The 57,671-nt window shown below is 32.4% G+C and carries 43 protein-coding genes and 1 tRNA gene (1 of these 44 running past the window's edge); 22 read left to right on the forward strand and 22 right to left on the reverse strand.

The window, feature by feature from the left end:
- Window positions 1-196 precede the first annotated feature (196 nt).
- A tRNA-Ser gene (locus VDP25_RS14610) sits at window positions 197-281 on the reverse strand.
- A gap of 257 nt (window positions 282-538) precedes the next feature.
- Between VDP25_RS14610 and VDP25_RS14615 the strand changes: the two genes are divergently transcribed.
- The 3 genes from VDP25_RS14615 (at window position 539) to VDP25_RS14625 (ending at window position 3,764) form a co-directional block, all read left to right on the forward strand.
- A complete protein-coding gene (locus tag VDP25_RS14615; RefSeq protein WP_334471019.1) occupies window positions 539-865 on the forward strand; it encodes a hypothetical protein in 327 nt (108 codons plus the stop codon).
- A 158-nt stretch (window positions 866-1,023) separates the two neighbouring features.
- Complete coding sequence (locus VDP25_RS14620; RefSeq protein ID WP_334471021.1) at window positions 1,024-2,055, forward strand: M28 family metallopeptidase; 1,032 nt, start codon at window positions 1,024-1,026, stop codon at window positions 2,053-2,055.
- Between the two features lie 128 nt (window positions 2,056-2,183).
- A complete protein-coding gene (locus VDP25_RS14625) occupies window positions 2,184-3,764 on the forward strand; it encodes a M28 family metallopeptidase (RefSeq protein ID WP_334471023.1) in 1,581 nt (526 codons plus the stop codon).
- A gap of 88 nt (window positions 3,765-3,852) precedes the next feature.
- Here the strand turns inward: VDP25_RS14625 and VDP25_RS14630 are convergent, their stop codons facing one another.
- The 4 genes from VDP25_RS14630 to VDP25_RS14645 all read right to left on the reverse strand — a co-directional run bounded on the left by VDP25_RS14630 (window position 3,853) and on the right by VDP25_RS14645 (window position 7,959).
- On the reverse strand, window positions 3,853-4,383 hold the full coding sequence (locus tag VDP25_RS14630; RefSeq protein ID WP_334471024.1) for a porin family protein: 531 nt from the start codon (window positions 4,381-4,383) through the stop codon (window positions 3,853-3,855).
- Between the two features lie 108 nt (window positions 4,384-4,491).
- Window positions 4,492-5,397, reverse strand: a complete 906-nt coding sequence (locus tag VDP25_RS14635; RefSeq protein ID WP_334471026.1) for a Ppx/GppA phosphatase family protein — start codon at window positions 5,395-5,397, stop codon at window positions 4,492-4,494.
- Window positions 5,398-5,419: 22 nt separating this feature from the next.
- Window positions 5,420-7,474 carry a polyphosphate kinase 1 gene (gene ppk1 / locus VDP25_RS14640; protein WP_334471027.1) on the reverse strand — a complete coding sequence of 685 codons (2,055 nt, stop codon included), beginning with the start codon at window positions 7,472-7,474 and terminating at the stop codon, window positions 5,420-5,422.
- Window positions 7,474-7,959 carry a SixA phosphatase family protein gene (locus tag VDP25_RS14645; protein ID WP_334471029.1) on the reverse strand — a complete coding sequence of 162 codons (486 nt, stop codon included), beginning with the start codon at window positions 7,957-7,959 and terminating at the stop codon, window positions 7,474-7,476. The genes ppk1 and VDP25_RS14645 overlap by 1 nt, the downstream gene beginning before the upstream one ends.
- 333 nt (window positions 7,960-8,292) lie before the next feature.
- Here VDP25_RS14645 and VDP25_RS14650 point away from each other — a divergent pair, with 333 nt between their 5' ends.
- From VDP25_RS14650 to VDP25_RS14665, 4 genes are all read left to right on the forward strand, one after another.
- Entirely contained in the window at window positions 8,293-22,071 is a 13,779-nt protein-coding gene (locus VDP25_RS14650; protein WP_334471031.1) for an HYR-like domain-containing protein, read from the forward strand.
- Between the two features lie 10 nt (window positions 22,072-22,081).
- Window positions 22,082-23,017: a PorP/SprF family type IX secretion system membrane protein gene (locus tag VDP25_RS14655; protein ID WP_215924984.1), complete on the forward strand. Its 936-nt coding sequence runs from the start codon at window positions 22,082-22,084 to the stop codon at window positions 23,015-23,017.
- A gap of 12 nt (window positions 23,018-23,029) precedes the next feature.
- Window positions 23,030-24,949 carry an OmpA family protein gene (locus tag VDP25_RS14660; RefSeq protein ID WP_334471034.1) on the forward strand — a complete coding sequence of 640 codons (1,920 nt, stop codon included), beginning with the start codon at window positions 23,030-23,032 and terminating at the stop codon, window positions 24,947-24,949.
- A 137-nt stretch (window positions 24,950-25,086) separates the two neighbouring features.
- Window positions 25,087-25,878: a carboxypeptidase-like regulatory domain-containing protein gene (locus VDP25_RS14665; protein WP_334471036.1), complete on the forward strand. Its 792-nt coding sequence runs from the start codon at window positions 25,087-25,089 to the stop codon at window positions 25,876-25,878.
- Between the two features lie 133 nt (window positions 25,879-26,011).
- Here the strand turns inward: VDP25_RS14665 and VDP25_RS14670 are convergent, their stop codons facing one another.
- Both VDP25_RS14670 and pdxH read right to left on the reverse strand, forming a co-directional pair.
- Window positions 26,012-26,509 carry a CAP domain-containing protein gene (locus tag VDP25_RS14670; RefSeq protein WP_334471038.1) on the reverse strand — a complete coding sequence of 166 codons (498 nt, stop codon included), beginning with the start codon at window positions 26,507-26,509 and terminating at the stop codon, window positions 26,012-26,014.
- A gap of 199 nt (window positions 26,510-26,708) precedes the next feature.
- Window positions 26,709-27,356, reverse strand: coding sequence for a pyridoxamine 5'-phosphate oxidase (gene pdxH / locus VDP25_RS14675; RefSeq protein ID WP_215924988.1), 648 nt, complete (start codon window positions 27,354-27,356; stop codon window positions 26,709-26,711).
- An 82-nt stretch (window positions 27,357-27,438) separates the two neighbouring features.
- Between pdxH and VDP25_RS14680 the strand changes: the two genes are divergently transcribed.
- Window positions 27,439-27,870, forward strand: a complete 432-nt coding sequence (locus VDP25_RS14680) for a hypothetical protein (RefSeq protein ID WP_334471041.1) — start codon at window positions 27,439-27,441, stop codon at window positions 27,868-27,870.
- On the opposite strand, the gene VDP25_RS14685 is transcribed toward VDP25_RS14680, so the two are convergent.
- From VDP25_RS14685 to rpsA, 5 genes are all read right to left on the reverse strand, one after another.
- Window positions 27,857-28,765, reverse strand: coding sequence for a ribonuclease Z (locus VDP25_RS14685; RefSeq protein WP_334471043.1), 909 nt, complete (start codon window positions 28,763-28,765; stop codon window positions 27,857-27,859). The two genes, VDP25_RS14680 and VDP25_RS14685, sit on opposite strands and share 14 nt — an antisense overlap.
- Before the next feature lie 75 nt (window positions 28,766-28,840).
- Window positions 28,841-29,173, reverse strand: coding sequence for a ribonuclease Z (locus tag VDP25_RS14690; RefSeq protein WP_215924991.1), 333 nt, complete (start codon window positions 29,171-29,173; stop codon window positions 28,841-28,843).
- Between the two features lie 3 nt (window positions 29,174-29,176).
- Window positions 29,177-30,106 carry an aspartate carbamoyltransferase catalytic subunit gene (locus VDP25_RS14695; protein ID WP_020897911.1) on the reverse strand — a complete coding sequence of 310 codons (930 nt, stop codon included), beginning with the start codon at window positions 30,104-30,106 and terminating at the stop codon, window positions 29,177-29,179.
- 144 nt (window positions 30,107-30,250) lie between these two features.
- Entirely contained in the window at window positions 30,251-30,790 is a 540-nt protein-coding gene (gene pyrR, locus VDP25_RS14700; RefSeq protein ID WP_334471047.1) for a bifunctional pyr operon transcriptional regulator/uracil phosphoribosyltransferase PyrR, read from the reverse strand.
- Between the two features lie 184 nt (window positions 30,791-30,974).
- Complete coding sequence (rpsA, locus tag VDP25_RS14705) at window positions 30,975-32,804, reverse strand: 30S ribosomal protein S1 (protein WP_215924993.1); 1,830 nt, start codon at window positions 32,802-32,804, stop codon at window positions 30,975-30,977.
- Between the two features lie 287 nt (window positions 32,805-33,091).
- Here rpsA and VDP25_RS14710 point away from each other — a divergent pair, with 287 nt between their 5' ends.
- Together VDP25_RS14710 and VDP25_RS14715 are read left to right on the forward strand one after the other, a co-directional pair.
- Window positions 33,092-33,469 carry a LysM peptidoglycan-binding domain-containing protein gene (locus VDP25_RS14710; protein ID WP_334471050.1) on the forward strand — a complete coding sequence of 126 codons (378 nt, stop codon included), beginning with the start codon at window positions 33,092-33,094 and terminating at the stop codon, window positions 33,467-33,469.
- A gap of 87 nt (window positions 33,470-33,556) precedes the next feature.
- Window positions 33,557-34,534 (forward strand): hypothetical protein, encoded by a 978-nt coding sequence (locus VDP25_RS14715; protein ID WP_334471052.1) that lies wholly within the window; start codon window positions 33,557-33,559, stop codon window positions 34,532-34,534.
- A gap of 10 nt (window positions 34,535-34,544) precedes the next feature.
- Here the strand turns inward: VDP25_RS14715 and cmk are convergent, their stop codons facing one another.
- The 4 genes from cmk to lon form a co-directional block, all read right to left on the reverse strand.
- Complete coding sequence (gene cmk, locus VDP25_RS14720; protein ID WP_334471054.1) at window positions 34,545-35,231, reverse strand: (d)CMP kinase; 687 nt, start codon at window positions 35,229-35,231, stop codon at window positions 34,545-34,547.
- Between the two features lie 16 nt (window positions 35,232-35,247).
- On the reverse strand, window positions 35,248-36,279 hold the full coding sequence (gene porQ, locus VDP25_RS14725; RefSeq protein WP_334471056.1) for a type IX secretion system protein PorQ: 1,032 nt from the start codon (window positions 36,277-36,279) through the stop codon (window positions 35,248-35,250).
- Between the two features lie 73 nt (window positions 36,280-36,352).
- Window positions 36,353-37,111, reverse strand: a complete 759-nt coding sequence (locus VDP25_RS14730) for a LysM peptidoglycan-binding domain-containing protein (protein ID WP_334471058.1) — start codon at window positions 37,109-37,111, stop codon at window positions 36,353-36,355.
- Window positions 37,095-39,548, reverse strand: coding sequence for an endopeptidase La (gene lon, locus VDP25_RS14735; RefSeq protein ID WP_334471060.1), 2,454 nt, complete (start codon window positions 39,546-39,548; stop codon window positions 37,095-37,097). Before lon ends, VDP25_RS14730 begins: the two co-directional genes overlap by 17 nt.
- Window positions 39,549-39,778: 230 nt before the next feature.
- Here lon and VDP25_RS14740 point away from each other — a divergent pair, with 230 nt between their 5' ends.
- The 8 genes from VDP25_RS14740 to VDP25_RS14775 all read left to right on the forward strand — a co-directional run bounded on the left by VDP25_RS14740 (window position 39,779) and on the right by VDP25_RS14775 (window position 46,149).
- A complete protein-coding gene (locus VDP25_RS14740; RefSeq protein ID WP_334471062.1) occupies window positions 39,779-40,330 on the forward strand; it encodes an RNA polymerase sigma factor in 552 nt (183 codons plus the stop codon).
- Window positions 40,331-40,340: 10 nt separating this feature from the next.
- Window positions 40,341-40,904 (forward strand): hypothetical protein, encoded by a 564-nt coding sequence (locus VDP25_RS14745; RefSeq protein WP_334471064.1) that lies wholly within the window; start codon window positions 40,341-40,343, stop codon window positions 40,902-40,904.
- Window positions 40,882-41,970: a hypothetical protein gene (locus VDP25_RS14750; protein WP_334471066.1), complete on the forward strand. Its 1,089-nt coding sequence runs from the start codon at window positions 40,882-40,884 to the stop codon at window positions 41,968-41,970. The genes VDP25_RS14745 and VDP25_RS14750 overlap by 23 nt, the downstream gene beginning before the upstream one ends.
- A gap of 92 nt (window positions 41,971-42,062) precedes the next feature.
- On the forward strand, window positions 42,063-42,782 hold the full coding sequence (locus VDP25_RS14755) for a head GIN domain-containing protein (protein ID WP_334471068.1): 720 nt from the start codon (window positions 42,063-42,065) through the stop codon (window positions 42,780-42,782).
- Window positions 42,783-43,000: 218 nt separating this feature from the next.
- Window positions 43,001-44,719: a DNA polymerase III subunit gamma/tau gene (dnaX, locus tag VDP25_RS14760; RefSeq protein WP_334471070.1), complete on the forward strand. Its 1,719-nt coding sequence runs from the start codon at window positions 43,001-43,003 to the stop codon at window positions 44,717-44,719.
- Between the two features lie 81 nt (window positions 44,720-44,800).
- Window positions 44,801-44,965, forward strand: a complete 165-nt coding sequence (locus tag VDP25_RS14765; RefSeq protein ID WP_334471071.1) for a hypothetical protein — start codon at window positions 44,801-44,803, stop codon at window positions 44,963-44,965.
- An 11-nt stretch (window positions 44,966-44,976) separates the two neighbouring features.
- On the forward strand, window positions 44,977-45,564 hold the full coding sequence (locus VDP25_RS14770; RefSeq protein WP_334471072.1) for a hypothetical protein: 588 nt from the start codon (window positions 44,977-44,979) through the stop codon (window positions 45,562-45,564).
- Window positions 45,565-45,567: 3 nt separating this feature from the next.
- On the forward strand, window positions 45,568-46,149 hold the full coding sequence (locus VDP25_RS14775; protein WP_334471074.1) for a tRNA-(ms[2]io[6]A)-hydroxylase: 582 nt from the start codon (window positions 45,568-45,570) through the stop codon (window positions 46,147-46,149).
- A gap of 98 nt (window positions 46,150-46,247) precedes the next feature.
- On the opposite strand, the gene VDP25_RS14780 is transcribed toward VDP25_RS14775, so the two are convergent.
- From VDP25_RS14780 to VDP25_RS14795, 4 genes are read right to left on the reverse strand one after another with little or no spacing between them, the layout of a single operon-like run.
- Entirely contained in the window at window positions 46,248-47,201 is a 954-nt protein-coding gene (locus tag VDP25_RS14780; protein WP_334471076.1) for an AAA family ATPase, read from the reverse strand.
- A gap of 3 nt (window positions 47,202-47,204) precedes the next feature.
- The gene (locus VDP25_RS14785) at window positions 47,205-48,662 is read right to left on the reverse strand and encodes a peptidylprolyl isomerase (protein WP_334471078.1); all 1,458 of its coding nucleotides are present in this window, start codon (window positions 48,660-48,662) and stop codon (window positions 47,205-47,207) included.
- Window positions 48,610-49,461, reverse strand: coding sequence for a peptidyl-prolyl cis-trans isomerase (locus VDP25_RS14790; protein WP_334471080.1), 852 nt, complete (start codon window positions 49,459-49,461; stop codon window positions 48,610-48,612). Before VDP25_RS14790 ends, VDP25_RS14785 begins: the two co-directional genes overlap by 53 nt.
- A gap of 10 nt (window positions 49,462-49,471) precedes the next feature.
- Entirely contained in the window at window positions 49,472-51,418 is a 1,947-nt protein-coding gene (locus VDP25_RS14795) for a peptidylprolyl isomerase (protein ID WP_334471082.1), read from the reverse strand.
- 284 nt (window positions 51,419-51,702) lie between these two features.
- Between VDP25_RS14795 and VDP25_RS14800 the strand changes: the two genes are divergently transcribed.
- The 3 genes from VDP25_RS14800 to VDP25_RS14810 all read left to right on the forward strand — a co-directional run bounded on the left by VDP25_RS14800 (window position 51,703) and on the right by VDP25_RS14810 (window position 53,834).
- A complete protein-coding gene (locus VDP25_RS14800) occupies window positions 51,703-52,161 on the forward strand; it encodes an SRPBCC family protein (protein ID WP_334471084.1) in 459 nt (152 codons plus the stop codon).
- A gap of 13 nt (window positions 52,162-52,174) precedes the next feature.
- On the forward strand, window positions 52,175-52,414 hold the full coding sequence (locus tag VDP25_RS14805; protein WP_215925013.1) for a hypothetical protein: 240 nt from the start codon (window positions 52,175-52,177) through the stop codon (window positions 52,412-52,414).
- A 208-nt stretch (window positions 52,415-52,622) separates the two neighbouring features.
- Window positions 52,623-53,834, forward strand: a complete 1,212-nt coding sequence (locus tag VDP25_RS14810; RefSeq protein WP_334471087.1) for a CotH kinase family protein — start codon at window positions 52,623-52,625, stop codon at window positions 53,832-53,834.
- 379 nt (window positions 53,835-54,213) lie between these two features.
- On the opposite strand, the gene VDP25_RS14815 is transcribed toward VDP25_RS14810, so the two are convergent.
- Both VDP25_RS14815 and VDP25_RS14820 read right to left on the reverse strand, forming a co-directional pair.
- On the reverse strand, window positions 54,214-55,098 hold the full coding sequence (locus VDP25_RS14815; RefSeq protein WP_215925016.1) for a patatin-like phospholipase family protein: 885 nt from the start codon (window positions 55,096-55,098) through the stop codon (window positions 54,214-54,216).
- A complete protein-coding gene (locus VDP25_RS14820; RefSeq protein WP_334471091.1) occupies window positions 55,098-57,071 on the reverse strand; it encodes a M1 family metallopeptidase in 1,974 nt (657 codons plus the stop codon). Before VDP25_RS14820 ends, VDP25_RS14815 begins: the two co-directional genes overlap by 1 nt.
- Window positions 57,072-57,442: 371 nt before the next feature.
- Here VDP25_RS14820 and VDP25_RS14825 point away from each other — a divergent pair, with 371 nt between their 5' ends.
- Window positions 57,443-57,671, forward strand: partial view of an acyltransferase gene (locus VDP25_RS14825; RefSeq protein ID WP_334471093.1) — the 5' portion only. Its footprint extends 374 nt past the window's final position; the window shows 229 of its 603 coding nt (coding positions 1-229); its start codon is at window positions 57,443-57,445; its stop codon lies off the right edge, out of view.

The following is a 57,671-nucleotide window of genomic DNA, read 5'->3' on the forward strand; positions in this document are numbered from 1 at the left end:
ATCTTTCAATGCTAAAATAAAAGCGTTCAGGGCACAGTTTAGAGGGGTCAAGAATGTGGAATTCTTTCTGTTTAGATTAACTACAATCTTTGCTTAAACACAACTTTTGATCTTGATCCCTTTTGATCTTGATCCAAAATAAGTTCAGATTATTAAACGCAAAAAACCCATAACTTACGTTATGGGCTTCCTTTTGCGGAGAAAGAGGGATTCGAACCCCCGGAGGTGTGACCCTCAACAGTTTTCAAGACTGCCGCATTCGACCACTCTGCCATTTCTCCTTTAGCGGGTGCAAATATAAAATCCTTTTTCTTTTAACCAAAGGTTTTTGTGTCGTTTTTTTAAAAAATTTTAAATTCATCCATTTGAAAACCTAAATCAATCATATTTATACGCCATTTTAATTTTCGGCACAATATCTGTTTAGATAAATAAACAACTTAGAATCAACGTTATCATCATTTTGTTTTTACAAAAGAAACAATGTTGTTAAACAAAGCCTTATTTTATTTTAAATTAGCACAAAAATTAAAAGCGTATGAGAAAAGTTATTATTATCCTCGGTCTAATCACATCAATAGTAGCTACAATCTTATCCGTTACTAAATTTTCAAGTTTAGCAGTTACTCCAATAATTATTGCCTTTTTATGTGGTCTTATTATTTTATTTCTTTCTAAAAAAGAACAAACCAAAACTAAGACTATTCAATATATATTTCTATTAGTTATTATTTCTTTGAGTATAACCATTTACAAAGGAGTTGTTGATACTGTTGAAATAGACAATACAGAACAACCCAATGAAATCAGTACAGAAGGTGTTAAAGAAACTCTTAATGACACTAAAACTGAAAAAGATTTATAAAATTTCGATCTAATTGTAAGAAAAAATTACGTCTATTTATCTTATTTTTGCCAAAATCAATTAGTTACATAAAATATTCGGGTTCAAAATTTTATTTCCTAAAAGAAAAAAGGAAATAGCGAACAGTATGTAACCATATATAAACAATAGTTATACACATGAAAGTATTAGTTGCATCTGCACTTATTCTTGTTGGTTCTTGTGCTCAAATAAGACATAGCGAAAAAATTAACAACCTCAAGAATAGCATAATTTACAAAGATCAAACTATTGTAGAAAAATATTTAAATACTATTAATGTCCAAGAACTAAAACAACACCTAGAAGAAGTTTCCTCGGATAAATATAATGGTAGAATGACTGGTGAAGAAGGACACAACCAAGTTTGTGATTATATTAGAACACAATATAAAAATCTCAATATTAGTGCTCCAGAATCCACTCCAAATTACTATCAAAAGGTCCCAAAAGATGCTTTACCAAACGATTTAAACGATTCTCAAAACATTATCGCCTATATAAAAGGTTCAGAATTTCCTGATGAATACGTATACATTTCTGCCCATTCTGACCATGAAGGCGTTATTGACGGACAAATTTATAATGGTGCTGATGATAATGGTTCTGGGACTTCGGCTGTTTTAGAGATGGCTGAAGCATTTAGTATGGCTAAGAAAGATGGTTATCACCCCAAACGAAGTATTGTATTTTTACATGTCACAGCTGAAGAAGTTGGTTTACACGGTTCTAGATACTATACAGAAAACCCTGTATTTCCATTGGAAAATGCTATTGCTAATTTAAATATAGATATGATTGGTAGGGTTGATAATAGACATATAGATGATGAAAATTACATTTACCTTATTGGCTCAAATAAAATGAGTACAGAACTAGATTTTATTGCCAAAAAAGCCAATGAAACCTATACACATCTTAATCTTGATTATAAATATAATGAAGATAGAGATCCAAACCGCTATTATTACAGGTCTGATCATTATAATTTTGCGACAAAAGGCGTTCCTGTTATCTTTTTCTTTAACGGAGAACACGAAGATTACACAAAGCCTACAGATACTGCAGATAAAATAAACTACCCTTTATTGGCTAAACGCACAAAGCTAATTTTCGCTACGGCTTGGTATTTAGCAAATTCAGAAACACCGTTAAAGAAAGAAATTATCTAGTGTTAAAATTTGTTAAAAGAATTTTAACGGCAACTTAAAGCCTTCCCTTTTTTGTAGCTTTATCGTTTGGCTTATTTTAAAGTCAAAAAGACACAATCATATAAACTAACTATTTAACGAATACTTCAATGAAAAAAATATTGTTAATTTTTTGTGTTTCTGGCTTAATTGTAAGTTGCGGAACCTCTTCTAAAACTAATGCTTCTTCAGAAAAAACGACTCAAGAAAAAATTGTTGACCCTTCTATATATGCATCAACAATTACTTCTGATGAATTACAAACCATGTTATATAAATATGCTTCTGATGAATTTGAAGGAAGAGAAACAGGTGAAAAAGGTCAGAAAATGGCTGTTGAATATCTAAAAGAACAGTACATCGCTATGGGAATTCCTACACCTTTAGGTGAAGATGATTATTTTCAGGAAGTCCCTTTAGAAAAACAAAAAGTAGCTAAAGCAAGATTAAGTGTTAATGGAAAACCTTTCAATGCTTTTGAACACCATATTGTATTAGCCGTTTCTAAAAGTATGAACATTTCTATTAATGACATAGTGTATGTTGGTTATGGTATTGATACAGAAAAGTATTCGGACTATAAAAATGTAGATACTAAAGGCAAAGTCGTTTTAGTAAAAGCAGGAGAACCTAAAGATGCAAATGGTAACTATGTAACTTCTGGCACAACGGAAGAGACAAAATGGACTAATGGTCGCCAAGCAATGTCTAGCAAAAGAGAAGCTGCAAAAGAAAATGGTGCTACAGGCTTATTATTAATGGATAATGATTTATTTTCTAGATATGCTCCTTTCTTTAAAAGACAAGAAGAATCAGGTGCTTCGGGACGTTTATCTTTAAAAAGTAACGAAGAAGCAATGACAATGCTTATGATTAATGAAGATTTAGCTAAAGCATTACACCCTTCTATTTTAGAAGATGATACACCTAAAGTTCTAAGCTCTAAAATGGATTTAGCCATTGAAAACAAATCTGAAACTATAACATCTGAAAACGTTGTTGCCTTTATTAAAGGTTCTGAAAAACCAGATGAAGTTCTAGTAATATCTGCACATTTAGATCATGAAGGTATTAAAGATGGTCAAGTTTATAATGGTGCAGATGATGATGGTTCTGGTACAGTTGCTATTTTAGAAATTGCTGAAGCATTTAAAATGGCTGAAAAAGCAGGTAATGGACCAAAACGTTCTATCTTATTTTTACATGTTACAGGTGAAGAAAAAGGGCTTCTTGGTTCTAAACATTATACAGATAATGATCCTATTTTCCCTTTAGAAAATACTGTTGCAGACTTAAACATAGATATGATTGGTAGAATAGATCCTAAACGTACTGAAGGAGATAGAAACTACATCTATTTAATTGGAAGTGATAAATTAAGTACAGATTTACATAATATATCTGAAGCTGTTAATACAAAGTACACCAATATTGAATTAGATTATACCTATAACGACGAAAACGACCCGAACCGTTTTTATTACAGATCTGATCACTACAACTTTGCTAAAAATAATATTCCTGTAATATTTTACTTTAATGGTACACATGACGACTACCATAAGCCAACAGATACGGCAGATAAAATTGAATACGATTTATTAGAAAACAGAACACGTCTCGTATTTTATACAGCTTGGGAAGTAGCTAATAGAACCGAAAGAATTGTAGTAGATAAAGCTTCTAAATAAGTTTAGTAGCTTAAAAAAAAGCCTTTCAAGTTAATTTGAAAGGCTTTTTTGTTATATCGTGCTATTTTTTTTAGCTTCTTTTCAATTTTTAAAGTTTCATTCCAAAACCAAATTGTATGACATGGTTTTTAGCTTCTAGCTTTTTTAGATCTTGATCTATCACATTTGTAACACCATAAGATAAACGAGCATCTACAAAAAATTCATCTGTAACCATATACTCTAATCCCGCAACTCCAGAAAAAGTAGCTGTTGAAAATAAGTCATTAGCTTTCCATGTCTTTAGACCTATTTTTGGTCCTACACCTAAAATGAAACGATCAGATAAAGAAAATCGCAATAAAATAGGTAAGTGAATATAATCTGCTCTAATCTCCTCTTCTTTTCCACCTTCTGCAGACCATTGCAATTCTAACAATAATGATGTTTTCTCTGTAAAACCAAAATCTACAAATCCACCAAAAGCAAATCCATTTCGGTGTTTGTTTTCAAATTCAGCATCTGGTTCAAAATCAAGATTTGATACATTAAGCGCTCCTCGTACACCGTACATAATATCTTGAGACATACAAACAGTTGCAAAAGAAACAAATAACAAGGAAAATAAATATTTTTTCATAATTTTAAATTTGAGATAACGAAGATATATTAAATTCTAAAATACCTAATGAATTAATAGATTTTAATAAAGAAAAATCGGACAAATGGGAATTTCAATACCTGAAAATTACAAGACAACACTAGAAACTGTTTCATAATACATGCTTTTTATAATACCATCCGAAAGTCCTATTTTGGGTACATAAATGTCCTTTGCACCACTCCATTTCATTGCAGACAAATAAATTCGAGTAGCAGGAATAATAACATCTGCCCTATCTTGGTTTAAGTTTAATTTTGTAATACGCTCTTCGTAAGAATAATTTTGAAGCATTTTATAATAGCTCGTAAGGTAAAAATAGGTTAAAGGTTTACCGACATCTTTGCCTGAGATTTTAAAAATTTTATTGATGTTACCACCAGAGCCAATAAGTTCAATTTTATCATATTGTTGGGTATTACTTTTAATCCAACGCTCTAGATCTTGCCATGTTTCATTTTTTACAATATCGTTTAACAATCTTACGGTTCCTATTCTAAAAGATTTAGATTGTTTTTTTTCACCATTATGAATAATTGAAAACTCCGTACTTCCGCCACCAACATCTACATAGAGATAGGTCTTATTTGGATTTATAAATGAATTTAAATCTGTTGCAGCAATAATTGCAGCTTCTTCTTCACCATCAATAATTTCTATATTAATACCACAAATTTCAAATATTTTTGCCGATAACTCAGGACTATTCTTAGCTTCTCTCATTGCAGATGTAGCACATGCTTTATAACGTGTAACACCATGAGCTTTTATAATGAGACTAAAAGCTTTCATAGTGTCTATCATTCGTTCTTGGTTATATTCTGATATTTCTCCTTTTAAAAAAACATCTGCTCCTAATCTAATAGGTACACGTACCAATGAATTTTTTTTAAACACTACGGGTTCGTCATCTAATTCTATAATGTTTGATATTAATAACCTTACAGCATTGGATCCGATATCTATGGCTGCATATTTCTGTATCTTCAGCATAATTATAATTTATCCTTCTATTTTATCCTTCTAATTTATTTAAGTAATACTTATACGTATCAAATTGAGCTCTTACTTTAGGTTTATTATTTCTGCGATAAGTATTGTCTTGATTTTCATTAATTATACGTGCTTTTACATTATCATTCCAACATATATTATACAAATACTGTAACTCTTGTTTAATATCTGCATCGTAAATAGGACAACTTACCTCTACTCTATTGTCTATATTTCTAGTCATCCAATCTGCTGAAGAAATATAAATCTTTGGATCATTTTCGTTAGAAAATATGTATAACCTTGTATGTTCCAAAAATTTATCAATAATACTAATAACTTCAATATTCTCACTCATGCCCTTTACTCCTGGTACCAAACAGCAAAGACCTCTAACAATCATTTGTATTTTTACACCTGCTCTACTCGCTTCATATAATTTATCTATCATTTTATAGCTACTTATGCTATTTATTTTCAACTTTATATAAGCTGGTTTTCCTCTTTTAGCACTTTCTATTTCCTTATCTATTAAAGCAAATATTTTTGTTTTAGTATAATGTGGAGATGTAATAATGTGCTTATATCTATTAACCTTATAATTAACTTCAAAAAAATCAAATACTTTATTAATGTCTTTTAGAATTTTAGAATTAGAGGTCATCAATGTAAAATCAGTATAGATTTTTGCTGTAGACTCGTTAAAGTTACCTGTACTAATAAAACCATATCTTACTAGCTTTTTATTTTCTTCACGTTCTATAACACACATTTTACAATGCACTTTTAAACCCGTCACCCCAAAGAGCATCTTAATTCCTTCATCTTGCATTTGCTCTGCATAATTAATATTTGCTGCTTCATCAAAACGTGCTCTAAGCTCTATTGATACGGTTACTTTTTTTCCGTTTTTTGCTGCATTAATTAAAGAACTAGCAACATGCGAAATCTGGGCTAATCTATAAATAGTAATTTTTATGGTTTTAACATTAGGGTCTAATGCGGCTTCTCTTAAAAATTTTACGATATAAGAAAAGGTGTGATAAGGAGTGTATACTAAATAGTCTTTTTTAGCAATAGTCTTAAAAATACTTTCTTCTAAACTCAGCCCTTTTACAGGAAGTGGTTCTATTTTTTGGTATAGTAAATCTGTCCTACCTAAGCTTGGAAAATTCATATAATCCCTACGATTATGATAACGACCACCAGGAATAATGCTTTCTTTTTTATGAATAGCCATTCTATCCAAAAGAAAATTTAAAGTACTCTCTTCTATATTTTTATCATAAACAAACCTCACAGGATCTCCGCTCTGTCTATCCTTAACACTTTCGGAAAGTTTATCTATAAAACTTTTACTTAAATCACTATCAAAATCTAATTCGCCATCTCTTGTGATTTTAATCATGTGTGCACTAATACTATCATAATGAAAGATGTTAAAAATATCGTCTAAACAATACCTTAATATATCATCTACCATTATAATATAGTTGTTATCACCTTTGCTTGGTAAAACAACAAAACGATTCATAGTTGATGAAATCTCAATCAAAGCGACCTGATCTTTAGCTTTTGAGCTTGACATTTTTACCGTTAAATAAGCAGAAATATCCATAAGCTCTGGCAATGCTACATCTTCATTAAGCATAATAACGACGAGAGCAGGACTAATTTCTTGATAAAAATAGTTCTTGATAAACTCATGATGGTCTTCATCTATTTCTGTTTCATTAATTATATAAATATTCTCTTTTTCGAGTTCTTTATCAATTTCATCAAGAATTTCTAAACTGTAACTTTGTTGCTCTATAACAACTTGAGTTATTTCTTCTAAAAGATCTCCAGCTTTTATACCTCCTAATTCACTTTTACCTCCTTTTCCTGCGTCATAAATTCGCTTAACAGTTGCATATCTTACTTTAAAGAATTCGTCTAAATTATTTGAAAAAATTCCTAAAAACCTTAGACGTTCTATAAGCGGGACTTCTTTATCTGCAGCTTCTTGAAGCACACGTTCATTAAACTTTAACCAACTTAATTCCCTATTTATATATATGTTTTTATCTTTTGTCATTATTTTAATTCCTTTGGAATAATTATAAATTCTGTAATTCCTTTTTTTAAATCGTTCCAATCGTTGATATCAAATTTAAGTTTTACCAAACCGCTTGTTGGAAGATTATCTATAAAAGTATCCCCAAATATATTAGAAATTGATGTGAAAGCATGGTTGTGTCCAAAAATCATAACTTCATTATATTCATTTGATAAATTTTTAATAAAATCTATAACATTTCTCCCGTCAAAATCATATAACTCTTCCACTACAACTACCTGTTCTTTAGCAATATTAAGTGTATTCATAAAAATCTCACAGGTACTAAGTGCCCGACGTGCTGGACTTGAAAAAATAATTTCTGGAACACTGTTGCTATTAAAAAAGTGATTTGCAACAAGTTTAATATCATTAATACCCCTTGTTTTTAATGGCCTTTCTCGGTCTATAACATCATGTTCCCAGGATGATTTGCCATGTCTTATCAGTATAATTTCTTTCATATAATATCGATTAAATGCATTTTTTTTCGATAAAAGGTTGCTTATTTCCTTTTTAACGATTAAATTGCCGCCTTAACTCTAATGTTTGTTTATGATTATAGTTATAAGTTCTTTTGTTAGGTAAATTTAATGTAAATGCCCCCAAATCAAAAAATATATTAATCCATTATATATTTCATTTACGTTAAAATACTTCCCTCTTTTTATTTAACAAAGAACAAATAATTGTGTTGTTTTCAACCAAGTAGTTTTCGCTATAGTTTTTTAAACTATGGTATTAGGTCTATTTAGTTTTAACAGCATCATTTGCATGATAAGTTATATCGATAAAATATGAAAAATAACTTTACTTTATCTTTTTTCAGGTTATTAACAATTAGTGTTGTTTCATTATTATTTATAAATAATGGATTTGCACAAGAACAATTTGAAAAAGAATCTGATTATTGGCCTAAAACAGCCAAATTATCCGAGGTAGAATTGAAAAATTATATGGAGGTACTAAAAAAACGTGCCAAAATATATAATGATAATAAATCATTTTCAAGTTATAATCAAAGATCCTCTGAAATTAATCCTGTAGGTACCTGTAATGTAATTACTTGCGGTTCTTTTAATGCGCTTGATATAACACCGAATAACAATGGGTTGCCACCAGAATTTCAAATAGCTGTAGATGGAAGTACCTATTCTGCTGATGTTATTTACGATTGCTGGAATGATCAAGGTACAGTAGATTATTCAGAAGGACAATACATTTCATATTCAAATGTAAATGCTAACATTGATACACCTGCAATTATATCTCCTTCTCCAGATGGAGGCGGGTTTTCTATTTTTTCATACAAATTTGAAGGTATTGAGCAAAATTTAGAAGTACTCCCAAATGCAACTTACCGTGTCTGTTTTGAAATTGCTGTTATTCCTCGTTATAGTAATAGTAATGGTAGTTTTGTTGAGTTTATTCCAAATCTAAATTTTGGTATTAATTCTGGTGGAATACAAATAAACGACCCATTAACTTATACTCATGACGATTTAACTATACACCCTTTATCAGATTTCCCAGTTAGCTTATCAACAGCAACAACTGGACCTTTTCAAAACCCAGGTGGTTGGACAGAAATTGACCCTTTTTGGGAAACAGTTTGTATCACTTTTCAGTCTGATAGTTCTGGTATGGTAAATGTCTTTTATCAAACTCAAGACCCAGGAAGATCTGTAGTATTAGTTGATGGATTAAGATTAAGCCTTGAAGGCTATGCTGTACCTCCTACTATTGCTGAAGAAAATATAGATACAGATAATACCGCTATTGATGTTTTTTGTGATTCTTTTTCGGTTGACTTAAATTCTTATATAACGTCTGCAGGTCCTGGTGGTTCTGAATTAACTTGGAGCACAAGTCCTGATCCTTTAGATACATCAGAACATTTAAGCAACACTGTTGTTAGTACTCCTGGTACCTATTACGTCTTTTATTACAATCCCTATGACTTGTGTGCATCACCTGCAGGTTCCATAGATTTAATGATTTCTGATTTAGCAGCTTCTATTGATTCAAAATCAGATGCAGACTGTATTGACGATTCAAATGGTTCAGTAAGCGTTTTAGCCACAAATGGAAATCCTCCGTATAGTTATACTATAAATGGTGGTTCTTCACAATCTTCAAATACTTTTAGTGGTTTAAGCGTTGGTAATCATTCGGTTGAAGTAACAGATTCTAATAATTGTGCTGTTAGTGTCAATTTCGATATCATGGCTAATGATACTGAAGCGCCTACAGCTTCCAATCTAGATCCTATAAGTGTTGAATGTATAGATGAAGTGCCCGAATACAATATAGAAGATGTTGATGATGAAATAGATAATATTACTGCGCATCCAATTGTTACTTTTATTTCGGATGTTTCAAATAATTCATCTTGTCCTGAAACAATTACAAGAACATATAGTGTTACAGATGAATGTGGAAATTCAATTAATGTTACTCAATTAATTACTGTTATTGACACAATACCTCCTACAATAGATACGCCTGCTTCTGATATCATTATTGAATGTGGTGTAACTCCTGATGGAACTTTACAAGCTTGGTTAGATAATAATGGTGGTGCTGTTGCCTCGGATACTTGTGGAAATGTAACATGGTCAAATAATTATAACGATGGAGTGTCTGATTGTTCTTCTTCCAAGACAGTTATATTTACAGCTACTGACGATTGCGGAAATTCAACAACAACAAGCGCAACTTATGCTATTCAAGATACAACACCTCCAGTAATAACAAATCCTGCATCTGACCAATCAGTTGAATGTAATATTGATAATAATGCACCTCAAAGTATTCAAGCTTGGCTAAATACTAATGGTGGTGCTACTGCTACTGACGATTGTTCTGCGATTATTTGGACTAACAATTTCACCGCTCTTTCTGGTGGTTGTGGTCAAACAGGCTCTGCTACAGTAACTTTTACAGCTACAGATGGTTGTGGTAACTCAACATCTACAACCGCTACATTTAGTAATACTGATACCTCTAATCCTGTCGCTCCTAATGCTCCAGCCGATTTAACCTTGCAATGTATTGATGAAGTTCCTAGTCCTGGGCAATTAACAGCTAGTGATAATTGTATGACTAATATAACTGTTACAGGAGTTGATAATATTGATAATTCTAATCCTTGTCATATAACTATTGTAAGAACATGGACATTTGTTGATGATTGTGGAAATTCGTCTTCTGTGTCGCAAAATATCACTGTAGCAGATACTACAGCTCCTACATTTACGGTGCCTGCAAATTTAAATATCGAATGTGGTGTTGACCCTAACAACCTTAGCATCACTGGTGATGTTACAGACGAAAAAGACAACTGCTCTACTGGGTTAAATGCAACATATACAGATAGTGTAACTAATGGTAACTGTACCAACACAGAAACTATTAGACGTACTTGGTCTCTGACTGATGATTGTAATAATACAACAACACATGTACAAACCATTAACGTTGTTGATACAACAGCTCCTACTTTAATTATTCCTAGTAATGTTACTGTAGAGTGTACAGCCCCTACAGACCCTTCTGCTACTGGTACAGCTACAGGAAGTGACTCTTGTGGGAATGTAACAATCTCCTATAATGATACGTCGTATGCTAATTGTGGTAATACAGAAAAAATAAAAAGAACTTGGACTGCTACTGATGACTGTGGTAACACTAGATCGCGAAATCAATTCATAACTGTAAAAGACACAACACCTCCTACAGTAGATACGCCTGCTTCTGATATCATTATTGAATGTGGTGTAACTCCTGATGGAACTTTACAAGCTTGGTTAGATAATAATGGTGGTGCTGTTGCTTCGGATACTTGTGGAAATGTAAAATGGTCTAATAACTATGATGATGGAGTTTCAGATTGTTCAGCATCTACAACAGTTACTTTTACAGCGACTGACGCTTGTGGCAATACAGCAACAACAAGCGCAACATACACCATTCAAGATACAACACCTCCAGTAATAACAAATCCTGCATCTGACCAATCAGTTGAATGTAATATTGATAGTAATGCAACTCAAAGTATTCAAGCTTGGCTAAACTCTAATGGTGGTGCTACTGCTACTGATGATTGTTCTGCAATTGTTTGGACTAATAATTTTACTACTCTTTCTGGTGGTTGTGGAGAAACAGGCTCTGCTACAGTAACTTTTACAGCTACAGATGGTTGTGGTAACTCATCATCTACAACCGCTACATATAGTAATACTGATACCTCTAATCCTGTCGTTCCTAATGCTCCAGCCGATTTAACCTTGCAATGTATTGATGAAGTTCCTAGTCCTGGTACATTAACGGCTAGTGATAACTGTATGACTAATATAACTGTTACAGGAGTTGATAATATTGATAATTCTAATCCTTGTCATATAACTATTGTAAGAACATGGACATTTGTTGATGACTGTGGAAATTCGTCTTCTGTGTCGCAAAATATCACTGTAGCAGATACTACAGCACCTACATTTACGGTGCCTGCAAATTTAAATATCGAATGTGGTGTTGATCCTAACAACCTTAGCATCACTGGTGATGTTACAGACGAAAAAGACAATTGCTCTTCTGGGCTAAATGCAACATATACAGATAGTGTAACTAATGGTAACTGTACCAACACAGAAAAAATTACACGTACTTGGTCTCTAACTGATGATTGTAATAATACAACAACACATGTACAAACCATTAACGTTGTTGATACAACAGCTCCTACTTTAATTATCCCTAGCGATGTTACTTTAGAATGTACAGATCCTACAGACCCTTCTGCTACTGGTACAGCTACAGGAAGTGACTCTTGTGGTAATGTAACAATCTCTTATAATGATACGTCGGTTGCTAATTGTGGTAATACAGAAAAAATAAAAAGAACTTGGACTGCGACTGATGACTGTGGTAACACTAAATCACTTAATCAAATCATAACTGTAGAAGATACAACACCTCCTACAATAGATACACCAGCTTCTGATATAATGATTGAATGTGGCGTAACGCCTAGTGGAACTTTGCAAGCTTGGTTAGATAATAATGGTGGTGCTGTTGCTTCGGATACTTGTGGTAATGTAAAATGGTCTAATAATTATAATGATGGGGTTTCAGATTGTACTGCATCTACAACAGTTATATTTACAGCAACTGACGCTTGTGGTAACACAGCAACAACAAGTGCAACATATACCATTCAAGATACAACACCTCCAGTAATAACAATTCCTGCATCTAATCAAACCGTTGAATGTAGTATTGATAGTAATGCAGCTCAAAGTATTCAAGCTTGGTTAAACTCTAATGGTGGTGCTACTGCTACTGACGATTGTTCTGCAATTGTTTGGACTAATAATTTCACCGCCCTTTCTGGTGGTTGTGGTGACACAGGCTCTGCTACAGTAACTTTTACAGCTACAGATGGTTGTGGTAACTCAACATCTACAACCGCTACATTTAGTAATAGTGATACCACTAACCCTGTAGTTCCTAATGCTCCAGACGATTTAACCTTACAATGTATTGATGAAGTTCCTAGACCTGGTCAATTAACAGCTACTGATAATTGCATGAACAATATTACTGTTACTGGAGTTGATAATATAAATGACTCTAATCCATGTCGTATAGTTATTGAAAGAACATGGACATTTGTTGATAATTGTGGAAATTCGTCTTCAGTATCGCAAAATATCACAGTAGCTGATACTACAGCACCTACATTTACAGCACCTGCTGATTTAGACATCGAATGTGGTGTAGACATTAATAATCTGGCGATTACCGGTGATGTTACCAACGAAAAAGACAACTGTTCTTCTGGGCTAAATGCAACATATACAGATAACGTAACTAATAATAACTGTGGTAATACAAAAACAATTAGACGTACTTGGTCTCTGACTGATGATTGTAATAATACAACAACACATGTACAGACCATTAACCTTATCGATACAACAGCTCCTAATCTAACTATCCCTAGTGATATTACTATAGAATGTTCTAGTTCTATTGATCCTACTGCTACTGGTACAGCTACAGGAATTGACTCTTGTGGTAACGTAACAATTTCTTATAATGATACCTCGGTTGCTGATTGTGGCAATACAGAAAAAATTACAAGAACCTGGACTGCTACTGATGAGTGTGGTAACAGTACGTCATTAAATCAAATCATAACTATAGAAGACACAACGCCTCCTACAATAGATATACCTGCTTCTCAAATAATGATTGAATGTGGTATAACTCCAGAAGGAACATTGCAAGATTGGTTAGATAATAATGGTGGTGCTGTTGCCTCGGATACTTGTGGTAATGTAACATGGTCTAACGATTTCGTTATGAATACTGACGTAGATTGTGAGAACAGAGGAATAACTGTAACCTTTACAGCTACTGACGATTGTGGTAATGCATCAAAAACAAGAGCAACATATATCATTCAAGATACAACACCTCCTGTAATAACAAATCCTGCATCTGATCAATCTATTGAATGTAATATTGACGGTGGAGTAACTGAAGATATTATAACTTGGCTTGCTACAAACGGTGGTGCCTCTGCTACTGATCTTTGTTCTACAATTACTTGGTCGCATAATTTCACATCTCTATCTGATGGTTGTGGTGAAACAGGATCTGCCACAGTAACTTTTACAGCTACAGATGATTGTGGTAACTCAACATCTACAACCGCTACATTTAATAGTATAGATACTACTAAGCCTGTTGCGCCTAATGCTCCTGATGATTTAACTTTTCAATGTATTGATGAAGTTCCTAATCCTGGTCCATTAACTGCTACTGATAATTGTATGGACAATATAACTGTTACAGGAGTAGATAATGTAGATGATTCTAACCCTTGTCATACCTCTATATTAAGAACTTGGACGTTTATTGATGATTGTGGAAATTCATCATCAGTATCGCAAAACATTACAGTAATCGATACTACAGACCCTAGCTTTAACGAAAGCTTACCAACAAATATTACTGTAGATTCAAGCAGTATTCCAACAGCTTCAATTTTAACAGCATCTGATAATTGTGATGATAATATTGATGTTGTCTTTTCAGAAACATTAATTGGTAATAAATGTGATACCTCTTATACTATTGAAAGAAATTGGACAGCCGAAGATGAATGTGGAAATGATATTGAGCATACGCAAGTTATTAATGTTAATCAGTCTGTTCTTTCAATAACCCTAAATTCTAAAACCGATGTGAATTGCTTTGGGCAAACCACAGGTGCTATTGATATAAATGTAACTGGTGGTCTGCCTCCTTATTCTTATTCTTGGAGTACTGGAGCTACAAGTCAAGATTTAACCAATATACCTGCCGGTGTTCATTCTGTGACAGTAACAGATGCTAATGGATGTACTTCTACAAAATCATATACAATATCTGAACCTACTGCTTTTAGTTTATCGATTGATCAAGTGAATGCAACCTCAGCTCAAGGCTGTGATAATGGAACAGCGACAGCGACAATTACTGGTGGCAATGCTCCTTATACTTACCAATGGTCGGCTTCTGCTAATAACCAAACAACAGCTACTGCTACGGACTTATCTGTAGGAGACCATACTGTTATTATTACTGATGATAATGGCTGTACAACCTCACAAACGATTACTATTAGTTGTACTGACGATTGTGATACTGCTATTACTACTGACAACATAACTAATGTACTTTGCTTTAATAGTGCAACTGGTGAAGCTACGGTTTCTGCGAGTTCGGTTATTAATCCAACAGCAACTTTCACATTTACATGGTCTAACGGTCAAGTAGATACAGGTGCTGAAGACAGCACGTTATCTAATGTAATTGCTGGCACATACACTGTTAGCGTAACTATGGATGGCTCGTCTTGTGATCCTGTTGAACAGGAGATTGAAATTACACAACCTAGCGCCTTAAATGTCTCTATAGATAAAGTAGATGCAACTTCAGCTCAAGGCTGTGATGATGGAACAGCAACAGCTACAGTTACAGGTGGTATTGCACCTTATACTTATGAATGGTCTGCTTCCGCAGATAATCAAATAACAGCTACAGCTACTAATTTACCTGTAGGTAACCATTCAGTTGTTGTAATAGATGCTAATGGCTGTAAAACAGTAAAAAGTATTAGAATCACATGTACCAACGATTGTGATACTGCTACAACTACTGATAATATAACTAATGTGCTTTGTTTTGGTGATGCTACAGGTGCTGCTACAGTTTCAGCGAGTTCGGTTATTAAACCTACAGCAACATTTACATTTACATGGTCTAATGGACAAGTAGATACTGGTGTTGAATACAGTACATTATCTAATGTAATTGCAGGTACCTACACCGTTAGCGTAGTTATGGATGGCTCATCTTGTGATCCTGTTGTACATGAGGTTGAAATTACAGAACCTAATGCTTTAAGTGTATCTATAAATAAAGTAAACGCAACATCGGCTCAAGGCTGTGATGATGGAACAGCGACAGCCTTATCTACTGGTGGAAATGCGCCTTACTCATATCAATGGTCGGCTTCTGCTAATAACCAAACAACAATGACGGCTACTAACCTACCTGTTGGTGATCATACGGTTATTATTACTGATGACAATGGTTGTACAACCTCACAAACGATTACGATTAGTTGTACTGACGATTGTGACACTGCTACAACTACTGATAATATAACTAATGTACTTTGTTTTGGTGACGCTACAGGTGCCGCTACGGTTTCGGCGAGCTCTGTTATTAATCCAACAGCTACTTTTACATTTACATGGTCTAATGGTCAAGTAGATACAGGTGCTGAAGACAGCACGTTATCTAATGTAATTGCAGGTACATACACTGTTAGCGTAATTATGGATGGTTCGTCTTGTGACCCTGTTGAACAGGTGATTGAAATTACACAGCCTAATACAAGTTTATCGGCTTCGATATCAACACAAACAGATATCCTTTGTGGAAGCTTAGGTCAATTTACAATAGAAGGAACTGGGGGTACATCACCTTACACATACTCTATTGATAATGGAAATAACTTTTTAACAAATGGAACTTTCACAAACCTTATTGAAGGGGATTACCCTGTTATTGTTAAGGATGCTAATGGATGTACCGAAACGGTAACTATTAATATTCTTTCAAACTGTACAGATGCCATTGCTGATATTAACAATACTTTTGTTAATCAATCAGTTACCGGAAATGTTCTAACTAATGACGAAGATTATGAAGGAGATAATCAAATAGTAACTGCTAATACTAATCCTACTAATGGAAATGTCGTAATTAATGATAATGGATCATACACATACACACCTAACCCTGGATTTATTGGTGAGGATACGTTTGAGTACACAATCTGTGATGATGGTAATCCTCAAGCCTGTGACTCCGCTATCGTTTATATTGAAGTATTACCTGAAAGCAGTACTGAAAATGAACCGCCAATTGCTAATGCAGATACAGCAACAACTCCAGAAGGAACCTCTATTGCTATTGTAATTCTTGCTAATGATTTTGATCCCGATACTGACCCAATTACTATTACAGGAACTACAAATCCTTCTAATGGAACAATTACAGTAAATAATAATGGGACAATTACTTATACTCCTAATGATGGATTTACAGGAGAAGATACGTTTACATATACGATATGTGATGATGGCAATCCTCAACTTTGTGATACAGCAACAGTAACTGTAACTGTTCAAGATACTAGCATGGCTAATACAACTAATGCTAATGATGATGCCTATCACCTTACTCCAACTAGTGTTTTAATAGGAAATGTATTATTAAATGACAATGATATTGAAGACGATATACAAACTGTAACATCTACAACTGTTATAACCACTCAAGGTGTTACTGTAAATATTGACCCTAATACTGGTGAGTTTACCTACACTCCTAATGCTGGATATTCTGGAACAGACTCTTTTATTTACACAATTTGTGATAATGGAACCCCTATGGCTTGTGATCAAGCAACTGTTTATATCACTATTGACGGTGTTGCAGGACTTAGTATCGTAAAATCTGCATCTAGTAATAGTACTGATTGTGTTGCTGCTGGTGATACAATAACTTACACATTTACAGTAACTAATTCTGGTGATATCCTTATTAATACTGTAACAATTATTGATGATTTATTAGGTGGCAATATCACTGATTCACTTACGCTTACTGGTGATAATGGTGATGGTATCCTTGATCCTTCTGAAACATGGATATTCACAGCACCTAATTATACTATAACTCAAGACAACGTAGATGCAGGAAGCATTACTAATAATGTAACAGTTAGCGGACTAGAACCTGACGGAACAACATCTGTTCTAGCAACTGACACCTATATTATTGATGCGAATAATCCAGATGTAACACTTTGTGATAATGGTAGTATTGAAATCGTAAAAGCAGCTTCTAGTACAGCTAGTGGTTGTGTTGGCGAAGGAGATATAGTCACTTATACTTTCACTGTAACTAATAATGGTAATGTATCTATTAATGCTATTACAATTACTGACGATTTATTAGGTGGTGATATTACAGCTTCTCTAACACTTACTGGTGATGATGGTGATAGTGTTCTTGACCCTTCTGAAACTTGGATATTCACCGCACCGGACTATACAATAACTCAGGCAAATGTAGATGCTGGAAACATTACAAATAATGTAACAGTTAATGGCTTACAACCCGATGGAACTACACCTGTTCAAGCAACTGATACCTATATTATAGATGCTAATAATCCAGATGTAACACTTTGTAACGAATCTGGTATACAGCTTATAAAAACTGGAGTATTCAATAACGACAACGGAAACGATTGTACTGAAATTGATGAAACTATAACTTATACATTTACAGTGATTAACTCTGGAGATGTAGCATTAGAAAATGTAATTATTACCGATTCTTTATTAGACAATGCAACACCTTCTATAAGCATTGCATTTGTTTCTGGTGATACAGACAACGATAACCAATTAGATCCAAATGAGACTTGGATATATAGTGCAACATATTTAGTTACTCAAGCAGATATAGATGCTACTGAAGTTATTAATAGTGCAACTGTAAATGCCGAAGAAGTAGTAAATGGATCAAATGTAACTGCAACATCTCAAACTACAACTGAATTAATCAAAGACACAACACCTCCAGATACATCTAATTGTGCTGTTCTAGATGAAACTTTTGAATGTAGTGGCACTGATAATGAAACACTTGCTAATGCATGGAATACTGCTAATATTTTAGCGTTAGAAAATTGTGCAACTGATGCTTGTGATAATAACATTACAATAACTTCAGATTACAACTTTGATAATCTAGTTACTAATTGTGGGGCTAGTGGTACAATCACTGTAATCTACACGTTAACAGATGCAACAGGTAACGCAAGTACGTTAAGCGCTACACTTACCATTGAAGACACAACGGGTCCTGATTTATCAGCATGTAATGTCGCAGACGAAACTATAGAATGTGATGGTTCTGATACAGAAAGTGTTGTTATAACATGGAATGCGGCCAATATCGCTGCGCTTGAAACATGTGGTACTGATACTTGTGACACAGAGCCAACAAACATAGTAACTTCCAATTATGACTTTAATAACCTAGTGCCTACTTGTGGATCTGGTGGTACAATTACAATACAGTATACAGTAGCTGATGATTGTGGAAATACAACAACTATAGACGCAACATTAACTATAGAAGATACAACACCACCTACGTTTTCTGTTCCTGCAAATATTACAATAGAATGTGATGAAGATGCAACAGATTTAACCCTTACTGGTGATGTAACTGACGAATCGGACAACTGTTCTACAGGACTTGAAGCTATTTTTACTGATAGTATTGCAGACGGTAGTTGCCCAAGTAGCTCTATTATTACACGTACTTGGTCGTTAACTGACAGTTGTGACAATACAACAACTTTTGTACAGACCATTACAATTCAAGATACTACAGCACCAAACATTGATGAATCTGCAGTAGAAAACATCAGTATTGAATGTGGAATTACTCTAGCTGGGACTCTTGAAGATTGGCTTGCAAATAATGCAGGAGCAACAGCTACGGACAACTGTAGTACAATTACTTGGACTAACGATTACGACTCTAATACAGACATTGATTGTGAAAATGGTGCTATTACTGTAACATTTACAGCAACTGATGAATGTGGAAATGCAGCAACAACTTCTGCTACATATTCATTGATAGATACACAAGCACCATTATTAACAATTCCTCTTGATGTTACAATAGAATGTAATGAAGATTCTAGTCCTGACAATACAGGAATGGGTAAAGCTATAGACGAATGTAATATTACTGCCACAATTACTTACAGTGATAGCGAAACCGATGCTTGTGGCACAACTAAAACAATTATAAGAACATGGACTGCAACTGATGCTTGTGGGAATTCAGTTTCTGAAGATCAAATTATTACTGTTCAAGACTCTACACCACCAACATTTACTGTTCCTGAAGATATTACAATTGAATGTGATATAGATGCTACAGACTTAACTATAACGGGTGATGTTACTGATGAAACTGATAATTGTTCAACAGAACTTGAGGCTACATTTACAGACAATGTTATTGACGGAGACTGTCCTAATTCTTCAATCATTACACGTACATGGTTATTAGTTGATGATTGCGATAACGCGACCTCTTTTGTTCAAACTATAACAGTTCAAGATAGTACAGCACCAACATTCTCTGTGCCTAATGACATTACAATAGAATGTGATGCGGATGCTACAGACTTGACTATAACGGGAGATGTCACAGACGAAGCAGACAATTGCTCTACTGGACTAGATGCCATTTTTACAGATAGCGTTGCTGATGGTAGTTGCCCAGGTACTTCTATAATCACACGTACTTGGTCATTAACTGACGATTGTGATAATACGACAACTTTTGTACAGACCATTACTATTCAAGACAGTACCCCACCTACTTTTAGTGTTCCTGCTGATATCACTATTGAATGTGATGCAGACGCTACAGATTTAACACTAACGGGTGATGTAACAGACGTAACAGATAACTGTTCTTCAGAACTGGAAGCAACGTATACAGATAGTGTCGCTGAAGGCAGTTGCCCAAGTGCGTCTATTATTACACGTACTTGGTCATTAACTGATGATTGTGATAATACTACAACTGCTATCCAAACAATTACGGTTCAAGATACAACTGTTCCTACATTCTCTGTTCCTGCAGATATTACTGTAGAATGTGATATTGACATTACAGATGTCACACTTACAGGTGATGTTACTGACGAATCAGATAACTGTGCAACAGATTTAGAAGCTGTATTTACAGATAGTACTGCAGAAGGAAATTGTCCAAATGAGTCTATAATTACACGTACTTGGTCATTGACAGATGATTGTGACAATACAACAACATTTGTTCAAACCATTACTGTTCAAGACACAACTGCACCATCATTTAATGAAACGTTACCTGCAGATATTACTGTAGAATGTGATGACGTACCAACTGCAGAAACATTAACTGCTACCGATAATTGTGGTACAGCTGAGGTTACTTTTCAAGAAGAGATTACAAACGGAGATTGTATAGGATATTACATTATAGAACGTACATGGACAGCTACTGACAGTTGTGGAATTGAAGCTGTACACACGCAATTTATATCTGTTCAAGATACTTCAGCACCAACGCTTGTTACTGCATTTGATGAAAACATAACTGTTGCATGTGATGATATTCCTGTAAAACCAAGTTTAGGATTTGAAGATTCATGTTCAAATGATATTAATGTTGAATACGAAGAAGTATCATATCAAGAAAATGATTTTGAAGATTATAATATAGTGAGAACTTGGACCGTTACAGACGATTGTGGTAACCAAGCATTATACACTCAAAATATTGCCGTAGAAATCAGTAATGTTATTAATGTACAAGAAGGCTTTAGATGTGTCCTTGATATTGAATTCGATTTATTTGAATTACTATCTGGAGACTTTAGCATGGATGGTACATGGAGTGTTATAGCAGGAGACACAACATTAAATGGAAGTTACTTTGACCCTTCTACTGCAGATGTTGGTGTATACACCTTTTTATACGCTATTACTGAAGGACCATGTCCTAAAGAAGTAGAAGTTAATGTAACTATAGATGACGACTGTTTAGTATTACCTTGTAGTTCTGCAGATAATGTTGTGATTTCTAAAACCGTTACTTCAAATGGAGATAATATTAACGATTACTTTACTGTAGATTCTATAGAACAATGTGGTTTTGTTATAGAGTTACAAATATTTAACCGTTGGGGAGCGCAAATATATAAATCCAACAATTATAAAAATGATTGGGGTGGTGAAGCTCATGGCTCATCTGTAGGAGGTTCTGGAAAAGTTCCAACTGGTACATATTATTATATTATTAATGTAAAAAATAGTGGTTTAGCACCGTTTTCAGGTCCTATCTACGTGGCAACAAATTAAAACTTAACCTATGAAGTTATCAAAATATCTAAGTATTGCCATACTTTTATTGAGTGTTTCTACTGCCTTTGCGCAACAGTTACCTCAGTTTACGCAATATATGTTTAACACCATATCTATAAACCCTGCTTATGCTGGAAGTAGAGAAACATTAAGTATTGTAGGTTTACATAGAAGTCAGTGGGTTGGCTTAGAAGGCGGACCAGAAACACAAACTTTATCGGTACATACTCCCTTAAGAAACGAAAATATGGGTTTGGGTATTTCCTTTATCAATGATAAATTAGGCTATGAAAACTTCTCATACCTGTATGCAGATTACTCTTATACCATTAAAACAAGTGAAAATACAAAGCTTGCTTTTGGATTAAAAGCGGGTATGACACATTACACTTTAGATGAAACCTTATTAAACGATCCTTCTGTCGTAAACGATCCATTTTTTAATGATGTATCTAACCGTTGGAGCCCAAATGTTGGTGCTGGTTTATATTTACATTCACAAAAATGGTATCTTGGATTATCTACTCCAAGAATACTAAACACAGATTACAACAAAGGTAAAAATGGTACATTAGACTATGTGGCACTAGAACGTGTTAGTTACTATTTTACTGGTGGTTATGTTTTTAACCTTAGCGAAAATACAAAGTTAAAACCTTCCGCATTATTAAAAGCCACAAATGGCGCACCCTTATCTTTCGATATTTCTGCAAACTTTTTATTTTATGAGAAATTTTGGGCTGGAGCAGCTTATAGAGCCAATGAGCATGCCGCTGCAATTGGCGGTATAGCAGATTTTCAAATTTCTAAACAAATGAGAATTGGTTATGCTTATGAATATCCTATCTCTGATATAGCACCTTATACTAGTGGTACACACGAAGTATTATTAATGTTTGAAGTCTTTAAAAGTAAACGTGTTAAATCTCCAAGATATTTCTAAAAAGAACGTATTATGAAAATCAAAATATTAACGCTTGTTTTAATTTTAAGCTCTTCGTTGTCTTTTACTCAAACGAAATTAGCCGATAAGTTTTTTGATAATTATGGCTATCTAAAAGCCATAGAGTTATATGAAAAAGTAGTTGAAAAAGGCAAAGCAGATACTCATGTATTAACACGACTTGGTGATGCCTATTACAATAATTCTAATTCTGAAAAAGCGGCTTATTGGTATGAAAAAGCATTAAGCGAAAACAAAGATGTTGAAGCTGAATACATTTATAAATACATACAATCGCTTAGAAGTATTGGAGACTATAAAAAAGCAGATATCTGGTTTAAAAAACTAAGTGAAGCTCAACAAGGCGATAGTAGATTAAAAGGTTATAATCCTGATGATGTTAGTATTTTTGATAAATTAACTTCAAAAAATGAAGATCGTATTGTGACACTCGAAAACTTATCATTCAATTCTGAAAAGTCAGATTTTGGATCATTCTTGCATGATAATACCCTTTACTTCGCCTCTGCTCGTGGCGATGAAAAAAAAGTATACAATTGGAATAAAGAACCTTTCCTAGATATATTTCAATTGGAAGTAAAACAAGAAGAAAATGGAATGGAATCTTATAGCTCACCAATAAAACTGGCAGGCGAAGATGTCAATTCAATTTATCATGAAGCTTCAGTTGCAATTACAAACGATGGAAAAACGATGTATTTTACAAGAGACAACGTTAATGACCGAAACAGATTAAAATACGATAAAGAAGGCACAACGCATCTCAAAATATATACCGCTACATTAAAAGGTAAAGAATGGACCAATGTAACTGAATTACCATTTAATGATGATGTTTTTTCAACAGGCCATCCTACATTAAGCCCAGATAACAAAACACTTTTCTTTGTTTCTGATCGCGATGGAGGTATTGGACAAACTGATATTTATTCTGTAAAAATTAATGATGATGGTTCATATGGAGAACCAAAAAATTTAGGAGACAAAATAAATACTGAGGGCCGAGAAATGTTTCCTTTTGTTGCCAAAGACAGTACATTTTATTTTTCTTCAGATGGTCACCTTAACTTAGGATTACTAGATATTTTTAAATCAAACATCTTAAAAGAAGAGCCTACAACTCCAGAAAACTTAGGTGCACCTTTTAATAGTGGTTATGACGATTTTGCTTATTTTATTAATAGCGAAACCCAAAAAGGATACATTTCTTCTAATAGACCTGAAGGAAAAGGAGGTGACGATATATATAGCTTTAATATTGAAGAATGTAACCAACAAATTACAGGTATTGCAAAAGAACACAGAACTGAAATTATTTTAGCAGATGTAACTGTACAACTTATTGACGAAACTGGTAAAATAATTGAAGAAGTCCTTACAGCAGAAGATGGAGCCTATACTTTTGACGTAAAATGTAGTAAAACATATACTATTCTTGGTACTAAACCAGATTATAAAGAAGACAAAAAAACCATTACTACAGCTAATGAAGACAAAAAAGTTAATACTGTAGATTTAGTATTACAACCTTTAATTTTAGACAGCCAGATTATTATAAACCCAATATTCTTTGATTACGATAAATCTGATATTAGAACAGATGCACAATACGAATTGGAAAATATTGTAGATGTGCTACGTAAGCATCCAGAAATGATTATTAAAATTGAATCTCACACAGATAGTAGAGGTCGTGATAAATACAATTTAAAATTATCAGACAGACGTGCAAAATCTACTGCAAAATATATTATATCTAGAGGTATTGATGCTAATAGAATAGAAAGCGCTAGAGGTTACGGTGAGACCCGTCTTTTAAATAAATGTGCCAACGGAGTGAAATGCTCTGAGGAAGAACACCAAGTTAACAGACGTTCTTATTTCTATATTATAGATTCTGAGAAAAAATAATATTACATTCCCAAACTAAATGTAAACTAAGATGAAGAGCAAGCTTGTAATGAGCTTGCTTTTTTATTATTTATCTTTTAAGCTAAAAAAAATTAAAGATGCTAACTTCGTTATACTAAACGTTGATATATTAACATATGAAATATCCTTTGCTATCAATACTGCTTTTATTACAGCTTTCTATACATTCTCAAACACTAAAAGGGCGTGTTTTAGATAGCATTACTGATGAAAAATTAGCATATGTAAACCTTGTTATTAAAGACAAAAAAATTGGTGTTTACAGTAATGAAAATGGTGTTTACAATTTAGATTTAACTAAAACAACTACTAAAGATACTTTAGTCGTTTCTTTAATTGGTTATGAAAGTAAAAAAATTAGCCTTTCGCGTTTTATTAAACCAAATGAATATACCTTAAATTTTCAATTGGTTCCAAAGGTGGAGTCTTTAGATGAAATATTAATAGTTAGTAAGATAAAAACATATAGCAACAACAAAACTCAATTTTCGTCTGGAAATAGGAAACAAGTTTTTCCGGTTTCTGTTCCTTTTGGTTATGAAACAGCTATTTTAATAGACAACCCAAAACATAAAAAAGGAAAGCTAGTAGAATTGCATTTAAAATATAAAGATTCTAATAACGATAATTATGAAACATATCAAACCTACTACAGATTAGCATTTTATAACATAGATGATTTAGGGTTTCCCGGTGAGCTTTTACATTTTGAAAATATAATTATAAAGCCAAAGAAAGATACGAAGAATTATAAACTATCTTTTGAAGACAAAAGCATTCCTTTTACTGAAAAAGGAATTTTTGTAGGTATAACAACTGTTCAACCTGGTTATATTGAAATAAAAAACGCAATGTATTTAACAACACCTAGTCTCTTACATACGCATACAAAAATATACACGTTTTAGATCTAATGATTGGTCAAAAAATTCTAGAAAGTCGGTGTTTAAAAAAAAGTTATATGCTGTGCCTTTTATTAAAGCTACAGTCGTTTATGAAAAAACATAAGTATTGTAAATAGCAACGTGAGTTTAATACAACCTATCGCTTGATAAACATATTAGTAAAATACCATTTTCCATTTTCGTCTTGTTCAGCAGAAACATCAAAATCAGTATAATCACCTTTAATATTATCTCTGTGTCCAGGACTATTTAACCAAGCATTTACTACAGACTCTGCAGAATTAAAACCATAAGCAACATTTTCTGAAACCAAATTAGCACTTGCATAAGCTTGTAAGCTCTGTTGTCTTAAAAAGAAATTATCATGAGATACATGATCTACTTCTATCATGTATTCTGTATGCGTAGAAGCTACCGCTTTTACAGTATCATGATTTTGCAAAGAGTTTAATCCTTCATTAATTCTATAAGCATTAATAAGCTCCATAATTTCTATTTCTATTAATTTGGCTTGCGGAGCAACAGGAACTTCAATCGTATTAACAGCATTATCCTCCATTGTATCTGTAGAACAAGAAGTAAAGCTAAAAATTGCAATTATAGCCAATAAAGGCAGGAGTTTAAAAGCTTTCATAATGTAGGTTATTTAGGTTTGGGATTACTAAATTAACCACACAGCCGAGTCAAACTGTTAATGAAATGTTAAAATCGACAAACAGCGTGTCGTTTGTCGATTTTTATTGTAAAACATCGACGAAACGCACTTTAAAAATCAAAAATCACGCATTTGACCGTCAAGAAGCTACCGTTAGTCGATTATTTAAAACACTAAACTAAGGAGCTAAACGTTCCTTTTTCCAATTAAAATCATTTTGAAGTTGGTAACGAATTCTATCGTGCAATCGGTTAGGTCTGCCTTGCCAAAACTCTAGTTCTACGGGTTTAATTATAAAGCCTCCCCAATTTTTAGGGCGCTCAATTTCTTTACCTTCAAACTTAGACTCTAATGCTTTTAGCTTATTTTCAAGTTCGGCTCTATCTTTAACAACTTCACTTTGATTAGAAACTATAGCTCCTAATTGACTTCCTCTTGGTCGTGATTCAAAATAACCATCACTTAGATTTTCTGAGATTTTTTCGGCTTTACCTTTTATAATAATTTGTCGTTCTGCAGAATGCCAAAAGAAGGATAAACAAACATTAGGGTTTTCTATAATGGCTTTTCCTTTTTCACTATTGTAATTGGTATAGAATATAAAACCTTCGTGCGTATATTTTTTAAGTAGTACTACTCTACTTTTTGGATAACCATCTAAACCTAGTGTAGAAATTGTCATAGCATTAGCTTCTTCAATATCAAAATGTGTATCAACTTCTACAAACCAATCTCTAAACAATTCAATTGGATTTTCTGGAACGTTATCTAACAACAATTCTCCTTTTTCGTAAGATTTTCTATAATTGCCTAAGTCTGCATTCATTACGTTTTTATTTTAATTTTTCTTCTTCTATTATTTTTTACATCGCAATTTTCCCTATAAATTTAAGGATTAAATTACAAAAATGAAGTTTGAAGACAGTAAATATTCTACGCAAATAGAGTATAGAAAAGAAGAATTTTCTTTTGGCACAATATACATAACAGAACATTTTTTATTATCTGAATTTAACGAAGGTATACATGTTGATTACAATATCGCTAGTGAGTTAATTTCTAGATTTAGTAACTTTATATCTAAAGGTGTTAAAATAGGCTATATCGCTAACCGTTACAACTCGTATTCTTTTGACCCACAACTTTGGGTAGATTTTAATAAGGACTATGATGCCTTTATTGCATCTGCTATTGTCACTTACTCCAACTTTAGCTACCTTAATGCGTCTTTAGAAAAGAAATTTTTTAATAAAAGTTTAAAACGCTGTAAAAATATAGATGAGGCTATAGAGTGGATTATGAATTTAGAGGAATTTAAGACTCGTGTTAATCAAAATTAAATGTTTTACCATCTTTAGCTAGTAACACATTATCAAAAATAGTTTTTGCTTCGGCTTTAAACTCATTATAACCACTGTAACGCGTAGAATAATGTCCCAGTATTAATGTCTCTACATTTGCTTTTTTAGCAATAGTAGCAGCATGTTTTGCAGTACTGTGTTTTGTAGGTATACAGAGCGATTCGTTTTTGTCTAAAAAAGTAGATTCGTGATATAAAACTGTTGCGTCTTTAATTATGGGAATCATCTCTTCATTATAAACAGTATCACTGCAATAAGCATAGCTTTTAGCTAAAATGGGATCTTTTGTTACTTTTTCGTTAGCAATTAAAACACCATCTTCATTAACAACATCATATCCTTGTTTTAATTTTCTAAAATATGCTGTATCAATATTAGCTTCGTTTACTAAATTAATATCTAGTTTACGTTCATTTTTTTTCTCTTTAAATAGAAATCCATTGGTATAAATTCTATGTTTTAGAGGAATCGTATAAACTTCTACTTTATCATCTTCAAAAATTAATTCTGAGACTTTTGAACTTAATTCATGAAAGACAAGTGGGTACTTTGTCCAACCTCCAGATAATTTCATTTGAAGTAATATGACTTCCTTTAATCCTTCTGGTCCATAAATATGAAGTTCTGTTTCTCGTGTTAAAAGACTAAAGGTATTAACCAATCCAATTAATCCAAAATAATGATCTCCGTGAAGATGCGAAATAAAAATATGCTTAATCCTTGAAAACTTAACCCTATTTCGTCGCAACTCTACTTGTGTACCTTCTCCACAATCAATTAAAAACATATGATTTTTAATTTCTAAAACCTGAGATGTTGGATTGGTATTAGTTCGTGGCGTCGCACTGTGACAGCCTAGGATTGTTAATTTCATTAATTAATAAGTTGCTTGTTGTTAAGTTGTTGAATTATTAAAATAAGCGATAACAACTAAACGACTGTACGTTTTTTAGATTCCTAAATCACGTTCAATATCTTCCATTTCAATAATATCGTATGCTTCTTGCATTGTTGGTACTACAACAATTTCATCTGGCATTTGATCTAAATCTACTTTTTCAGAAACTACTACAAAACTCTTTTTATCGGCTCTGTGGTTATTACTTAAACGTAAAAATTCTATAATTTCTTCTAAAGATACCTTGTCTAAACTTGATAATCTAACTATAAGATGATAGTTTTTATACTTATCATAAGCTTTTTCTATATTACTAACCAAAGTTTTAGTTGAAGCTTTTTCTTGTGTTATTATGGTAACACTACCATCTCTATCTATAATCATAATTTATTGTTTTATTTTAGACGCTAAAAGATAAATCACTGCCATCCTAACCGCTACTCCATTTTCTACTTGATTTAAAATAATAGCTTGTTTAGAATCTGCAACATCACTTGTAATTTCTACTCCTCTGTTTATTGGTCCAGGGTGCATAATTACAATCTCTTTATCTAAGCTGTCTAATAGTTCTTTATTAACTCCAAATTGTTGTGTATATTCTCTTGTAGAAGGAAAATAACTAATATCCATACGTTCGTTCTGTACACGTAGCATATTAGCAACATCGCACCACTCTAACGCTTTTTTAAGATTGGTTTCTACTTTAACACCTAAATCTTTAATATATTTTGGAAGCAAGGTTTTTGGACCACAAACCATAACATTAGCTCCTTGTAATTGTAAGGCATAAATGTTTGAAAGCGCGACACGACTATGTAAAATATCTCCAACGATAACCACATTCTTACCTTTAACACTTCCTAATTTTTCTCTAATTGAATACGAATCTAATAAGGCTTGTGTAGGATGCTCATGTGCTCCATCTCCTGCATTAATAATACTAGCGTTAACATGTTTAGATAAAAACACACCTGCTCCAGGATTGGGATGACGCATTACTACCATATCTACTTTCATTGAAAGTATATTATTAACTGTATCTATAAGTGTTTCTCCTTTTTTAACTGAAGATTGCGAAGCTGAAAAATTAATAACGTCTGCCGACAATCGTTTTTCGGCCAACTCAAAAGACAATTTTGTTCGTGTTGAATTTTCAAAAAACAGATTCGCAATAGTAATATCTCTAAGTGATGGTACCTTTTTAATAGGTCTATTTATAACCTCTTTAAACTGATCTGCAGTTTCAAAAATAAGGTCTATATCTTCTTTGGTAAGATATTTAATTCCTAATAAGTGATTGACACTTAATTCGCTCATTTTGTTTTGCTTTATTTAGCTTTTGGCTATTAGCTTTTGGCCTTTAGCGCTTCATTTTTATTTTTCAACTTCAACTTCAAATTCAAGTTCGATTTCAAATTCAAGTTCGATTTCGAGTTCAAGTTCGATTTCGAGTTCATCTTCTTACTTATCTACCAAATAAACAGCATCTTCTCCTTCATTTTCAACCCATTTCACTATAACTTTCTGATTATCGATTGCATCCACTTGACGTCCTCTGTAATTGGGTTGAATTGGTAAATGTCTGCTAAACCTCCTATCGATTAAGGTTAATAACTCAATATCTTTGGGTCTACCAAAAGATTGAATTGCTGTTAATGCCGACCTGATACTTCGTCCTGTATATAAAACATCATCAATAAAGACGACATTTTTATCTTCGACTATAAAATCTATTTTGGTTGTATTAGCTTCTAGTGGTTTATCTCCTCTTCTAAAATCGTCTCTAAAAAACGTGATATCTAAATGTCCTAATTGAATATTCTTAATCTTATAATCGTCAGTGAGTAGCTGTGCTAAACGATCTGCTAAAAATTTTCCTCGTGGTTGAAGACCAATTAATACAGTTTCAGAAAAATCATCATGATTTTCAATGAGTTGACAAGCCAATCTATGAAGGGTAATATTGACTTCTTTAGAGTTAAGTAGTACTTTCTGACTCATATCGTTTCCAAACGTTGTTGGCTTACAAAGTTAGGATAAATTATTTTGTTGACAATACTTTTTTCTTGCAAAGGCAGTGTGCTGTATAGACAAGCAAACTATGGTATAAAAAAAAGCCTCTCGAAAAAATCGAGAGGCTTTAAATTATAGATTAATGAGATTCCTTTTTTCAAAGGAATTGGGATTATTTCTTCCCGTCCATTTTATCTTTAAGTGCTTGTAAAGCATCATTTGCATCACCTAAAGTTGGCTTAGCTTCTGCCGCTTGAGCTTCCTGTTTTCTAACAGCTTGCTTAACGATTTTAGCTTCTTCTTCTCTAAATACTGCTGTATGAGATGCTACAACACGTTTGAATTCTTTATTAAATTCAATGATCTTGAATTCTGCTTCTTCACCTTTAGCAAGTTTAGAACCATCTTCTTTCTCTAAGTGACGTGCTGGTACAAAGGCAACGATATCTTCGTTAAAATCAATTGTTGCTCCTTTATCTACCATCTCTGTAATAGCTGCTTTATGTACAGTATCTAATGCGAACTCAGTTTCGTACTTGTCCCAAGGATTTTCAGTAGTTTGTTTATGACCTAAAGATAATTTACGTCCGTCTACATCTAACTCTAATACAACTACGTCTAAAGTATCACCTACGTTACAGAACTCAGATGGGTGCTTAATTTTCTTAGTCCAAGATAAATCTGAGATATAAATTAATCCGTCGATACCTTCTTCTAATTCAACAAAAACACCAAAGTTTGTAAAGTTACGTACAATACCTGTGTGCTTAGAACCTACAGGATACTTAGTAGTGATGTCAGTCCATGGATCTGGTGTTAATTGCTTAATACCAAGAGACATTTTTCTGTCTTCTCTATCTAAAGTTAAGATAACAGCATCGATTTCATCTCCAACAGATACGAAATCTTGAGCAGAACGTAAATGCGTAGACCAAGACATTTCACTTACGTGAACTAATCCTTCTACACCTTCTTCTACTTCAACAAAAGCACCGTAATCAGCGATTACAACAACTTTACCTTTTACTTTATCTCCAACTTTTACATTTTCACCTAAAGCTTCCCAAGGATGCTTAGATAATTGTTTAAGACCTAATTGGATTCTTGATTTGTTTTCATCAAAATCAAGGATTACAACATTTAATTTCTGATCTAACTCAACAATCTCATTTGGATGGTTGATACGAGACCAAGATAAATCTGTAATATGAACTAAACCATCTACACCACCTAAATCGATAAACACACCATAAGACGTAATGTTCTTCACAATACCTTCTAATACTTGTCCTTTTTCTAGTTGACCAATGATTTCTTTCTTTTGTTCTTCAATATCTGCCTCAATTAAAGCTTTATGAGAAACTACTATGTTTTTGAATTCGTGGTTGATTTTCACAACTTTAAATTCCATAGTTTTATTTACATACTGATCGTAATCTCTAATAGGCTTCACATCGATTTGAGAACCTGGTAAGAAAGCTTCTATACCAAATACGTCTACAATCATACCACCTTTAGTTCTACATTTTACAAAACCGTTAACGATTTCGCCAGTATCGTGTGCATTATTTACACGATCCCATGCTTTGATTACTCTCGCTTTTCTGTGAGATAATACTAATTGACCCGTTGCATCTTCACGCACATCAATTAATACTTCAACTTTGTCACCAACAGCTAAGTTAGGGTTGTAACGGAACTCATTAAGAGAAATTACACCTTCAGACTTTGCGTTAATGTCAATAATTGCATCACGATCTGTGATTGTAATTACAGTACCTTCTACTACTTCGTCATCTAAAGTGTCAACGAAATTTTCTGATACTAATTTTTCAAACTCTTCTAATTTAGTGTCTGCAACTTGCTCAATTCCTTCTTCGTAATTGTGCCAATCGAACTCTTTTAAGAATTTTTCTGGATTTGCTTGAGCCTCAGAGATTACTGGAGCTTGTACTGCTTCAGTTGCTTCAACTTCAGCTTGATTTGTTTCTTTTTCAGACATGTGCTGAATTAAAATTTGTATTCTGTATCTTTTGAAAGATTAGCGAAAAATTTACAGAAGTTATTAATTATGATTTTTTCTTATCCCTTTTCTACTTTTCTTAACATCGCTAAAAAGGAGTGCAAAAGTACTATATATTATTCTGAAAACCAAACACTAATAATGTGACTTTATTTTAAGTCTTGTGTCTTATATAATAGTATATCATAATGATGCTTAGAAACATAAAAAAATGGCACATAATTTGGTATATTTACAATACTATTAACAATTAAAAACTTAAAACAATGGTTAAAGCAAAATATCAAGGTGTATTAGACTTAGGCGAAAAATTAAACATCCAAAACGGAGATGTTAGTGAAAAAGATGGAGTACTACAAGTAAAAGGTACTGCAGCGACACAATACGAAAAAAACTTAATTTGGGATAAAATTAAAGAAATAGGTGGTGTTGACCCTTCTGACATTATGGCCGACATAAAAGTAGCAGATGAATCTGTTTATGCAAGACATACAGTTGCTTCTGGTGAAACTTTAGGAAAAATTGCAAAGCATTATTATGGTGATGCTATGAAGTACAAAGACATCTTTGCTGCTAATTCTGATTTACTTAAGAATCCAGATGTAATTCATCCTGATCAAGAATTAATTATTCCAAATTTATAATAGGAAGACGAGAATTTATAGAAAAAGCGATAGACATTGTGTTTATCGCTTTTTTTGTTATCTTGGATTCCTTAATTAAAATAATAAATGAACTCTCCTAAATCTACCTTTTTAATTTTATTCTTATTAATAAATGCTCTATCATGTGATTCTTCTAGTGATGAACTCAATAATAGCACAACAGATGATTATAACTTGTTAGTTGTTGATGATTTAGGCAAAGTTTATGAAATTGGTAATAATACTGGTGACATAGAACAAACTGGTACAATTAACAAACAAATTGATGGAACCTTCCTTGGGTTAGGAACAATAACATCTACCGAGGATAAAATTTATGCTATTGAATATTTTTACGATCCAGGACCTGTAAATAACCTTTTAATTTTTGATAAACAAACGGGTACAACTGAAATAATTCGGTTAGAAATACCTGAAAATCTTATAGGTGATGAAAACGCTATAGCAGGCTTAACAACCTACGGCTCTAAGTTAATTGCTATTTTAACTGAAGATCTATATCTAAATAATAATATTAAAAATATTGTTTCAATTGACTTAGAAACTTATCAAATAGAAGACCTTGGTATTACTTTTTACGAAAATGGTATTACATCTATGGAATATACAAATGATAAGGTTTATATCTCAACAATAAATGAAGGATTTCTAGAAATAAATCTCAACACTAGTTTTGTTAATAATTTACAATTCAGCGACACTATAATTAACGGAGGCAAATTAGCTGTTATTGATAACAATAGAATAGCATTAATGCAGTTTGACCACAACAACAATATTACCAACGACTTTAAACCCGTAGAGTTAGATATAACAAATCAAACTTTTACCGATAAGTCAAATAATAATCTTTTTGGATATGCAACTCCTTCAGGAACGTCAATCTATAAACATGACGAATATATTAATCTATTCTCATCTGCCGATTTAGAGATATACTATGGTATTCTTAAATGTAATTTTGAAACAAATACTATTGATATGGTTACGATTAACTCTACAACAATCAATAGGAATATGGTAATAATAGGAACGGTAGATTAGTTTTTTCTTATTACTGTATTAAATCATTTGCCAAACCCACAATAGTTTCCAACTGCTCTTCTATGGTCAAATCAGAGTTATCAATTTCAATGGCATCCTCTGCTTTTACTAAAGGAGAATCTTCTCGTGTAGAATCTATATGGTCTCTAGTGGTTACATTTTCTAAGACATCTTCATAACTCAATTCATGGCCACGATCTGTTAATTCTTTATAACGTCGTTTGGCTCTAGTTTCTGCAGAAGCAGTCATAAATATTTTTAATTCGGCATCAGGAAAAACAACGGTTCCAATATCGCGTCCATCCATAACAATACCTTTATCTTTTCCCATGAGCTGCTGTTGTTCTACCAATTTTCGTCGTACAGCAGATAAAGTAGCTACAGGACTTACAAATTTAGAAACTTTAAGTGTTCTAATATCAGCTTCAATATTTTTACCATTTAAATAGACTTCGGCAAAACCAGCTGCCTTATTAAATTTAAAAGTAATACTAATATCTCCTAGCCTATTTATTAACTCTTTTTCTTTAAAAAAATCGTCTCCGATATACTCATGTTCTAAACCAAAGTAAGTTACAGCTCTATACATAGCTCCTGTATCTACGTAAATATAATTTAGTTTTTTTGCTAATTGTTTAGCAACAGTACTTTTTCCTGTTGATGAAAAGCCATCTATAGCAATAACAATCTTTTTCATTGTTGATTTATTTAATTTATCTTCTTCGACCATCTAAATCTATTTGAAGTCCAAAAAAACTAGTGTTTGAAGCACTTGTATATCTTGCATGCGTATAACTAAAACGCATATTATTTAATTTAATACCAATACCTACTGAGAGGCCAGAAAAATTTCTTTGATCTACAATACGCAATTCTTCTGCTCGTCTAAAGTTATAACCTAATCTAACATTAAAACCTCCTTCGGGGAACAACTCTGCCCCCAATATAAGGTGTCTTAACCCTTTATTTAAAAACCCTACTTTTTCTTGGGTTTGATTGCCATCTAAGTCGGTAGTAGCTCGTGCAGGATTAGAGACTCCAATAGGCCATTTTTGTAAATTCTCTAGTGTTAAATGCCAACGTAGAGGCACGTTTTCTAGGGTTTGAGACATCCCAAAATTAATTTCAAAAGGCAAAGGTTCGTTTTGACCTGCATAAGTTGTAAACTGCGTTCCTATATTTCTAAGAGTTAAAGCGGCATGAAAATCGAGTTTTTCATTAATATACATAGCTCCTAAATCTACCGCACCACCAATAGAACTGTATTGTTCTAATCCAGAGGTTATAAGTTTTACATTGGCTCCAATATAGATATCTGTATACGGAATATTATAATTATAACCTACAGATAATGCTGCCTCATTTCCTTTAAAAGTCCCTGTTGAATTACCATCAACATCGTAACCATCAAAAGTGCCATAATTAACATATGTAATACCTGCATGAAAGGTTTGTACGTGTCTGTCCCACGTATAAGCATAAGCTGCTGTTCCGTATGTAATTCCTCCTAAATGGCTAGAAACATTAACAGCTAACTGATTGTGCATTTGGTAATTTATAGAAGCCGGATTGTAAAGTGCTTCTGTAACATCATGATCAAAGTTAGTAATGATTTTTCCACCTAAAGCAGCTTGTCTTGGTGAGGATACTAAATTCAAAAATTGATAAGTGGCCTCACCACCCAATTGCGCGAGCATAGGCAGAGAAGAAAGCATTAAAAATAAGGTAGTAATCCTCTTAATCATAGATTTTGCAAAATAACTAAATCTATCTTAAAACGATGATATGATTTTTTTATTTTTTGAGTGTTGTAGTTTTCTATTTTAACTGTAGTTTTTGACCTATTTTAATGGTATTGCTTGTTAATCCATTTAAACGTTTAATTTCATCTACAGTTGTTCCACTATGTAAAGCAATACGATATAAGTTATCTCCTTTTTTCACAATCCAAACAGACAGATCGCTAACTTCTTTTGATGTATTAAAATCAGTAACACGAAGTTTTTGACCTACTTTAATTAAATTTGAATGTAAGTTATTCTGATTTTTTAAATCCTCTACCTTTAAATTATATCGTTTTGCTATACTGTATAAAGTTTCATTTAATGCTACAATATGAATGCTTGAATGGTTACTTTCTGAATTGCTTTCATAAGTAGTTTTATGTTCAACTTCAACTGTTGGATCTGTAACTGCGTCAAAGTTTTTCACACGAAGTCTTTGTCCTTTATCTATTAATGTTGTCTGTAAATTATTAGCGCGTTTTAGTTCGGTTAAAGAGACCTTGTATGTTTTAGAAACATCTAATAAAGTCTCATTAGGTTGAACAATATGAAAATCGGAATCCACAGCCTTAACAATAGTGTCTTGCTTTTTTGTTTCATCCGTTAGCGGTGTTTTTACATTGTTTTCAGTTTTAGCTTTTACTAAAGTAATTTCACCAGTTGCAACATTTAATTTTGCAGGTTTTCCGTCTAATAGCACATCTTTATACTCTACTTTAGATTGTGCTATTAGACTTATATTTACTGCTAAAATAAATACAACTGATAAAATAACTTTAAAGCTTTTTCGCATTTTTAACTTTTTGATTTGTAAGCGCCAGTTTTAAAACATCGCTCATATCTGTTACGTAATGAAACGTTAATCCTTTCAGATATTCTGGCTTAATCTCCTCTATATCTCTTCTATTATCTTCACAAAGTAAAATCTCTTTAATACGTGCACGCTTGGCTGCTAATATTTTTTCTTTGATACCTCCAACAGGTAATACTTTACCTCGTAATGTAATCTCACCAGTCATGGCTAAACTCTTTTTTACTTTACGCTGTGTAAACAAAGATACTAAAGAAGTTAACATAGTAACACCTGCACTTGGTCCATCTTTAGGAGTTGCCCCTTCTGGAACGTGAATGTGAACATTATATTTTTCAAACACTTCTGGATTAATACCAAATTCATCTGCATTTGCCTTAATATATTCCATAGCAATTGTAGCAGACTCCTTCATTACTTTACCTAAGTTTCCTGTAATAGATAGCGTTCCTTTTCCTTTAGATAAAATTGATTCAATAAAGAGAATATCTCCACCTACGCTTGTCCACGCCAATCCTGTTACAACACCTGCAACATCATTGTTTTCGTATTTATCGCGCTCCATTCTTGGACTTCCTAGAATTTCAATAACATCTTCATTTGTAACCTTAACGTTATACGTTTCTTCCATTGCAATATTTTTTGCTGCATAACGCACCATTTTTGCAATTTGCTTTTCTAAACCTCTAACGCCAGATTCACGTGTATAACCTTCAACTATTTTTTCGAGTTGTGGCTTTGCTATTTTTAAGGCTTTATCGTCTAAACCATGTTCTTTTAATTGCTTTGGTAGTAAATGACGTTTAGCAATCTCTACTTTTTCTTCAATAGTATAGCCTGTTACATTAATAATCTCCATACGATCTCTTAATGCTGGCTGGATTGTATTCATGTTATTAGCCGTCGCAATAAACATCACTTTAGATAAATCATACCCCATTTCTAGGAAATTATCGTAAAATTCATTGTTTTGTTCGGGATCTAATACTTCTAACATAGCAGAAGATGGGTCACCTTGATGACCTGTAGATAATTTATCTATTTCATCTAATACAAATACAGGATTAGACGTTTGAGCTTTCTTTAAACTCTGAATAATTCGTCCTGGCATAGCACCAATATAGGTTTTTCTATGGCCTCTAATTTCTGCTTCATCGCGCAAACCACCTAATGAAATACGCACATACTCTCTTCCTAAAGCTTCGGCAACAGACTTCCCTAAAGACGTTTTACCAACACCTGGAGGTCCATAAAGACATAATATTGGAGACTTCATATCATTTCTAAGCTTTAAAACGGCTAAATACTCAATGATTCTCTTCTTTACGTCTTCTAATCCAAAATGGTCACGGTCTAAAATTTTCTGTGCTCGTTTTAAATCAAATTTATCCTTGCTAAACTCATTCCATGGTAAATCTAAGAATAGGTCTAAGTAATTACGTTGAATAGAATACTCGGCAACCTGAGGATTCATACGTTGCATTTTTGCTAATTCTTTATCAAAATGCTCTTTTACCTTATCGTCCCATTTCTTTTTCTTAGCACGTGCTTTCATATCTTCAATTTCTTCACCAGAAGACACTCCGCCACCCAATTCTTCTTGAATGGTTTTCATTTGTTGGTGCAAGAAATACTCACGTTGTTGTTGGTTCATATCACTCTGAACCTTAGACTGAATATCATTTTTAAGTTCTAGTTTTTGATATTCAAGATTCATGAATTTCAAGGTTTGAAGTGCACGCTCCTTTAAATCGTTAATCTTTAACAATTCTTGCTTTTCCTCTACTCTAAGATTCATGTTAGACGACACAAAATTCACCAAGAACGAATCGCTTTCAATATTCTTAATTGCAAAACTTGCCTCAGACGGAATATTAGGACTTTCCTTAATAATGTCTAAAGATAAATCCTTAATAGAATCTATAATTGCTCTAAATTCTTCATTCGCTTTTGCTGGTTTTGCTTCAGGAATATCAGAAATTGTTGCCGTTAAATAAGGCTTCTCAGAAATTACTTCGTTAATAGAAAAACGTTTTTTACCTTGAATAATAACTGTGGTATTACCATCTGGCATTTTTAATACCTTTAAAATACGTGCAACCGTTCCGGTTTTGTATATGTCTTTAGCTGTTGGATTTTCTACCGCCTCATCCTTTTGAGAGACTACACCAACGACTTTACCTCCTTTGTTTGCGTCATTAATTAATTTAATTGAAGCATCACGTCCTGCTGTAATTGGAATAACTACACCAGGAAATAAAACCGTATTTCGCAATGGTAAAATTGGTAACGACTCTGGTAACGATTCGTTATTTATTAACTCTTCATCTTCTGGTGTCATCAATGGAATTAATTCTGAATTCTCATCGAAATCCTGAAATGACAGATTGTCTAAATTTAAAAATTTTGATTTTTTCATATATATTTTCTAGCCATTCTGTCATTAACATCAACAGAACAACATTATTTTAAATGTATTAATAATTAACTTTACACTGAATATCAATTTGTTATAAGATATTCAAAGTTATTCACACTGTTATATTTTCAATTGTTATGCCATTACCTTTATAACGACATAAAACTTTTTTCATTTTAAACTGTAACACTTAAAAAAAAACTCCATCTATAAGTAAAAGCAATTGTTTTTTGACATCAACCAATCAAAATATCGAACAGTTATTACAACTTTGTCAATCTGGAAACCAACGTGCACAGTTGGAAGTTTACAACAGATACAACAAAGCTATGTATAACACAGCAATTAGAATTGTAAAAGATTCTTTTAAAGCTGAAGACATTATGCAAGAGTCTTTTTTAACGGCTTTTACAAAATTAAACACTTTACAAGACGTCAACTTGTTTGGCGCATGGCTAAAACGTATTGTTATAAACAACAGTATTAGCTATTATAATAAAGTGGTTAAACAAAATGAAGTGCCTTTAGAAAATGTCCTTTATAAAGTTGAAGACCATCAAGGTATTGATGAAGACCATCATAAAAATGAAAAAGTTAAACAAATAATGAGCGCAATGAAAACCTTAAAGCCCAATTACAGTTTAGGATTATCATTACACTTAATTGAAGGGTATGATTATGAAGAAATCTGTGACATCATGGATATTTCTTATGCCAATTGTAGAACAATGATTTCGAGAGCGAAAGAAAGTTTACGTAAAAAAATAATGCAAACCGCTTAATAAAAAAACTATGGAAAAGAGTACTATAGATGATTTATTTGATGACCTAAAGGGTCGTTTTGATATAAGCGAACCTAATCAAGGGCATGAAAATAGATTCTTAAATAAATTGAACGCAAATGATTTGGCTTCAACCAAAACTAAAGAACAATTGCGTTTTAACTGGAAACCTTTTTTAGCCATTGCAGCATCAATAATTATTTGTTTTGGTTTATTTGCAACATTACAAAATCAGCCAGAAAATTTAGATTTAGCTAGTGTATCTCCAGAAATGTCTGCTACACAAGATTTCTTCACAATTACTATTGAAAACGAATTAAAGAAACTAAACAACGCACGCTCACCTTTAACTGAACAAATTATTTCGGATGCTTTAATGCAAATTCAACTCTTAGAAAAAGAGTATCAAAATTTAAAAACAGATTTAACTGAAAGCGGAAAAAACCAACGTGTTATTTATGCGATGATTTCTAACTTTCAAAATAGAATAGACATTTTAAACACCGTTTTAGAACAAATTGAAACGATTAAAGAACTTAAAACAAATACAAATGAACCTAAACATACAATTTAAAATAGCCTTTTTATGTCTACTCCTTCCGAGTATTGTATTAGCACATACAAATAAAGACATTGTAAAATCTAGCAAAGAAAAAATCATAAAAAAGTCCTTTAATGTATCTCCTAACGCTACATTAAAAGTAGATAATAGTTATGGAAGTATTGATGTTATTACCTGGAACGAAAATAGAATAGACTTTGATATTCTTATTAAAGTTACAGGTAATGATACCGAAAAAGTACAAGAGCGATTAAATGGCATCACTGTTGATTTTTCAGTGACTAAAGACTTGGTTTCTGCTATCACTAAAATAAGCAAAACTAAAAGTAGTTGGTGGAATTGGGGAAAAAATAAAAGTATTCAGTTAGAAATTAAATATGTAATAAAAATTCCTATTTCTAATAATGTAAACCTTGATCAAGATTACGGTTCTATTAACTTAGATAGACTTAATGGTGTTGCAACTATTAATTGCGATTACGGAAAAATTACCACCAAAGAATTGATGGCAGATAATAACGATATCAGATTTGACTACAGCAGTAACTGCTATTTTGAATACATAAAAAGTGGCAAAATAACAGCCGATTATAGCGGATTTACAGTTGCAAAAACTAACAACTTAATCGTAAAAGCAGATTACACAAAATCCATTATAGAAGTTGCAGAAAATGTAGAATATAATTGTGATTATGGCTCATTAAAAGCCGACAATATCAATAATTTTAGTGGCAAAGGTGATTATCTAACATTACGTTTAGGAAATGTCTTTAAAAATGTAAAAATTGATGCCAACTACGGCTCAATAAAAATTGATAGAATGGCGTCAAAAGCACAAAATATTGATATTGATGCAGATTTTACAGGCATTACAATTGGACACGATGCCAATTACAACTTTGATTTTAATATCGAATTAGAATTCGCATCCTTACGAGAATCAGATGGTTTTAATTTTACCAATAAAGAAATTGACCATACTGAGAAAAAATACAACGGTTATTATGGCTCTCAAAATTCTGGAAATAATGTTAAGATAGACTCTGAATACGGAAGTGTTACCTTTAAAATAAACTAGTTACCAAGTTTTGTTTTTAGAATAATCACTATAAAAAGCCCTGCAAACTTGTAGGAATAAAAAATAAACATCAAATCAAAAACTAAAAAATCATGAAACTATTACAATCAATCACAGTAATCGCATTTGTATTATGCGTAACAACTTCTAACGCCCAAAAATGGAAAAAAATAAAAGGGGATGGCAACATTACAACCGTAAAAAGATCTACGGACTCTTATAACGGCTTAAAAGCTGCAGGATCTATGGATTTTAAATTAGTGCAAGGTACAGAAGGTAACATCACAATTAAAGGAGATTCTAATTTAATGGATTACATTGTAACCGAAGTAAAGAGCAATATACTCTATGTTAAGGTTAAAGAAAAATACAACCTAAAACCAAGCCAAACCATTATTATCACCATACCTTATGAATCTATTAATTCTGTGTCGCTTGCCGGTTCTGGTGATGTTGAAAATTCAGGTACTATAAAAGCAGATGAATTTGATGTGGCTTTAGCAGGTTCTGGCGATATAGATTTAAATATTGAAGCGCAACATATAGATAGTAGAATTGCTGGCTCTGGTGACATTGAACTTAAAGGCTCTACTAAAAACCTAATCACTGTTGTAGCAGGTTCAGGAGACTTTGATGGTGAACATTTAAAAAGCATCAATGTAGATGCTAAAATATCTGGTTCTGGAGATATAAATGTGGTTTGTAACGGAGAACTTAAAGTAAAAATAGCAGGTTCTGGAGATGTAAAATACTCAGGACAACCAACAAAAAAAGACACTAAAATCTCCGGTTCTGGCAGTGTTAGTAACTAAGATTTTATTCTAAAAAAAAGCCACTTAAAATTAAGTGGCTTTTTTTTAAGACATTAAAACATTTTTAAAATATATAAAGTCTTAAGATTTTTTTATCAGTACACTGTTAATAACTCAAATAAACTAAGCTTAATTTAAACTCTAAATTGAGCTTCTTTTTTTAAATTTGTATTCTAGATTTTTAAAATTAGTTAGCAAAAGCAAATTCAGTATAAACCTTGGAACACTTTGTAGTATCAGCGCGTAAATACAGACCACAAACCTTTAAGGATGTTGTGGGCCAGCAGGCTATTACAAACACGTTACTTAATGCTATTGAAAACAATCATTTAGCTCAAGCCTTATTATTTACAGGTCCTCGTGGAGTTGGTAAAACAACTTGCGCTCGTATATTGGCTAAAATGATTAATAGTGATGAAAACACAAGTGAAAACGAAGACTTTGCTTTCAATATTTTTGAATTAGATGCAGCGTCAAATAACGGTGTAGACCAAATAAGAGAACTTACAGATCAAGTACGTATTCCACCACAAGTTGGTAAATACAAAGTATATATCATTGATGAGGTTCACATGTTGTCTCAAGCCGCTTTTAATGCCTTTCTAAAAACATTAGAAGAGCCACCCAAACATTGTATCTTTATTTTAGCAACTACTGAAAAGCATAAAATCATTCCAACAATACTATCACGTTGTCAGATTTTTGATTTTAAACGTATAACGGTTTCTGATGCTAAAGACTATTTAAAATATATTGCCAAAGAACAAGGCATTACAGCAGAAGATGACGCACTTCATATTATTGCTCAAAAAGCAGATGGTGCCATGCGTGATGCACTGTCTATTTTTGATCGCGTAGTTAGTTTTTCTGGAAAGAACCTAACAAGACAAGCCGTTACTGAGAATTTAAACGTTCTTGATTACGAAACCTATTTTACAAGTACAGATTTAATATTAGAAAATAAGATTCCAGATTTATTAGTTCAATTTAATACCATACTATCTAAAGGATTTGACGGGCACCATTATATTGCTGGTTTAGCTTCACACTTTAGAGACCTTATGGTTTGTAAAAATCCTGCAACCATTCCTTTATTAGAAGTTGGTGAAGACACTAGTCTAAAATACCAAGAACAATCACAGAAAACATCACATAGTTTTCTTATGGAAGGGATTCGGTTAGCTAATGACTGTGACCTCAAATACAAAACCAGTAAAAATCAACGCTTACTAGTTGAGTTAACACTTATGCAACTTGCCTCTATCACTTTTGATGGAGAAAAAAAAAATCTTAGGCACTTCATAATTCCGCCTTCGTATTTTAAAGCCAAAGGCATCACTCCTATTCCTGTTACAAAACCTAAAGCAGAAGTTAAAACTCCTGAGCGTAAAACAACCATAGGCTCACAAGCAAAACCTAAGGAAACTGTAAACGAGCCCGTTATTAAGATCCCAAAAATTTCTATTAACAAACCAAAATCATCAACCTCTGGTTTATCCTTAAAGAGTATAAGAGAAAAGAAAGAACATCAATTACGTCAAATGGATGTCGTAATTGATGAAGATGCATTACCAAAAGAACCGGTTACACAAGAAGCCTTAGACGAAGCTTGGAAAATATACACCGAAAAAATGAATAAGAAAGGTGAAAAAATTATGGCTTCTATTTTACAAATGGATCAGCCAAAATTAAAGGGCACCACCATTTATTTAACCTATTCTAATAATACCAATAAGATTGAATTGCAACGTGCCGAGTTTCCGCTAATGGCATTTTTAAAGAAAAGGTTGCTTAATTATGATCTTAAGCTAGACATAACTGTTAACGAGGAAATAGCAAAAAAATACGCATTTACACCTTTAGAAAAATACGAGAAATTGAAAGAAAAAAACCCTAATATTGAAGTTTTACGACAAACTTTTGGGTTAGATATCTAGCAGAACTCCATTAATCTCATCAGTAATGATTGAAATAGTTGTATGTTTAAAATTAATTGTCATTTTTTTAAAATTGAATGAATGAAAAAAAAATTACCTTTAATCATTATTATTGCGAGTGCCATTCTAATCATTGCTCACTTTATATTCGTAGAAAAATTTGATCATGGCTTTTGGTTATCAACACTTTCTAGTGTATTAATTATTATATCTATGGTTTTAACAATTAGAGAAAGGAAAAAATAATTCACCTAAAGATGAAACATTTACTAGGAATTTTAATAATCGTTGCCTCAATTACCTTCATGAACTGCGAAGGCCGAAGAACACAAAGTCAAGCTTTATCTAAAAGTATTGAAAAATTCAAAAAAACGGTCAATTTTGAAACCAATGTTTACATTCCTAAAACTTATATAGAACAAGAAACTGATACATTGCTTAGCAATGGTTATCATGTAAAAATAAAGACCTATACAGACACGTCTAATGCTGTACATTTTTCAAAAATAAAAGACACTATTAATTACCAAACATATTATAGAAATTTCAAATTTGACATTAGTGTTTCAAAAGACAACAAACTAATCTATCATGAGCGTTTTGATAAGAAAAAAGTAAACAAAGCCTTTAATTACAGTACTAATTTAGTTTCGGGTTCAGAATTATATAATTTTGATACGCTTGCCGTTTTAAAATCTATTAATGTTAATGACGACCCTACATACACAAACATGGTGTTAATAGATATTACGTATGCTATTCCAGAATCAGATAGATACGCTTCTCACACGTTGTTTATAGACGAAAAAGGGAAGTCAAATATTGTTCAAATTGAAGTAAAATAATTTATGTTAGGACTAAAATTACCAACCGATCCAAGATGGGTTAATATCGTTGAAAAGAATATTGAAGATATATTAACAGACCACGCCTATTGTGAACAAAAAGCAGCAAGTACAGCTATTTCGCTAATTGTAGGTTTTCCAGAATACACGGAACTCGTACAGGAGATGATAGCTTTAGTAGAGGAAGAAATGAGCCATTTTAAAATGGTACACGATAAAATCATAGAAAATGGTTGGACGCTTGGTAGAGACCGTAAAGACGATTATGTACTAGCACTTATAAAATTCTTTCCTAAAGGAGGAAGTAGAACAACACAACTAGTTCATAGACTTCTATATGCCGCATTAATTGAAGCTCGTAGTTGCGAACGCTTTAGGTTATTATCTGAAGAGCTAGAAGACAAAAAATTGGCGAAATTTTACCGCAAACTAATGATTAGTGAAGCAGGTCATTACACCATGTTTTTAAATTTTGCTAGAAAATATGGAGACAGAAAAGAAGTTGACGACAAATGGGACGCATTACTCGATTATGAAGCTGAGATTATGAAAAACTTAGGCAATAAGGAAACAATACACGGTTAAGTTAAAGGTTATTGATAACCAACTTAACAGATTTAAAACAAAAAAACGACCATCAAAATTGATGGTCGTTTTTTATATTTAAAATAAATTCAGAATTCTTAAAACAAACTCTCAATTATCTTCTCGTCAGTAATGCCTTCAGCTTCTGCTTTGTAATTTTTAATAATTCTATGTCTTAGAATTCCCGTTGCAACAGCTTGAACATCTTCAATATCTGGTGAGAATTTTCCTTTCGTAGCAGCATGAGTTTTAGCTGCTAAAATTAAATTCTGAGAAGCCCTTGGTCCAGCTCCCCAATCTACAAACTCTCTTACAATATCTGCAGCTGTATCTTCTTTTGGTCGTGTTTTCCCCACTAAAGATACTGCATATTCAATAACATTATCTGCAACAGGTATACGACGAATTACATTCTGAAAATCGATAATTTCTTGTGCTGTATATAACGCATTTACCGAAGATTTAATATCTGTAGTTGTTGCTTTAACCACATCAACCTCTTCTTGAAACGATGGGTATTGTAAATTAATAGAAAACATAAAACGGTCTAATTGTGCTTCTGGTAAAGGATACGTTCCTTCTTGCTCAATTGGGTTTTGTGTCGCTAAAACAAAATATGGTAAACTTAACTTATATTGATGACCAGCTACTGTAACCGAACGTTCTTGCATCGCTTCTAATAAGGCTGCTTGCGTTTTTGGCGGAGTTCTGTTAATCTCATCTGCTAAAATAATATTAGAGAATATTGGTCCTTTTATAAATTTAAACTGACGATTCTCATCCAAAATTTCACTACCTAAAATATCACTAGGCATTAAATCTGGAGTAAACTGAATACGCTTAAAATCTAAACCTAAAGCTTGTGCAATAGTGTTAACCATTAAGGTTTTTGCCAAACCAGGAACACCTACTAAAAGCGAGTGACCACCAGAAAATATGGAAATTAATACTTGACTAACAACCTCATCTTGACCAATGATGACTTTAGCAACTTCTTGTTTTAGCGCTGCATATTTTTTTACAAATTTTTCAATTATAGCAACATCAGACATACTCTATTCTTTTTTTAACCAATTACTTTGAAAATCACAATCTCTATACTCTCCATTAATCTTAATGTAAGTATTTAAAATGGTTTCCTTTTGCCATTTTGCAACAGCTTTAATTTGTTTGTCTTGTAAAGCAAGATTTTTAATTTTTAAATAATCCTTTGCAAAATCTGCCTCATGATCGTCTATACGATCTGTAACGGTTAAAATTTTAAACTTTAATCTGTTGATACGATCTTCATCTTGTAAAACCTCACTGATTTCACCATCTTTTAAATCTTGAATTTGAGAATACAATTCAGGATCCATTCGGGTTAACTCAAAATTAAAATCCTGTGTTGTAGGATTTGTCATCTGACCACCTTCGTATTTCGTTTCTTTTTGATCACTAAATTCTCTTGCCGCTTCAGCAAAAGTTAATGTACCATTTACAATTTTCTCTCTAATCTCTTCTATTTTATCCTTAGCTTCTTTTATAGCATCTTGAGTTAATTCTGGACGTAATAAAATATGTCTTACATCATACTCTTGACCTCTAATTTTTTCTAAGTATATAATATGGTATCCAAAATCGGTTTCAAAAGGTTCTGAAATTTCTCCTTCTTGCATTGAAAAAGCAACATCTCTAAACTCTTTTACCATTCTTGGCTGTTTTCTATTCAATGTATATTTTCCTCCCGTAGCTTTAGACCCAGAATCTTCTGTATAAAACAACACTTTAGTTGTAAAACTAGAACCGTTTTCTTCTACATCTGTTTTAAATCCTTTTAGCTTATCAATAACAGCTTGTTTTGCTTCTTCTGTTACTTTTGGAATAATTACAATTTCAGCCAGTTTTAATTCAGTACCAAAGACTGGTCGTTCGTCTTTTGGTATATTATTAAAAAAGGTTCTAACTTCTTCTGGTGTTACTTCTATATCTCCTGTAACCTTAGCTTGCATTTCTTGAGCGAGATAACCGTTTTTATTAATCTCAAACATTTCATCTCTTAAGGCTTGTTCTGATTCTTTTTTATACAGTTTAAGCAACCTATCCATATCACCATTTAGCTGACCCAAAATACCTTGTATTTGTTGATCTACTCGGCTTTGAATATATAATTCATTAACTATAACACTATCTTGTATAGCTTGATGTGCATATAATTTACTTTCTAGTAAACTTCCAAAAAGTTCACATCTGGTAAACCCTTCTAGATCTCCACCTTGCGCTTTTATTTGTGCTATTTCTCTATCCAAATCAGATTCTAGAAGAATAAAATCACCAACAACAGCCGCAACACCATCTGCTTTAATACGTGTTTTATTAACAACACTATCTTTTGGTTGCTCTACTTGTTGTACTTCATCATTAATGATTTCTTGAGCATTGCTAAAGTTTAATGACATAAAACAAACTAAAAGGCTTGCTTTAATTATAAGTTTGGAATTTATTGTTTTTAATTGCATCTTTTGTAATATCATTTTCGAGTTGCTTGATGAGCTCTAATTTTCTTTTGTTTATAACAATTTTGTTAATCGACGTTTCTACATAATCTAAAGGCGCATAATCGTTTTGAAGACGTACGTCATTAACTTGCATCAAATATAGGTTTAATGAATCTTTGAGCTGTAAGAAATTAGTTTTTTTTAACAGTTGATTTTTATTTGAACTATTTATGATTGGTATTTTCTCTGCGACACGATTGAGTTTAATCCAAATAGAGTCATTCAAAGAATAAGATCTAAATTGAACAGAGATAGAGTCTAAATACGCTTTATCCTTAGCTTCGAAGCGTTTAAAACGTTTTTTTATAGTATCTAAATTAATAGGATTTAATGGCAAACTGATATACCTAAACTGTATTAAATCGTCATTTAGCTTAAATGATTCTTTATTAGCTTCATAAAATAATTCTGCTTCCTTGTGCCCTACTACAGTGTCTATGTTTTTTTTTACTAAACCTTCTAAATAAGCTTTAGCATATAAATCGTTTTTATATTGCTTTACTAATTTAGAAAACTCATTTTGTTTCTCTTCAGAAAGGTTTAGCAAAGCACCATCCATTAAAAGCAATTGTCTTGCCCAACGGTTAATGTATGCATTGACCATTAAAGTACTATCTTCTTTAGAGGTTCCTTTTGGCACTACATCTTTAAGATCCTCTTTATAGAGGTAACTTTCGTTAACTCTGGCAATTGGTTCTAAATCGTCTGACTTTTTAAAAAAATCACAACTATTAAAAAGTAAACCAAAGAGAAATATGTATAGTGTATGTTTCAAAAAATATAAATTAGTTTCCTATTTTAGTCTTAACTGTTTTAAGAACGTCTTGATTAATTTCTACCTTAAAACGCTTGTATAATTCATTAATCCAATTGGTTTCTATTTCCTCTTGGTAATTATTAATTACATTTCCTTTAGCTTCTCCCAATGTTTTTTGTCCTGCTGGTAAAACCGCTTTAACATCTATAACATGAAAGGCTTCATTATGTTCATATACTTTAGAAACGCCTTTTACAGCTTTAAAGTCTGAAGGCAAAATAGGATCATCTGTTTTGTATGTTCCTTTTGTAAAAATCACATTTTGCTTGTCTTTAGTGTTTACTGCTTTTTTAATTTCGTCTTCAGATTTTCCTTTCTTCATCAGCTTAAGGATCTTCTTCATGCTAGATTTTTCTGCAGAAGAAGCAATAACCACATCTACTCTATCACTCCATTGATACTTAGATTTGTTTTTATTGTAGTAAGCTTCTAAACCTAAAGTGTCTTTTGCGGCTTTATTCCACACTTCTTTTTCCATAAGGTCAAATAGCAATAATCCATCTCTATACTCTTTTAGGATGTTTGCAAATTCTTGGTTCTCTTCTTCTAAATTATCTTCTCTATATTTAAAAATTGAGTTTTCAAAAAAGCTTTCGAACTCCTTATCTATTACAATAGCAAAAGGTGTTTTTTTCCCTGCGTATATACGTTGTGCTTTTATTAAGTGATTTCCAAATTCTTGGTAAGTAAAAGGTCTACTATTAATAGAAAAAACGGTTTCATTCGTTTTAAAATTCTCTGGTAATTTCCAAGAACGATTATAAAAATCATTGTTTAGTAACTTTGTGAAGTAAGGCTTAGCATCTGCACTATATGTTATTTCATATTGCTTCTTAAGCTTATTTAACATCGCTTCATTAATCAATTTAGATCTCGAATCTCTTTTTACTTTAGCTTCAAAAGATGCTTTTACATCTTCAAATGATTCTATAGGACTTAGTTTAATACGTTTTACAATGTGCCAACCATAAGCACTTTTAAAAGGTTCACTAACATCTCCATCATTTTTTAAAGCAAAAGCCACGTCTTCAAATTTTGCAGAACTTAACTGTCCGCTTTTAAAAGGTTTTATTTCGCCACCATTAGCAGCCGAACTTCTATCTTCAGAAAATTGCTTTGCCAAAGCTTCAAAGCGTTCACCTTGTTTTAGTTTCTTATAAATTTCCTTAATACGTTGCTCAGGATTATGTAACGAATCTTTAGTGGACTTTAAGTTTACCATAATATGAGCAGCAGAAATGGTTCCTCTAGATTTTCGCTTATCATTAACTTTAACAACATGGTAGCCAAATTGGGTTCTAAAAGGCATTGAAATTTCACCTACAGCAGTATTAAACGCGGCAGATTCAAAATCGTAAACCATCTTAAAAGCAGAAAAATACCCTAAGTCTTCAATAAAGATCGTACTACCATTGTGCATTTCTGTCTTTACTTTGTCAAAGCCTTCTTTTAAAGCTCGTTCTCTTAAAGCTAATACTTCATTGTAAGCTTTTAAGGTGTCTTTTGCTGTCTCCTCTAAACGCACTAAAATATGAGAAGCATTAATATCTATATTACTACGATCATAAGCCTCTTTGACCAAAGCTTCTGTAACTTCGTTTTCTGAAATATAATTTTTTATTAATTGCTTTTTATATCTCGAAAATTCACGTTTGTAGGTTTCATCTTCATTAATTTTTAAACGCTTAGCTTCTTTTAGCTTTAATTGATATTCAGTAAATAATTTTAAATAGCCATCGACATCTTTTTGACTTTCATCTTTTACTAAATCTAAATTTTTGTTATAAACTCTTAAAAATTCTGAAGCCATAATTGGCTCACCATCTACTTTTAGAAGCACCTCATCTTTATCTTGAGAAAAAGCAAAATTCAGTGTAAAAAGCACTAAAAACAAACATCTGTATTTAAGACTCATAATTTATTCTTCTATATTATTGTGAAATGTATTCGTTTTTCAAACTCAGCAAAAATAACATAAATAGCTTATTTAACAAGCAGTTTAAAAGGCATTATTTTAATAGTTTTTACGTGTTGCATAACAAAAATCGCACTAGATTTACAGGCTGTATTATTTTATAACCTTTCAACACTAAAATTGTAATAATTTAAAAAGATGATTTTAACAATTAAAACTGTTTAACGTCGATTAGTTAAAACTATTGCTAATGGTTTTAATACATTTATAAAAATTCCCTCAGCATGCGGTATACCACTGAAATATTAATTAAAAAACCCATTTCAGAAGTCATAAAAAAACTAAAATCCTCCGATAATTTAAAACATTGGCAAGAAGGCTTAGTTAGTACAGCACATATTTCTGGTACACCAAATGAACTTGGAGCAAAAATGCGACTGAACTATAGTTTTGGAAAACGTAAAATGGAAATTATAGAAACCGTTACCATGCAAGATTTTCCTAATAAAATTTACAGTACTTATACAACCAAAGGCATTCGCAATATACAAGAAAACCATTTTAAATCGATTGAAAATGAGTTTACAAAATGGATTTCTATAAATGAGTTTCAACCTACAAATTTTAAAATGAGCATGATGTTGCTTTTAATGCCTAAAGCTTTTAAAAAACAGACAAAAACGTATATGACTAACTTTAAAAATTTTGTAGAAAAAGGAACCTCTGTTTACAATAAAGAATAAAAAAATTACAACAATGCGGAAATTAAAATTAATATGGGATTTTAGAGGACCTGCTGGACAGAAAACGGCGGAGCATCATTTAATACACTTAAAAGAATATATTGCAATTAACAAATTAAACATTACAATTACTGGTGTTGAATCCATAAGTGATATGCACAGTTTAGCATATTTAGTAGTTGATGAATCTGAAATGAAACCCATTAGAGATGCTTTAAAACCTCATAGAGGACAAGTGTATTCTGAAGCATAAATAAGCTCTTTTTTACGCCAAACAAATACCAATCACTAACCCAACCCACTAAATAACAGTGATTTGAGTTTTTAAAAACTTTCAACTACCTTCGTTTAAAATTGAATAGCATACCTACATCTCGTTTCTTTACCTATTTAAATGCTTTTTACCCGTGAATTATTAACGGTAATTTACAATTTTGCTAACCGCAAGTTAAATGTTAGTTATGAAAAAAATTATACCAATACTCTTTTTACTATTGTTATTAGGTTGTAGTGAAGACAGACGCGTTTCTGAGACACCAGAACCATCAGCAAACCTCCCAACAATATCAATAACAACCGAGAACCTATCACCTATTGTTTCTAAAGAAGACTATTTAAATGGAAGCTTAGAAATATCAGGAGAAAGTATTGACAACAACCTATTAGTAGATCTCAAAATTAGAGGTAGAGGAAATACAACTTGGAATTTCCCTAAAAAACCATATCAAATAAAATTTGACTCTAAAGAAAGTGTTTTAGGAATGCCTGAAGACAAAAAGTGGATTTTATTAGCAAATTATACAGACAAAACAATGCTACGAAATGAAGTCGCATTTGATTTGAGCAGATTTAGCGATTTAGACTGGACTCCAGAGAGTCGTTTTGTTGAACTTTTTATAAATAGTGAATATTTAGGCGTCTATCAGATTACCCAAAAAGTAGAAGAATCTTCCAATAGAGTAAATATTGGAGACGATGGTTATTTACTAGAGGTAGATCAACTTTCTAGACTAGACGTAGACGACGTTTATTTTGAAACAAGTCATTATTTATTCAACATTAAAGAACCTAGCCTCAATGCTGGAGACAATGTGTATAATATTATAAAAAACTATATCGAATTAACCGAAAGCGTACTCTTAGGAGACAATTTTAGCGACCCTATTAATGGATATGCTAAATATATAGATGTAGACTCTTTTATAGACTGGTATCTTGTAAATGAAATAACAAAAAATAATGATGCTATCTTTTACTCTAGTGTTTATATGAACTACATCCCTGGCGGTAAATTAAAAATGGGACCAATATGGGATTACGACATTAGTCTTGGTAACATTAACTATAACGGAAATGATACTACAGATGGGTTTTGGATTAAAAATGCCACTTGGTATTCTCGCCTTTTTGAAGATCCTATTTTTGTTGAAAAAGTAAAATCTAGATTTAATTATTTTTATAACAATAGAAGTCTTTTTCAAGAAAAAATTAACTCAAATTCTTCCTTCTTATATGAAGCACAAGAAAGAAACTTTAATACTTGGCCCATTTTAGGCGTCTATGTTTGGCCTAACAATGTCTTTTACCCAACATACGACGAAGAAGTCACCTATCTAGATCAGTGGCTTAATGATAGATTAGAGTGGCTTAACACCTCCTTCAATAATTTGTAATTTACTTTTTTATGCACTAAAGCTCCATGAGGATTTTATCCTATTAAATCTTTATTTTGAGTTTTTCATTCGCACAAAGTCAAAGCTCAAAAAAAACCAACTAACCGCTAATAAATTAACTTTATAATGTGCTGCACTTTTTGAAAATAAACCTTTTGATTTTGAAAACTTTAAAATCAAATTCAAAGACTACGCTACAATACCTGTTTCAGGAAGTTCACTCAATGCCAAATCTCATTCTCTAGCCAAAAAGCTCAAGGTTGGTGATTATGTTACCATTTTTCAAATAGAAAATATCATTCTCAATGGGATAAAATCTCAAGAATACAAAACATTGATTATTAAAATAGTTACGCTTTAATTTAATAGATAAGAACACTTACTCTTCATGTCGTCTTTCAGCATATTCATAGCCTTCTATCCACCATTTTTCCATTAATCGCTTACTAAATATCAATGAATTTTCTGTAAGACTCGTTGGAGTATAATATAAATTCAACTTCACATTATTATGCTTTGCGGCTAGCTTTCCAATTATAACATCATTTTTTTCGACCTGATCTAGCAAATGACCAAACAAACTAATCATTAATGAAAACGGATTTTTCCCTAAAACTTTTTGTTTTCCTAGAGTTTCAGCCTCTAAAACAATAGCGTCAACTTCTGTTGCACCTCTTCGTATTGCTTCTCTAATGGGAATAACACTTCCTAATCCACCATCTGCATATTCATAACCATCAACTTTAGCCAAAGACATAAATGGTATATAATTACACGAAATCCAAATCCAATTGCAAAACTCTTCGTAAGAACACTCTTGTATAGATTTATACTCTACACGATTCATAGACAAGTTAGATACCGTAACCACGACATCGTGCTTTTCTTTTTTAATTTTTGTGTATTCTGCAAAAGTTACATTTTTTCTAATATTTCGTCTGAGCGCTTTACTTTCTCCAAAAGTTCGTCTTCGTCTTATAAACTGCCATAAAGAATTTACAAAATCAATAGACACATATTCTCTATCTCCTTTTTTACGTTGTATAAAAGGACTTACACTAAAAATATCGTGTTGTTGCACATTTGTAAAAATATCGTAGAGCTTTCCTATTTCATTAGCAGCCAAGTGTGGTACTAAAAGACTTCCTGTAGAGGTTCCTAAAAACATATCGTAATTATGTTTTTCACGCTCTATTAAGTACTGAGCAACACCACCTGCAAACGCACCTTTACTTCCACCTCCAGATATTACTAATGCTCGCATTAATTTCTTTTTTGTTCTAATTCTTCAGATAACTGTTTGGCAAACTTAACCAAACGCCAATTATGATGTGATTTTGCGTTTTCTAAATTAGACATACAGTCTTCATTACAAGATTTTATCATTTTTAAATACTGAAACGCCTTAATTCTTAAATCTGCATTGTATTTCTCACCTGTATAACCTATCAATTCTTGAAATAAAGCTTGTTTGTTATCTGCTTTATAAAACGGTGTACTAAGATTTAAAACAATCCATAACAACCGTACATTTTTATCATTAAAACCAACAATATCTCTTGTTTTAAAAAGATAAGCCGATCGATCCTCAGGAAAACTAGACCAAAGATTGTACAATGCATTTTCTATGGTAATGTACGACTTATCATTCAAAAGCGACTCATAATCTTCCTTTAAATTAACAGGTATTTGCCTCACATATTTAGAGATAGCCTGACGAACTTTTAAACCATTGTTAAAGGTTTCAGGTGTTACCAATTCTGGTACTTGTGATATAATTTTCGCCTTAGCCTCGTCAGACACGTAATATTTGAGATATTCAGAGCATTTAGAAGATTTTGCCTGACAGTCTACCATCAAAAATTCATTTATATAGGTAGATTGCTTTTTCAATATATCAAAAGCATTATCCACAGGAAAATCTTTTTGCTTTATCCATAAGTTCACAAAACTAGACAAAGAGCGTCCATATATACGCTCTACCTCCTTTATAAAATCGGAAGTTTCAGCATTTTTAAATTTATATTTTTCCAAATAATTTATTACAGCTTGCCTAAAAACTCGATCTCCAACTTTAGTTCGTAGCGCATGTAAAACCCACGCCCCGCGCTGATAAAATGTTAGACTACTAGATTTAGGATTTAGAAGCGATGTTCCATTGCCTGAAATATCTTGCTTTCCTAAATCTATTGATGATTCTAAAAGCTTAAAATAAAAATAATTTTCACCAAAAACATCCTTTTCTGCTAAAAGCGCATAATAAGTTGCAAACCCTTCTTGTAACCAATGATGCGCTCCAGACTTAGCTGTTACCAAATCACCAAACCATTGATGCGCAAGCTCATGAGCATTAACGTTTACATAGTTTTTATCATTAAAACCTATAGAATCTACCACAAAAGCATCAGAAAAAATAGTAAGGCTTGTGTTTTCCATACCTGCATACAGAAAATCATGTACAGGTACTTGTTTATAATTTTGCCATGGGTAAGCAACTCCAATTTCTTCTTCTAGAAAATCGAACATTTGCTTAGAATAACGATACGTTGGCTCAACTTTTAAAGAATCTTCTGGATAGTAGTAATACTCTAAAGGAATACCACTTTTAGAGGTTTCTGTTTTCTTTTTATATTTACCAACAACAACAGCAACCAAATAACTAGACATTGGATGCTTCATATCATATTCCCAAAGCACATGTCCATCATTGTCTGATTTAGATTTTAAAACTCCATTTGAAATAACCTGATATGTTTTTGGTGCAACAAATTTTAAATCAAACTCAATTTTATCATTTGTATCATCTAGACTTGGCAACCAATTACTTGAATATTTTCCTTGACCTTGTGTCCAAATTTGATTCCTTCCTTCATTTTCCCAACCAACAAAATACATCGCCTTTTTAGGAGAAGCAAAAAACAAAAAACTTAGATTATAAGTCTGCCCTTTTTCAAAACTGTGATATATTTTTAGCTTTTTACCATCATTACTAAAGTTAACCTCAGAACCATCAATAGCAACATGTATAAACTTCATATTAACGGCGTCTAAATAGATAGAATCAGTAGATCTAAGAATATCAAACTTTACATCATAGGAGTTATATTTTGTGCTATCTACCTGAAATTGATTAAAAACAATTAAAGCTTCTACTTTTTTAAAATCCACATAGTCTGTTTGTTGCGCAACCGAAACACTAGCTAAACACGCACACAAAATTATAAAAAAATTCTTCATAGATAATATTAAACAACAATATGACCAAAATACATCTTTCTATAATTTTATATTGGTCATTTAACAAAATAGTAGGTTTTAGATTCAATACATAACAACTGAGTTACAGACAAAGTTTTCAAAAAGCTTAGCGCCTTCAATCTATTAGATTATTGATGTCTAAACATTAAATAAATCCACAACTATGAGCACAAATTTATGAACTCCCAATAATTATGTCAAAAACCTTGATCAAAACTAGGCAAATGCACCATACCATGCGTCGCTCACAAAAACTTATTAACCACCTGATAATTATCACTATTTTATCAACTTATATTATATAAATTTGTTGTAAACAATTTAACATTGTTGTTTTTAAAACAAACCTAATGAACCCAAACCCATTTGAAATTGGTTATTACTGTGACGACGAATTAAAGTCATTGGGATTTAAATCTATTGGTACTAACGTTAAAATTGCTAAGAATTGTTTAGTTGTAGGTATTCCTAACATCTCTATTGGTAATAATGTTATTATTGACTCATTTTGCTCAATTATAGCTTCCGGAAGCGGTAATTTAACCATTGGATCTTATGTTCACATTGCTTCATTTTGCC

Source organism: Winogradskyella sp. ECml5-4, from assembly GCF_036903175.1.
GTDB lineage: Bacteria > Bacteroidota > Bacteroidia > Flavobacteriales > Flavobacteriaceae > Winogradskyella > Winogradskyella damuponensis.

Excerpts from the sequence above, each read along its gene's own strand:
- VDP25_RS14615 (WP_334471019.1), top strand. The coding sequence starts at position 539 with ATGAGAAAAGTTATTATTATCCTCGGTCTAATCACATCAATAGTAGCT.
- VDP25_RS14620 (WP_334471021.1), top strand. The coding sequence starts at position 1,024 with ATGAAAGTATTAGTTGCATCTGCACTTATTCTTGTTGGTTCTTGTGCT.
- VDP25_RS14625 (WP_334471023.1), top strand. The coding sequence starts at position 2,184 with ATGAAAAAAATATTGTTAATTTTTTGTGTTTCTGGCTTAATTGTAAGT.
- VDP25_RS14630 (WP_334471024.1), bottom strand. The coding sequence starts at position 4,383 with ATGAAAAAATATTTATTTTCCTTGTTATTTGTTTCTTTTGCAACTGTT.
- VDP25_RS14635 (WP_334471026.1), bottom strand. The coding sequence starts at position 5,397 with ATGCTGAAGATACAGAAATATGCAGCCATAGATATCGGATCCAATGCT.
- ppk1 (WP_334471027.1), bottom strand. The coding sequence starts at position 7,474 with ATGACAAAAGATAAAAACATATATATAAATAGGGAATTAAGTTGGTTA.
- VDP25_RS14645 (WP_334471029.1), bottom strand. The coding sequence starts at position 7,959 with ATGAAAGAAATTATACTGATAAGACATGGCAAATCATCCTGGGAACAT.
- VDP25_RS14650 (WP_334471031.1), top strand. The coding sequence starts at position 8,293 with ATGAAAAATAACTTTACTTTATCTTTTTTCAGGTTATTAACAATTAGT.
- VDP25_RS14655 (WP_215924984.1), top strand. The coding sequence starts at position 22,082 with ATGAAGTTATCAAAATATCTAAGTATTGCCATACTTTTATTGAGTGTT.
- VDP25_RS14660 (WP_334471034.1), top strand. The coding sequence starts at position 23,030 with ATGAAAATCAAAATATTAACGCTTGTTTTAATTTTAAGCTCTTCGTTG.
- VDP25_RS14665 (WP_334471036.1), top strand. The coding sequence starts at position 25,087 with ATGAAATATCCTTTGCTATCAATACTGCTTTTATTACAGCTTTCTATA.
- VDP25_RS14670 (WP_334471038.1), bottom strand. The coding sequence starts at position 26,509 with ATGAAAGCTTTTAAACTCCTGCCTTTATTGGCTATAATTGCAATTTTT.
- pdxH (WP_215924988.1), bottom strand. The coding sequence starts at position 27,356 with ATGAATGCAGACTTAGGCAATTATAGAAAATCTTACGAAAAAGGAGAA.
- VDP25_RS14680 (WP_334471041.1), top strand. The coding sequence starts at position 27,439 with ATGAAGTTTGAAGACAGTAAATATTCTACGCAAATAGAGTATAGAAAA.
- VDP25_RS14685 (WP_334471043.1), bottom strand. The coding sequence starts at position 28,765 with ATGAAATTAACAATCCTAGGCTGTCACAGTGCGACGCCACGAACTAAT.
- VDP25_RS14690 (WP_215924991.1), bottom strand. The coding sequence starts at position 29,173 with ATGATTATAGATAGAGATGGTAGTGTTACCATAATAACACAAGAAAAA.
- VDP25_RS14695 (WP_020897911.1), bottom strand. The coding sequence starts at position 30,106 with ATGAGCGAATTAAGTGTCAATCACTTATTAGGAATTAAATATCTTACC.
- pyrR (WP_334471047.1), bottom strand. The coding sequence starts at position 30,790 with ATGAGTCAGAAAGTACTACTTAACTCTAAAGAAGTCAATATTACCCTT.
- rpsA (WP_215924993.1), bottom strand. The coding sequence starts at position 32,804 with ATGTCTGAAAAAGAAACAAATCAAGCTGAAGTTGAAGCAACTGAAGCA.
- VDP25_RS14710 (WP_334471050.1), top strand. The coding sequence starts at position 33,092 with ATGGTTAAAGCAAAATATCAAGGTGTATTAGACTTAGGCGAAAAATTA.
- VDP25_RS14715 (WP_334471052.1), top strand. The coding sequence starts at position 33,557 with ATGAACTCTCCTAAATCTACCTTTTTAATTTTATTCTTATTAATAAAT.
- cmk (WP_334471054.1), bottom strand. The coding sequence starts at position 35,231 with ATGAAAAAGATTGTTATTGCTATAGATGGCTTTTCATCAACAGGAAAA.
- porQ (WP_334471056.1), bottom strand. The coding sequence starts at position 36,279 with ATGATTAAGAGGATTACTACCTTATTTTTAATGCTTTCTTCTCTGCCT.
- VDP25_RS14730 (WP_334471058.1), bottom strand. The coding sequence starts at position 37,111 with ATGCGAAAAAGCTTTAAAGTTATTTTATCAGTTGTATTTATTTTAGCA.
- lon (WP_334471060.1), bottom strand. The coding sequence starts at position 39,548 with ATGAAAAAATCAAAATTTTTAAATTTAGACAATCTGTCATTTCAGGAT.
- VDP25_RS14745 (WP_334471064.1), top strand. The coding sequence starts at position 40,341 with ATGGAAAAGAGTACTATAGATGATTTATTTGATGACCTAAAGGGTCGT.
- VDP25_RS14750 (WP_334471066.1), top strand. The coding sequence starts at position 40,882 with ATGAACCTAAACATACAATTTAAAATAGCCTTTTTATGTCTACTCCTT.
- VDP25_RS14755 (WP_334471068.1), top strand. The coding sequence starts at position 42,063 with ATGAAACTATTACAATCAATCACAGTAATCGCATTTGTATTATGCGTA.
- VDP25_RS14765 (WP_334471071.1), top strand. The coding sequence starts at position 44,801 with ATGAAAAAAAAATTACCTTTAATCATTATTATTGCGAGTGCCATTCTA.
- VDP25_RS14770 (WP_334471072.1), top strand. The coding sequence starts at position 44,977 with ATGAAACATTTACTAGGAATTTTAATAATCGTTGCCTCAATTACCTTC.
- VDP25_RS14775 (WP_334471074.1), top strand. The coding sequence starts at position 45,568 with ATGTTAGGACTAAAATTACCAACCGATCCAAGATGGGTTAATATCGTT.
- VDP25_RS14780 (WP_334471076.1), bottom strand. The coding sequence starts at position 47,201 with ATGTCTGATGTTGCTATAATTGAAAAATTTGTAAAAAAATATGCAGCG.
- VDP25_RS14785 (WP_334471078.1), bottom strand. The coding sequence starts at position 48,662 with ATGATATTACAAAAGATGCAATTAAAAACAATAAATTCCAAACTTATA.
- VDP25_RS14795 (WP_334471082.1), bottom strand. The coding sequence starts at position 51,418 with ATGAGTCTTAAATACAGATGTTTGTTTTTAGTGCTTTTTACACTGAAT.
- VDP25_RS14800 (WP_334471084.1), top strand. The coding sequence starts at position 51,703 with ATGCGGTATACCACTGAAATATTAATTAAAAAACCCATTTCAGAAGTC.
- VDP25_RS14805 (WP_215925013.1), top strand. The coding sequence starts at position 52,175 with ATGCGGAAATTAAAATTAATATGGGATTTTAGAGGACCTGCTGGACAG.
- VDP25_RS14810 (WP_334471087.1), top strand. The coding sequence starts at position 52,623 with ATGAAAAAAATTATACCAATACTCTTTTTACTATTGTTATTAGGTTGT.
- VDP25_RS14815 (WP_215925016.1), bottom strand. The coding sequence starts at position 55,098 with ATGCGAGCATTAGTAATATCTGGAGGTGGAAGTAAAGGTGCGTTTGCA.
- VDP25_RS14820 (WP_334471091.1), bottom strand. The coding sequence starts at position 57,071 with ATGAAGAATTTTTTTATAATTTTGTGTGCGTGTTTAGCTAGTGTTTCG.